Here is a 55,058-nt window from a genome sequence, read left to right as displayed (position 1 = left end):
GACCTCCCGTTCGCGGCCGAGGTCGCCCGCTTCAACGCCCTGCTGACCGTCGCCGTGGCCGAGCTGTCGACACCGGGCTCCCCGCTCGTCCTGGCCCCCGCCCCCGCCGACTGGGACCTGGCCCGCGACACGTACGACGGCACCCACCCCGCCGCCCCCGGCGAGCACCGGCTGGCCGCCGCCTTCGCCGCCGCCCTCCACGACGCCTGGGCCCTCGGCGCCCCCTACGCCGTCGCCCCGACCGACACCGCCGAGCCCGCAGCGATCCCCTGACGTAACCCCGCCGTGCGTATCGTTGTACCGCGCGGCCGACCGCGACCCCGCGTCGGCGGAGGGGTGCGCCATGGTGACCATCGCACTGCACGATGACAGGACCGACATGGCAGACAGCGACGAACTCAGCCTCGACGAGTGGTTCGAGCGGCTGGAGCGGATGCCCGTCCCCGAGGGATTCAAGGTCGAGATCGTCGAGGGGAACGTCTTCATGTCACCGCAGCGGCAGACGCACTGGGAGATCATCGCGGATGTCTATGAGCAGCTCCGTACCCGGTATCCCCGCAAGCGGCTCGCCTCCGACGTGCGGATCGACTTCCCCGGACATCTCAACGGCTTCGCCTCCGACATCGCCGCGTTCCGGGAGGGGGCCGAGCCGACGCCCCAGGGCCGCTGGCGCCACGAGGACGTCGAGTTCGTCGCCGAGGTGATCTCCAAGGGCACGGCCGTCAACGACTACGGCCCGAAGAAGGCGGCCTACGCCACCGCCAAGGTGGCCGTCTACCTCGTCGTCGACCCCTACGTCGGCCGGTGCCGGGTGTTCACGCTGCCCAAGGACGGCGACTACGCGAGCGAGCTGACGGTCGACTTCGGCACGGAGATCAACCTCAAGGACACCCCGGTCGGCCTGACCCTCACCACGGACGAGTTCCCCCGCGGCTGACGGCCGCGGGCCGCCGCCTTTGACCCGCCTCGTACGCGAGCGCAGGGCGACGGCCCCTCGACGCGGGCGCGCTACCTCACCAGGCGAAGGCTTCGGGAGACGGCCCGGGGCCGGGGAAGATCTCGTCGAGGGACGCCAGCAGCTCCTCGCCCAGCTCCAGCTCCAGGGCGCGCAGCGCCGAATCCAGCTGCTCGGGCGTGCGGGGGCCGACGATCGGGCCGGTCACGCCGGGGCGGGTGAGCAGCCAGGCGAGCGCCGCCTCGCCCGGCTCGAGGCCGTGCTTGTCGAGAAGGTTCTCGTACGCCTGGATCTGCTCGCGCGTCCTGGCGTCCCGGAGCGCGTCGGCCGCGCGGCCGCTCGCGCGGCGTCCCTGGGTGGCCTCCTTCTTGAGGACGCCGCCGAGCAGCCCTCCGTGCAGCGGGGACCACGGGATGACGCCGAGGCCGTAGTCCCGCGCGGCGGGGATGACCTCCATCTCGGCGCGGCGCTCGGCGAGGTTGTAGAGGCACTGTTCGCTCACCAGGCCGACGCGTCCGTGCCGGGCGGCGGCCTCGTTGGCCTGGGCGATCTTGTAGCCGGGGAAGTTGGAGGACCCCGCGTAGAGGATCTTCCCCTGCTGGACCAGGACGTCGATCGCCTGCCAGATCTCCTCGAACGGCGTCGACCGGTCGATGTGATGGAACTGGTAGACGTCGATGTAGTCGGTCTGCAGGCGCCTGAGGGAGGCGTCGACGGCTCGGCGGATGTTCACCGCGGAGAGCTTGTCGTGGTTGGGCCAGACCTCCCCGCCGCCCGCCATGTTCCCGAACACCTTGGTGGCCAGTACGGTCTTGTCGCGCCGGCCGCCACCTCCGGCGAACCAGCTGCCGATGATCTCCTCGGTGCGGCCCTTGTTCTCGCCCCACCCATACACGTTGGCCGTGTCCACGAAGTTCAGACCCGCGTCGAGGGCGGCGTCCATGATGCCGTGGCTGGTCGCTTCGTCTGTCTGCGGACCGAAGTTCATCGTGCCGAGCACGAGTCGACTGACCTTGAGTCCGGTACGTCCGAGCTGTGTGTACTTCATGAACCACAAGCCAACTGCTTCGAGTCCGCTCCAGGCAAGAGCACCACGTACCGCCTCCGTCCGCACGGGGGGCGTCGTCTCCCGGCCCGGCGTGATCCCGTCGTGGCCGGTGCACGGCGGGCGGCGGTCCCGCGCCGGTGTGCCCTCCGGCCAGGGCGGCGCCGCCCGGCGTCCCGGTGTCCGGGGCGCCGCGCGGAGGTCAGCCTCCGAGGGCGGCGGCCACCGCGACCACGGCGAACATCAGCAGGAGGCCCACCGTCACCACACGCGTTCTGATCTTGGCGTTCACGCTGTCCACGGTAGCGGCCCGGCTCAGCCGCCCAGCGGCCAGGAGGCCAGCTCCTCGTAGTGGGGTTGCTCACCCGGCACGCCGGAGCGCGGCGGGTGGCTGCGGACGAGGCTGACGCGCTCAGCGGGCCACGGGGGAGCGGTGAAGTCGGCGAGCGCCTCGACGAAGGGGCCCAGCGGCGTCGGCCGCCGGGGGCGTCCCCGGGCCAGGGTGAGGTGGGGGTGGAAGGGGCGCTCGGCCTCGGGTGCCCCCACGCGCCGGCCCGCCGCCGCCGCGGAGCCGGCCAGCCGGCGCAGATGCGTGCGGTGGTCGGGGTCCCCGTAGGCGAGGTCGGCCCACAGGGCGCGGTCGCCGAAGTGCCCGCCGCCGCGCAGCCGCAGCGCCAGGGGGGCGCGGCGGTGTGCGGCGCGCTCCAGGCGCAGGGCCAGCTCGGGTGCGACGTCCTCGGGGATCTCGCCGTAGAAGGCGAGGGTGAGGTGCCAGCCGGGCGGCCTCGTCCAGCGCAGGGCCTCGGCACCGGGCAGCTCGGTCAGTTCCGCGACCCGCCGCCTCAGTGCGGTGACGACGTCCGGGGGCGGCAGCAGCGCGGCGAAGAGCCTCATGACGCCGCTCCCGTGGCCGTGGCCCCGGCGGTCGCGGGCGCCGAAGCCACCGGGTCCCCGGCGGGGCCGGGTCCGGCGGGTCCGGGTCCGGCGGGGCCGGGCCGCGCCGCGGATTCGGGGGTCCGGGGGACGAAGGCGACCAGGCGGCTGCCCCGGCGCAGGTTCATGCTCAGCCGCAGGCCGGCCGTCCGGGCGAGGGCCAGCGCCACGAGGCCGGCGGCGAGGACGGACACGAGGCCGCCGGCCAGGAGCCCCACGCGCGGCCCGTAGGTGTCGGTGATCCAGCCCATGATGGGGCCTCCGATCGGTGTGCCGCCGACGAACACCATCATGAACAGGCTCATCACCCGCCCGCGCATCGCGGGGTCGGTGGCGAGCTGGATGCTGGAGTTCGCGGTGACGTTGAACGTCAGTCCCATGATGCCCACGGCCACCATCAGGCCGGCGAAGAGCCAGAACCACGGGGTGAGGGCGGCGACGCCGAGCAGGGCGCCGAAGGCGGCGGCGGAGCCGACGAGCAGGCGCATGCGGGAGGTGTTGCGGCGCGCGGCGAGCAGGGCACCGGCCAGGGAGCCGGCGGCGAGCAGCACGTTGAGCAGGCCGTAGACGCCCGCGCCCTGGTCGAAGACGTGCTCGGTGAAGGCGGTGAGCCAGATGGGGAAGTTGAGGCCGAAGGTGCCGATGGAGCCGACGAGGATGATCGGCCAGAGCAGCTCCGGTCGGCCGCGGACGTAGCGCAGTCCCTCGCGGAGCTGCCCCCGGGCCCGCGGGACGGGCTCGACGGGGCTCAGCTCGGCCTGGCGCATGAGCAGCAGGGCGGCGATGGGCGCGAGGAAGGAGAGGCCGTTGATCAGGAACGCCCAGCCGCTGCCGACGGCGGTGATCATGACGCCGGCGACGGCGGGCCCGACGAGCCGCGCGGACTGGAAGTTCGCGGAGTTCAGGGAGACGGCGTTGCGCAGCTGGCCGGGACCGACCATCTCGGCGACGAACGTCTGCCGGGCCGGGTTGTCGACGACGGTGACGAGGCCGAGGGCGAAGGCGAGCGCGTACACGTGCCAGACCTGCACCGAGCCGCTTAGCGTGAGCACGGCCAGCGCGAGCCCGGTGAGGGCCATCGTCGCCTGGGTGAGGAGCAGCAGCCGACGCTTGGCGCACCGGTCGGCGATGACACCGCCGTAGAGGCCGAAGAGCAGCATGGGCAGGAACTGCAGGGCGACGGTGAGACCGACGGCCGTGGCGGAGCCGGTGAGGCTGTGCACCAGCCAGTCCTGGGCGATGCGCTGCATCCAGGTGCCGGTGTTGGAGACGAGCTGGCCGGAGGCGAACAGGCGGTAGTTGCGTACCCGCAGGGAGCTGAACATCGAGGGCTTGGCGCCGGGCTCGGCGTCGGCGCCGGAGCGGGGCGCCGCACCGGCACGGGCCCCGGCCGCCGTGCGGTCGGCCTTCGCGGTGCGGTCGGCTCCCGCGGCGCGGCCGGCCTCGGCCGCGGTGTGGGCGTCCCGCGTCGGCCTCGTCGCCCCGGTCGGCCCGCTTCTCGGGGTGTGACCGGTGGTGGCGTCGGCGGCGGTGGCGGGAGCGGCGCCGGTGGTGGTGTGGTGGTGGAGTTCGTTCGGTGCGGGTGCGGAGTCTGCTCCGGGTCCCGTACTCAAGAGTGTTTCGCCTCCTCGCTGGGTGTGCGTCCTACAGGTGTGCGAGCTTCTCCAGCGCGGGCGCGGCCTCGCGCAGCTTCGCCCAGTCGTCTTCGTCGAGCCCGCCGGCCAGTTCGGCCAGCCAGCGGTTCCGCTGGGTGCGGGCGTCCTCCAGCATGGACTCCGCCCGCTCGGTCTGGGTGACGATCTTCTGTCGCCGGTCCTCCGGGTGCGGGTCCAGCCGGACGAGGCCCTTGGCCTCCAGCATGGCCACGATGCGGGTCATGGACGGTGGCTGGACGTGCTCGCGGCGGGCCAGCTCGCCCGGGCTGGCCGAGCCGCAGCGGGCCAGGGTGCCCAGGACGGCCATCTCGGTGGGGCTCAGCGACTCGTCGACCCGCTGGTGCTTCAGGCGGCGCGAGAGCCGCATGACCGAGGAACGGAGTGCGTTCACGGCTGCGGCGTCAGCACCGCTGGACAGATCCGGCATGGTGTTTAGGTTAACTCATTACCTGAACTAACAAGTAGTGGGTTTACCGTTCCCTTCATCACACGAACGGGTGAGATGCCGGGGAAAGCCGGACGATCACATCGGTCGAACCCCGACCGTGGTCGGCATGACGTCACGCGTCCTGACCCTCCGCATTGACGACGAGCTCCTGGGTCGCCTCACCCAGCACGCCGCCCGACGCCGCATGACCCTCCAGGACTACGTCCTGCGCACCCTCGCCCGCGACGACTTCGACCAGCGCTTCCGGGCCTGCGTCGAGAAGACGGAACGTTTCTACGGCACCTGAGCGAGCCGGGCTCAGCGCGTCACCCACTGCGCCCACAGCGGCAGCAGCAGGAGGGAGAGCATCGAACTCTTGACGACGACGGCGGCCGACAGGTGGACGTCGACGCCGTAGCGCTGGGCGAAGATGAACAGGTTCTGCGGGGCGGGCATGGCGGCGATCAGCACGAGGTAGCCCAGCCACTCCCCGTCGACACCGAAGCCGTAGCGGCACACGGTGTACGTGAGCAGCGGGAAGGCCACGCACTTGAAGGCGATGAGCCCCAGCTCCTCACGCGTGGTGCCCCTCAGCGCGATCCCGCTGCCGCCCAGGTGCAGCCCCAGCGCGAACAGCGCCACCGGCGAGGCGCTGTCACCGACGAAGGCGAAGGAGTCGAGCACGACCTCCGGCATCCGCACGGCGAGCAGATTGAGGAGTATGCCCGCGTTGCAGGCGATGACCACGGGCGTGAGCAGGGAGGCCCGGACCGAGGTCAGGAGTCGCGCGCCGGGGCCGCCGACCCGGCCCGGGCGGCCCATCTCCATGACGGATAGGACGACGAGCGACAGGACGCACACCTGGAAGAGCAACACCGGGAAGATCGGTGCGGCATCTCCGAACAGCATGATGAACACGGGCACGGCGAAGTACGCGGTGTTCACCTGGACGGCCGCCATGAGGCGCAGCGCCACGCCGCGCGGCGTGCGGACCCCGAACGACCGGGCGAGGAGCCCGGCCAGGACGAGGGCGGCGCAGGCCGCGGCCGCGTACCCGGTGATCGCCCGCCAGTCGAAGAGGCGGGCGAGGTCGGAGCTGTGGATGTTGCCGAACAGGTAGCAGGGGACGGCGAAGAGGAAGGCGTAGTCGGCGAACTGTTTGGAGCTCTCCGCCGGTATCACCTTCCGTCGCGCCAGCACGACGCCGCAGCCGAAGGCCAGCAGTACCGGGGCCAGCTTCTGGAAGGCTTCTAGGGTTCCCATGCGAACACCTTCGCCGGTGTCGCGCGCGGGGTGGTCAGCGCACCCGTCCGGAAGGCCGACCCGGCGTCAGCCCGCCGCCGTCCGGGGGGAGCCGGCCTGCCACTCGCGCCCCATCTGGCGTAGCAGTGCCTGGTAGACGCCGAGGTAGCGGAAGGGCTTGATCGCGGCCATGTAGAGACGGCCGAGCCGTCCGTTGGGCCTGACGAGGACGGCCATCTGGCCGCGGTGACCGCCCCGGCCGTCCGGGACCCAGCCGATGTGCATGACGGCGTGGCAGGTGCGGTTGGCCATCTCGGCCGCCCACTCGTCGTGGGTCTGGAAGACCGAGGTGAAGGGGGCGTTGGCGAGGTCGGGGCCCCGGGGGCCCTCGCGGAGGTCGGTGGGGAGCCGGTCCCGCAGGCTCGGGACGCGGTGGCCCGGGCCGGCCTCGCGGTCGTCCCAGCCGAGCAGGGCGCCCAGCCGCCAGCGGACCGCGAAGAGCAGGCGTGGCAGGAAGCCCTCGACGGGCGACGGGTACGTCGACTCGCGGCGGCCCGGGCGCCGCGGGACGCCGCCGGAGATCTGGCGGACCAGGCGGTCGAGGTCGTCCGGGCCGCCGGGGGTGGGCAGGGCCCACACGTCCTCGAGGTGGAAGTCGTCGGCGATCTGGTGGATGCGCCACGGGCGGGCGGTGTGCGCGGTGCGGGGGAGTCTCATGCACGGGCCCCTATCTATACGATGCCGTATACATCGAGGCTAGCACTGATCTATACGGCACCGTATGGACGGGGTCCGGACGTGGGAGGAGGCACCGTCATGGGCGCGATCCGCACGCCTCGGCGCAGGTGGATCGAGGAGGGGCTGCGCGCGCTGGCGGCGGGCGGGGTCGACGCCGTCCGGATCGAGCCGCTGGCCCAGGCGCTCGGCGTGAGCAAGGGCGGCTTCTACGGCTTCTTCCGCAACCGCGGCGCCCTGCTCGAGGACATGCTCGACACCTGGGAACGCGAGGTCACCGAGGAGGTGATCGACGCGGTCGAGAGCGGGGGCGGGGACGCCCGGGAGAAGCTGGACCGGCTCTTCTCCTACGTCGAGAACGCCGAGGCCGCCGACGCCCCGACGAAGGGCGCACCCGTCGAACTCGCGATCCGCGACTGGGCCCGGCGTGACGAGAGTGTCGCCGAACGGCTGCGCCGCGTCGACAACCGGCGCATGGACTACCTGCGCTCGCTGTTCGACGCGATCTGCGACGACGAGGTCGAGGCCGAGGTGCGCTCCCTCATCACGTTCTCCCTGCGGATCGGCACGTACTTCATCGCCGCCGAGCACCGGGGCCGCAGCCGCGACGAGGTCATGCGCCTCGCCCGCCGGCACCTGCTGCGCTGACCGCGCCCGCGGGCCGGGCTCAGCGGAGGCCGAGGAGCTGTTCGATCGGGTCGAGGAGGAAGTAGACGAGGAAGCAGGCGCCGACGGCGTTCAGCAGCCACGGGACCTCCCGTAGCCGCCCGGTTCCGGCGCGCAGCAGGATGAAGGCCAGGACGCCGATGCCGATGCCGTTGGTGATGCTGTAGGTGAACGGCATCGCGATCATGGTCAGGAAGGCCGGGACGGCGACCGTCAGGTCGTTCCAGTCGATCTCCCTGACGTTCGCCGCCATGATCAGGACGCCGACGACGACGAGGGCCGGGGTCGCCGCCTGCGAGGGCACCACCGTGGCCAGTGGTGTGAAGACCAGGGCCAGCAGGAACAGTCCGCCGGTGACCAGGTTGGCCATGCCCGTCCTGGCCCCCTCGCCGACGCCCGCCGTGGACTCCACGAAGCAGGTGTTGGCCGAGCAGGAGCCGAAACCGCCGCCGACGACCCCGATGCCGTCCGCCATGAGGATGCGGCCCATGCCCGGCAGCCGGCCGCCCTCGTCCGTCAGCTTCGCCTCCTCGCCGACGCCGATGATCGTGCCCATCGCGTCGAAGAACCCGGACAGCAGGACGGTGAAGACGAACAGGCAGCCGGTGAGGACGCCGACCTCGGCGAAGCCGCCGAAGAGGCTGACCTCGCCGATGAGCCCGAAGTCCGGCATGCTCACGACCTGGTCGGGCAGGCTCGGCACGGCCAGGCCCCACGCCTCGTCGGGGATCGTCGCCACCGAGTTGAGGGCCACGGCCAGGACCGTCGTCACGGCGATGCTCAGCAGGATCGCGCCGCGGGCCCTGCGCACCACGAGCACGGCCATCAGCGCCAGTCCGGCGACGAAGACGACGACGGGCCAGCCCTGGAGCTGCCCGCCCTGTCCGAGGGCGAGCGGCACGGTGGTGTGCGCGTCGTCGGGGTTGCGGGTGACGAAGCCGGAGTCCACCAGCCCGATGAGCGTGATGAACAGCCCGATGCCGATGGCGATGGCCCGCCGCAGGCCGCCGGGGATGGCGTCCATGACCCGTTCCCGCAGCCCCGAGGCCACCAGGACGAGCAGCGCCAGCCCGGCCAGGCACACCATGCCCATGGCGTCCGGCCAGCTCATCTGCGGGGCGAGCTGGAGCGAGACGACGGCGTTGATGCCGAGCCCCGCCGCGAGGGCGATCGGGACGTTGCCGATCACCCCCATGAGGATCGTCGTCAGTCCGGCCATGAGGGCCGTGGCGGTGACGAGTTGGGCGTTGTCGAGCTGCTGCTCGTACTTGTCCGTTCCGGCGCCGAGGATGATCGGGTTCAGCACGATGATGTAGGCCATCGCGAAGAACGTGGCCAGTCCGCCGCGTATCTCGCGACCGTAGGTCGAGCCGCGTCGGGTGACGCCGAAGAAGCGGTCGAGCGGGCCGGCGGGGGGCGGCGTGGGGGAACCGTCGGCCGTGGCGGCGGCAGCCGGAGCGGACATCAGGCACATACCTCTTGGAGGAAGCTACGACGTGCGTCGTCTCAACGGGGGTGGTTGCAGTATGAACAAATGATTCCGGTGAGCGCGAATCCCCCTCCCGTACTGCGGTGCGCCTCACATCACGCCGCCGTCCGGGCGACCGATAGGCTGGCCGCGTGATGCGTCTGAGGACCTGGCTGGACGACGACCGGGAGGCACCGGAGCCGCTGGAGGGCAACGTCGTGCTGACCGTCGCCGTCGGCACGGCTGCCTGGTTCGTGCTCTTCCTCGCGCAGCTCCCCTTCTACGGCTGGTTCGCCGACCACGGCCACACGTGGTGGCTGTGGAGCTGTCTCGCCGGGGGCGGTCTCGGCCTCGTCGGCCTGCTCTACGTCCGCGCCCGGGACGCCGCCATCCGCCGTGCCGCGCGGCCGTCCGGCCCGGAGGGCTCCGGGCCGTCCGGTTCTCCCGGGCCGTCCGGGGCGGACGGGCCGGAGCCGTCCGGGCCCGACGCGTAACGGCCGCCCCCTCCCGGGGCCGGCGAGCAAGCCCCCGACAGTGCGCCGCGCCGCAACGCGCCGTCGCCACACCGTCGCCCCGCGGCGCCCCGAGGGTGCACGCTGGGGTGCATGGGACTGGCAGCGCAGCTTCGGAAAGCCGTACGGGGGGACGTCGAGTTCGACGCCGCGAGCAGGGCGTTGACCACGATGGACGCGTCCAACTACCGCCGCGTGCCCGTGGGCGTCGTCGCGCCCGAGGACACCGAGGACGTCGCCGCGGCGCTCGCCGTCTGCCGTGAGCACGGCGTCCCCGTCGTCCCCCGGGGCGCGGGCACGAGCATCGCCGGGCAGGCCACCGGCACCGGTGTCGTCCTGGACTTCACGCGGCACATGAACGCCGTGCTCGACATCGATCCCGAGGCCCGCACCGCCGTCGTCCAGCCCGGCGTCATCTGCGACACCCTCCGCGCCCACGCCGCCCCGCACGGGCTGACCTTCGGGCCCGACCCCTCGACGCACAGCCGCTGCACCCTCGGCGGCATGATCGGCAACAACTCCTGCGGTTCCCACTCCGTCGCCTGGGGCACCACCGCCGACAACGTCCACGCCCTCGACGTGCTCACCTACCGCGGCGATCCCGTCCGCCTCGCCCCCGGCGGCCACGAGGTCCCCGAGCCGCTGCGCAGTTCGGTGCGCGCCCTCGTCCACGGCGAGCTGGCCCGCCTGCGCACCGGCTTCCCCGAACTGCCCCGGCGCATCTCCGGCTACGCGCTCGACGCCCTCCTGCCCGAGCACGGCGAGGACTGGGCCCGCGCCTTCACCGGCGGCGAGGGCACCCTCGGCGTGCTCACCCAGGCCACCGTCCGGCTCGTCCCCGCCCCCGGCGCCCGGGTGCTCGCCGTCCTCGGCTACCCCGACGAGAGCGCCGCCGCCGAGGCCGCCGTCGGCCTCCTGCCGCACGGGCCCCTCACCGTCGAGGGCATGGCCGCCGACCTCGTCACCCCCGCCGCCCGCGCCTCACTGCCCCGCGGCGCGGCCTGGCTCTTCGCCGAACTGGGCGGCGACACCCCGGCCGAGGCCGAGGCCGCCGCCCGGCGGCTGTGCCGGGCCGCGGCCCCGGGCACCACCGATCACCTCCTCCTCGTCGACCCCGCCGCCCAGCGCGCCCTGTGGCGGGTCCGCGAGGACGCCTCAGGCACCGCCACCCGCCTCCCCGACGGCAGCGAGGCCTGGCCCGGCTGGGAGGACTGCGCCGTCCCGCCCGCCCGCCTCGGCGCCTACCTCGCCGACTTCCGCGCCCTCCTGCGCACCCACGGCCTGCGCGGCCTGCCCTACGGCCACTTCGGCGACGGCTGTATCCACGTCCGCATCGACTTCGACCTCCTCACCCCGCCCGGCATCGCCCGCTTCCGCGCCTTCTCCGAGGACCTCGCCCACCTCGTCGTCCAGCACGGCGGCTCGCTCTCCGGCGAACACGGTGACGGCCAGGCCCGCGCGGAGCTCCTCCCCGCCATGTACGGGCCCGAGCTTGTCGCCCTCTTCGAGCGGTTCAAGGACGCCTGGGACCCGGACGGCGCCCTCAACCCGGGCGTGCTCGCCCGCCCACACCGGCTCGACGAGAACCTCCGCTTCGCCGTCCTGCCCCGCGAACCCGTGCCCACCGCCTTCGCCTACCCGCACGACGACGGCGACTTCGGCGCCGCCGTCCGCCGCTGCGTCGGCGTCGCCAAGTGCCGCGACACCACCGCCTCCGGCGCCACCGTCATGTGCCCCTCCTACCGCGCCACCGGCCAGGAACAGCACTCCACCCGGGGCCGGGCACGCCTCCTGCACGAGATGCTCGCCGGTGAACTCGTCACCGACGGCTGGCAGTCCGAGGAGGTGCACGAGGCGCTCGACCTGTGCCTGTCCTGCAAGGGCTGCAAGACCGACTGCCCCGTCGGCGTCGACATGGCCACCTACAAGGCCGAGTTCCTCCACCACCACTACGCCGGACGCCGCCGCCCCGCCGCCCACTACGCCATGGGCCGCCTCCCGCGGTGGCTGCACCTCGCCGCCCTCACCCGCACCGCGCCCCTGCTCAACGCGGCGGCCTCCGTCCGCCCGTTGGCGCGGGCCGCGGCACGGCTCGCCGGGATCGCCCCCGAGCGCGACATCCCGCCGCTGGCCCCCGAGCCCTTCACCCGCTGGTGGCGCCGCCAGGACCGCACGGCCCAGCCCTCCGGCCCCACCGCCATCCTGTGGCCCGACACCTTCACCAACCACCTCTCCCCGGCCGCCGGCACCGCCGCCGTCGCCGTCCTCCACGACGCCGGGCTACGGCTCGCCGTCCCGCCCAGGCCCGTGTGCTGCGGCCTCACCTACGTCTCCACCGGCCAACTCGACCAGGCCCGCGCCGTCCTGCGCCGCACCCTCGACGTCGTCGCCCCCGCCCTGGACGCCGGGCTGCCCGTCACCGTCCTCGAACCCCCCTGCGCCGCCGCCCTGCGCACCGACCTCCCCGAGCTCCTGCCCGGCGACCCGCGCGCCGCCCGGCTCGCCGGGCTCGTCCGCACCTTCGCCGAAACCCTGGAGGAGCTCGCCCCCACCTGGACCCCGCCCACGGTCGGCAAGCCCGTCGCCGGGCAGACCCACTGCCACCAGCACGCCGTCCTCGGCGACGCCGCCGACCGGCGCCTGCGCGCCAGGGCCGGGCTCACCGGCGAACTCTCCGGCGGCTGCTGCGGCCTCGCCGGCAACTTCGGCTTCGAGGCGGGCCACCACGATGTCTCCGTCGCCTGCGCCGAGGACCAGCTCCTCCCCGCCGTCCGCCGGGCCCCCGCCGACGCCGCGATCCTGGCCGACGGCTACAGCTGCCGCACCCAGCTCACCCAGCTCGCCGGCGTCCGCGGCCACCACCTGGCCGAGGTCCTGGCCGCGCACCTGCCGTCACCGGCCCGCACCGACGGCCCGGCCCGCCCCGTCACGCCGACGGGGTCCCGTCGGCGTGGGCGACCGTGAAGTGGCGGTCGGGGCCCGGCGCCTCCAGCGCGTCGACCGTGGCGACGGCCAGGTCCTCGGCGCTGATCCACGAGCGGCCGTCGGCGGCGGTCAGCAGGGTGTCGGTGCCGCGCCGGTAGCGGCCGGTCCGGTCGCCGGGCGTCAGCAGCGCGGGCGGGCTCAGATAGGCCCAGTCGGCGGCGGGGTGGGCCTCGCACGTCCGCAGCTGGGCGACCCCGGCGGCGGCCACGTCCCGCCACTCGGCGGGCACGTACGCGGGGTCGTCGGCGACCAGGAGCTCACCGTCCCCGGGGCTGCGCAGCGCTCCGGCCCCACCGACGACGAGGACCCGGGCCCCCGCCTCGTCGGCGACGTCCAGCACGGTACGGGTCGCGCCGACGAGGAACTCCCGGTCGGCGGGGAACGAACGCACCGCCAGGACGAAGGCGTCCGGCGCGGTGCCGGACAGGGCCCGGCGCAGGGCGTCGGCGTCCGTCGCGTCGACGCCGACCGGCGTCACGCCCGGCACGTCGCTCGCGGGCCTGCGCGCCAGGGCGAGCACCCGGTGTCCTCGTCCGGCCGCCTCGGTGACCACCCGGCTGCCCACCATCCCGGTGGCACCGAGCACGGCGATGGTCATCCGCGTGGTTGTCTGCGTCGTCAACTGAGTGTCCTCCCTGGACATCGGCATGTCGGTGGTCAGGCGGCGCGGCTGCGGGCGAGGCGGCCGAAGGGGCTCGGGGGGTCGAGCTGCGCGGCGAGCATGGCCGCCAGGGCCAGGGCGAAGCCGAGGGCCTGCGGCAGGCTCAGCGACTCGCCGAGCACGATCCCGACGACGGCCGCGACCAGCGGCGACAGCAGGACCAGCGGCGCCGACGCACCGACCGGCAGTCGGCCTATCCCGCGGAACCACAGCGCGTACGCGATCAGCCCGCCGACGCTGCCGAGCCACAGGTAGCCGCCGACCGCCCCGGCGTCGAGCCGTTGCGGCACGCCCTCCACGGCGAGCGTGAACGGCAGCAGGAGCAGCCCGCCCGCGGTCAGTTGCCAGCCGGCCAGGGTCAGTGGACCGACCCCGCAGGGGCGGCCCCAGCGCTTGGTGAGGACGAGTCCCGTCGCCATGGTGGCCGTACCGGCGAGCCCGGCGAGCACGCCGACGGCGTCCAGCCCGGCCCCCGGCCCGAGGACGACGAGCCCGACGCCGACCACGCCGAGCACGCCCCAGGCCCACCGCCAGGAGGTCGGCCGGTCGTGGAGGACCGCCATGGCCAGCCCCGCGACCAACAGGGGCTGGGCGGCGCCGAGCGTCGCCGCGACACCGCCCGGAAGCCGCTCGGCCGCGAGGAACAGCAGCGGGAAGAAGGCGGCGATGTTGAGCGTGCCGAGCACCGCGGCCTTCCACCACCAGTCCCCGCGCGGCAGCACGCGGGTGATGGCCAGGGCGAGCAGCCCGGCGGGCAGGGCCCGCATCAGCCCGGCGAACAACGGGTGCCCGGGCGGCAGCAGTTCGGTGGTCACGGCGTAGGTGGTGCCCCAGGCCGCGGGAGCGATCGCGGTCAGCGCGACGGTGGCCCCGTGCCGCGTGGTCAAGGTCTGCATGGGGTGAAGTCTGGGCGAGAGGCGGCCATGAATCCAACACATGTTTGCGATGCAAGCAATGAGCCAGGATCATGGATGGATGGACCTCCAACAGCTCCGCTACGTCGTCGCCGTCGCCGAGACGCGCAACTTCACGCGCGCGGCGGAGCGCTGCTTCGTCGTGCAGTCGTCGCTCAGCCACCGCATCGCCGCGCTCGAACGCGAACTGGGCGTCAAGCTGTTCGCCCGCTCCAGCCGCCGTGTCGAACTCACCGACGCGGGTGAGGCGTTCCTCACCGGCGCGCGGGAGTGCCTGGCCGCCGCGGACCGCGCGGTCGCCGACGCGGCCGCCGCGACCGGCGTCGTCCGCGGCCGGCTCGCCGTCGGCGTCATCGTCACCACGGCCGCCGTCGACGTCCCCGAGCTGCTCCAGCGCTACCGCGCCCGCTACCCGGACGTCCGCGTCCTCCTGCGCGCCGGGGGCAGCTACGAGCTCGTCGCGGCGATCCGCAAGGGCGAACTGGACATCGCCTTCCTCGGCCTGCCCGAGGGCGAGCTGCCGACCGGGGTGGAGACCCTCGCCCTCGACCACGACCAGCACGTCCTCGTCGTCCCCGCCGGCCACCGGCTCGCGGGCGCGCCCCGGGTCGCGCTGGAGGAGATCGCGGAGGAGACGTTCGTGGACTTCATGGACGGAACCCCCGCCCGCGCCCAGTCCGACCGGGCCTTCACCGCCGCCGGTCTGACCCGCGACGTCGCCTACGAGGCGGGCGTCGCCGAGCTCATCACCCGGCTGATCGCCCGCGGGCTCGGCGTCGGCCTCCTGCCCTCGGCGTTCATCCGCCCGCTCGCCGCCGACGACCCGGAGCTGGCGCTCGTCCCCGTCGTCGACGGTCCGCGCCGCGTCGAGTGCCTGGCCTGGAGCCGCTTCAACCCCACCCCCGCCACCCGCGCCCTCCTCGACGTCCTCGGCGTCCGCCCGCGCGAGTAGCCCCGCGCCCGCCCTCCGCGGCGGCAGGCGTGCCTGACGCCACCCCGCGCGCCGCCACTCCCAGCACCGGCCGGAAGCCGGTTCCCGACCCCGACCGGGTTCCGTGGCCGGGTCAGGACGACCGTCCGACGGCCGTGCGCCGGCCACGGTCCGTCCGCAGTGCGCGCAGGCCCAGGAAGAGCAGCACCCCGATGGGCGAGAGCAGGATGGTCAGGGTCAGCAGCGGGCCCATGAGGAGGGGGTGCACGGAGAGCCGCCGCCCCTCCAGGTACATCCACTGGCCGACGAGGAGGTCCCAGGCGATCACCTGGGCCCAGATGGCACCCGCGCCCGCGTCGAGGACCAGGAGCTCCTGGAACCCGGCGCGCGAGGGGCTGCTGACCGCCGCCCACAGCTCCGGAAGGATCGGCAGGGCGAGCGCCAGGTAGACGGCCAGGACCGGCACGACGGTGAGGGGTGACGCCGCCACGCGGCGGGTGCGGCGCCAGCCGGGAGCGAAGATCATCAGCAGCCAGACCGGAGCCGCCAGCCAGAACGACAGGCTGAAGAGGAGATCGGTCATCGGGGCTCCTCCTTCGTGGATGCTCCCGGCTTCAGCCGGGGGAGGAAGCGAAGCCCCTGCGGAGCAGGGGAGGCGAAGCCGGTTCGCTTCCTGGGCGGAGGGGCGTTGTCGGTGGTGGCCGTGAGGTTGTTCACGTGCATTTGCGGTACTCCTTCCGGATCGAGCCCACGCCGGGTCAGCGCGTCGCGTTGGCCCGTACGTTCGGCTGCGCCCGGGTGGTCTACAACGATGCGCTGGCCGCACGGAAGGCAGCCTGGAAGGCGAAGGGGTCGAAGAATCGGGCCAGGGCCCGGATCATGGTCGCCCGCGCCCATGTGAAGGTGGCTGACGCGCGCAGGGACTGGTGCCATCAGACCGCTTCGAGGCTGTCCCGCGACAACCAAGCGGTCTACCTCGAGGACCTGGCGGTCTCCGGCCTGGCACGCACCCGCCCGGCCAAGTCCGTCCACGATGCCGCGTGGGGCATGTTCCGGCACGTTCTGGAGGAGAAGGCGGCCCGGTACGGCCGCCATGTCGGCGTCGTCTCGCGCTGGCTGCCGTCGTCCCAGACGTGCCACGTGTGCTGGGCCGTGGATGGGAAGAAGCCGCTGCACGTGCGCACCTGGCGGTGCGAGAGCTGCGGTACCGAGCATGATCGTGACCTCAATGCGTCGCGTGTGATCCTCGCCGCCGGGCAGGCGGAGAGGCTGAACGCCCCTGGAGGGCCGGTGAGTCCTGGAGTGGAAATCCCACGCCAGGCACGGCCCGTTGAACGGGGAACCCACCCGAAGGCCCAGCCGGTGACCACCGGCAGCCAGGCGGGAGCCCCCCTCCTGTAGGAGGGGGAGGATGTCAAGCCACGGGCTCCTTCGTCCGGGCCGACGGCGTCGCCCCGGTGGGGAACGCCGGGGCGGCGGGAGGCACCCGGACGGCCAGCCAGGTCGCGGCGGCGCCGAGGACGGCGATACCCGCCGCGGCGCCGAGCGTGAGACCGTCGGGGCTCGTCAGCGGCTGCCCGCGCAGGGCCTGCCATGTGGTCAGGGCGAGTGCCGCCGTGTGGACGCCCGCTCCGACGACGACGAGCCGCAGGCGGACGCACTCGTTCCGCAGCCGCGGCAGCCTGGGCGCCAGGGCGAGGAGCACCACGAGCAGCAGTGGGAGCGCCTGTAGGGCGTGCATGCCGACGAAGTGCGGGATGCGCAGGTCCCCGCCCGTCGTGGACCAGCCGGTGACCGGCATGGTGGGGCCGCCGTCCGGCACACCGACGCTGTGGGCGCCGATCACCTCGGCGACACCCTGTCGGTCGGCGGCCCGCTGCTCCGGTGTCGGACGGAGCATGAGACCGCCGACGGCGAGCCCGAGGAGGGAGACGGCCGCCCCCAGCCGTACCGCCCAGACGGCGGCCCGGTCGAGCGTGCGGGTGCGGAAGAGCAGCAGGGCGATCACCAGGGTGCCGGTCCAGAGCAGCACGACCGTGAGGCCCATGAGCATGAACAACCGCTCATCGAAGGTGGTCGCGACGTTGAAGTGACTTCCCTTTCCGCGTACGGCCTGGGTCGTGATGATGACCATCTCGACCGCGCCCGCCGCCGCCACGACCGTTCCGGCCCACCAGCCGGCGCGCCGACGGCGGGGCAGGAGCGAGAGCATCCACGCCAGCGTGAGGGCGTAGACGGCGAACGAGACGGAGAACTTGAGTGGTTTGAGCCAGATCGGCGCGCCCGCCAGCATGCGGTCGTCGATCACCAGGCCGGTCACCGAGACCGGGACGAGCGCGGCCATGGCCACGGCGAAGACCATGAGCGGTCGGTGCCAGGTCATGGCGGAACGCCACGTGAGCATGAGGTACCCCCGAATGGATAGTGGAAAGTGGCACTATCGATTGCCGATAGTGAGACTATCTATGAACGGACGTGAGTTGGCAAGGCCCCCGCAGGGCCGCGATGGGAGAACGCGCTGTGCGCATTGGTGAGCTGAGCCGCAGGACCGGGGTTCCGGTGCCGACCGTCAAGTTCTACGTACGCGAAGGGCTGCTGCCGCCGGGCAGGCTGTCCAGCCCCAACCAGGCGCACTACGGAGAGGAGCACGAGCGGCGGCTGCGGCTGATCCGCGCGCTGATCGGCGTCGGCAGGCTCTCCGTCGCCGCCGCCGCCGACGTGATCGCGGCCATCGACGACCCCTCCCTCCCCCTCCACAAGGCGCTCGGCTCCGCGTCCGACAGCATCGCGGCACCTGCCACGGAGAGGCCGGAGGGCCCGGCGGCCGAGGACGACGACGAGACGGCGTGGGCGCGGGCCGCCGTGGAGGCCCTCATCGCCCGGCGCGGCTGGCAGGTCTCACCCCGCAGCCGCCATGTGGAGTCCCTGGTCGCCGCCGCCGCGGCGCTGGCCCGCGTCGGCCACGGCGACTTCGTCGGACACGCGCTGGAGCCCTACGCCGACGCCGCGGAACGCGTCGCCGAGGTGGACCTGGCCTTCGTGGCGGGCCAGGCGCGGCGCGACGACCTCGTCGAGCGTGCCGTCATCGGTACGCTCCTGGGCGACGCGGTGCTCACCGCGCTGCGCCGCATCGCGCAGGTGGACGCTTCCGCCCGGCAGTTCGGCGACCGCTCCGCCCCGCCCGGTGATGAGCCCCCCACGCCCGGCCCGGCGTCCGCACCCTAGGCCGGAACCCCGGCGGGTCGCCCGGCGGCTCCGTGCGCGGCGAACCCTGACCGCCTCTCGTCACGTCCGCGCTCCGGCCGGCACCGTGGGCACGTCGCGCGGCAGGGCGTCGACGGTCGGCGGCCCAGGGCCTCACTCCGTCGGGGTGGGGGCGCCGGGATGGCGCCCCCACCCGGGGCGTCAGCGCCAGGTCATGTTGATCTCGTGCTCGAAGCTGACGTACCCGGCGCGCTGGAAGGCCCGCGCCATGGGTACGTTGCCCAGGTCGGTGGACGCCCTGACGCGGGGGACGTCCTGCCCGGCGAGGACGCGGGTGCCCTCGGCGAGGACGTCGTCGATGTAGCCGTTGCCGCGGTGCTCGGGCAGCACGGCGAGGTAGGCGATGATCGGGTTGTAGCCGTTGTGGGCCGGGAGGACGAAGCCGACGGGGGTGCCGTCGGGCAGGGTGGCCACGCGCCACCAGTCCCGCGGGCTCTTGTAGCGCGCGAGCTCGTCCTCGTAGTGGCTGACGGCGGCCTCGCGGAGGGACATCCGGCTCAGGTCGTCGAGGCTGTGGGCGTCCAGCGTGCCCTCCAGTGCCGAGGTCATCAGCGTCAGCAGCTCCTCGGTGTCCTGGGGCGGCCGGAACGTGAGGCGTCCACGCGGTTCGCCGAGCGGGGTGCCCGGGCGCCACTCCAGGCGGATGCGCTCGACGAACAGTCGGGCGCCCGTCTCCTCCACGGCCGCCATGCGGTCCCGGACGGTCTGCCGGGTGTCGGCCTCGTCCTGCCAACCGGGCGGCACGAAGCGCGTGTACGGGGGCGGTGTGGCCCCTTCGGGAAGCGTTGCGGCCATCGCGGTGCGCAGCAACCTCGTGGCGAGGGCGACGCGTTCGGGGCCGGGCAGGGTGTCGTCGACGTCGAGGACGTCCATCAGGAACGGCTTGGCGTCCCCGGGGCGGCTCCACCAGGCGAGCCTGGCGAGCAGTCGGCCGCCGCGCTGGGCGACCCACATCCACTCCGGCCGTCGGCGCCCCTGGGTGAGGTCGTCCGCCAGTTCGCCGTTGAGGGCGTAGGGCAGCCGGTTGAAGACGTCGAGCTCTTCGCGCCCGGTGATCGGGCGCAGGATCGGTTCGTTCTGTTCCACGGTGAGGCATGCTCCGGTGAGGAGGCGCCCGTCCGCTCGGGGTGTCAGCTGTGGCGTACGCCCCGGAAAGAGACAGGCGCGATGGTCATGACGGTCATCGGTTCGCCCCTCCTCTCGCTGTCGTGGTCCCGCGGCCCTGCTGGCCTGGCGGAGATCCGGACGCACGTTCTATCCGGTCGGCGGGCCGGGTGGCAACCGGATTATCCGGCGGGGCGAGTTGGAGAGGGGCTCGGGGTGGCGCCAGGACGTCCAACCGGGCCTTGTCCCCGGCCAAAAAATCCAGCAAGCACGCTTGCTTGTTTCTCTGCGGACTGCCACGCTGGCGATGCCTTCAGGGAGGGAGAGCCGCGTGGTGCGGATCGGCAATGCTTCGGGCTTCTACGGGGACCGGTTCGACGCGGTCGAGGAGATGCTCACCGGGGGCCCGCTCGACGTCCTCACCGGTGACTACCTGGCCGAGCTGACGATGCTGATCCTCGGCCGGGACCGGCTGGGGGACCCGGAGCGGGGCTACGCCCGGACGTTCCTGCGGCAGTTGGAGAACGGGCTCGGGCTCGCCCGGGAGCGCGGGGTCAGGCTGGTGGTCAACGCGGGCGGCCTCAACCCGGCCGGACTGGCCGGTGCCGTCCGGGAGTTGGCGGAACGGGTCGGGGTGCCCGCGCGGGTCGCCCACGTCGAGGGGGACGACGTCCTGGGCCGGGGGTGGGGCGAGGGCGTGCTCACCGCCAACGCCTACCTGGGCGGCTCCGGGATCACCGCGTGCCTGAACGGCGGGGCGGACGTCGTCGTCACCGGGAGGGTGACGGACGCGGCCCTGGTCAGCGGGTCGGCGGCCTGGTACCACGGCTGGGGCCCGGAGGAGCTGGACGCGCTGGCCGGAGCCGTCGTCGCCGGACATGTGCTGGAGTGCGGCACCCAGGCCACCGGGGGCAACTACGCGTTCTGGCGCGAGTTGCCGGGCGGCCCGCCCTACGGCTTCCCGTTGGCCGAGGTGGCGGCGGACGGCAGCAGCGTCATCACCAAGCACCCCGGCACCGGGGGCGGCGTCACCGTGGGCACCGTCACCGCGCAGCTGCTCTACGAGACGGCGGGCCCGCGCTACCTCGGCCCGGACGTCACGGCGCGGCTCGACACGGTACGGCTCACGTCCGAGGGCCCCGACCGGGTACGCATCGACGGGGTGCGGGGCGAGGCGCCGCCCGACACCGTCAAGGTGGGCCTGACGCGGTTGGGTGGGCACCGCAACGAGGTCGTCTTCGTGCTCACCGGGCTCGACGTGGAGGCCAAGGCCGCCGCCGTCCGCGAGCAGTTGGAGGCCGCACTCGACCGGGCCGGGCCCGACGGTGCCAAGGTCCGCCCCGAGCACGTGAGCTGGACCCTGGCCCGCACGGACCGTGCCGACGCCGACGTCCAGGAGGAGGCGAGCGCGCTGCTGCGCCTGGTGGTCCGGGACCGCGGCGCGGAGGCGGTCGGGCGGGCCGTGAGCGGGGCGGCCGTGGAACTGGCCCTCGCCAGCGTCCCCGGGTTCCATCTGACGGCCCCACCCGGCAGGGGCGCGCCCTACGGAGTCTTCGAGGCCGCTTTCCTGCCCGCCGCCGAGGTGCCGCACACCGCCGTCCTGCCGGACGGCTCCCGCGTCGCGATCCCCCCGCCACCGGAGCGCGAGGACCGGGCCGCCGTCGCGGAGCAGCCCGCGCTCCCCGAGCCGCTGCCGCCCGGGCTTCCCACCCGCCGGGCCCCGCTCGGGCACGTGGCCGGAGCCCGCAGCGGCGACAAGGGCGGCAGCGCCAACGTCGGCGTGTGGGCCCGGGACGAGGACGCCTGGCGCTGGCTCGCCCACACCCTGACCGTCGAACGCCTCCGGGCCCTGCTGCCCGAGACGGCCGGCCTGCCCGTCACCCGGCATGTCCTGCCCAACCTCCGGGCGCTCAACTTCGTCGTCGACGGTCTGCTGGGGGAGGGCGTGGCCGCGCAGGCCCGCTTCGACCCGCAGGCGAAGGCCGTGGGGGAGTGGCTGCGCGCCCGCCATCTGGAGATACCCGAGGTGCTGCTGTGACCGTCCTGCCCACCGCGCTCGACACCGCCGCGCCCGAGTACGCCGCCCGCCGCGCGGCGATGCTGGAGAAGCTGGCGGAGCTGGACGCCGAACACGCGAAGGCCGTCGCGGGCGGTGGCGAGAAGTACGTCGCCCGGCACCGCGAGCGCGGCAAGCTGACGGCCCGCGAGCGCATCGAGCTGCTCATCGACCCCGACACCCCGTTCCTCGAACTCTCTCCGCTGGCCGCCTGGGGCAGCGACCACACCGTGGGCGCCTCCCTCGTCACCGGCATCGGCGTCATCGAGGGCGTCGAGTGCCTGATCACCGCCAACGACCCGACGGTACGCGGCGGGGCCAGTAACCCGTGGACGCTGAAGAAGGCGCTGCGGGCCAACGAGATCGCCCGCGCCAACCGGCTGCCATGCGTGAGCCTCGTCGAGTCCGGCGGCGCGGACCTGCCCAGCCAGAAGGAGATCTTCATCCCCGGCGGCGCCCTGTTCCGGGACCTCACCCGGCTGTCCGCCGCCGGAATCCCCACCGTCGCCGTCGTGTTCGGCAACTCGACGGCGGGCGGGGCCTACATCCCCGGCATGTCGGACCACGTCATCATGGTCAAGGAGAGGGCGAAGGTCTTCCTCGGCGGGCCGCCGCTGGTCAAGATGGCCACCGGCGAGGTCGCGGACGACGAGGAGCTGGGCGGCGCCGACATGCACGCCCGCGTCTCCGGCCTCGCCGACCACTTCGCCGAGGACGAGCCGGACGCCCTGCGCCAGGCCCGGCGCGTCGTCGCCCGCCTCAACCATCGCAAGGCACACGCCGACCCACCGCCCGCCGAGCCGCCGAAGTACGCCGAGGAGGAGCTGCTCGGCCTCGTCCCGGCCGACCTCAAGGCGCCGTTCGACCCGCACGAGGTCATCGCCCGCGTCGTCGACGGCTCCGACTTCGACGCGTTCAAGCCCCGCTACGGGCCGAGCCTCGTCACCGGCTGGGCGCGGGTGCACGGCTACCCCGTCGGCATCCTCGCCAACGCGCGCGGCGTGCTGTTCAGCGAGGAGTCCCAGAAGGCCGCCCAGTTCATCCAGCTGGCCAACCAGCGCGACGTCCCGCTGCTGTTCCTCCACAACACCACCGGCTACATGGTCGGCAGTGCGTACGAACAGGGCGGGATCATCAAGCACGGCGCCATGATGATCAACGCGGTGTCCAACTCGCGGGTCCCACACCTCTCCGTGCTCCTCGGGGCGAGCTACGGCGCCGGGCACTACGGCATGTGCGGCCGCGCCTACGATCCCCGGTTCCTGTTCGCCTGGCCCAGCGCCAAGTCCGCCGTCATGGGGCCACAGCAGCTCGCCGGGGTGCTGTCGATCGTCATGCGCGAGTCGGCGGCGGCCAAGGGCAAGCCGTACGACGAGGAGGGCGACGCGGCCCTGCGCGCCATGGTCGAGCAGCAGATCGAGTCCGAGTCGCTGCCGATGTTCCTGTCCGGACGCCTCTACGACGACGGCGTCATCGACCCCCGGGACACCCGCACCGTCCTCGGGCTGTGCCTGTCCGCCATCCACACCGCTCCCGTCGAGGGCGCGCGCGGCGGCTTCGGCGTCTTCCGGATGTGAGGGGTGTGAGGGCTGTGGAGAAGACGATGACCATCACGTCACTGCTGGCCGCCAACCGCGGCGAGATCGCCTGCCGGATCTTCCGCACCTGCCGCGAGCTGGGCGTCGCCACCGTCGCCGTGCACTCCGACGCCGACGCCGGGGCCCTGCACGTCAGCGAGGCCGACGCCGCCGTCCGGCTGCCCGGCAACACCCCGGCGGAGACGTATCTGCGGGGCGACCTGGTGGTGAAGGCCGCCCTCGCCGCCGGGGCCGACGCCGTCCACCCCGGCTACGGATTCCTCTCCGAGAACGCCGACTTCGCCCGCGCCGTCACCGACGCCGGGCTCGTGTGGGTCGGGCCGCCACCGGAGGCCGTCGAGGCCATGGCCTCCAAGACCCGTGCCAAGGAGTTGATGCGGGCCGCCGCAGTGCCGCTGCTGGAGCCCCTCGACCCGGAAGCCGTCACCGCCGCGGACCTCCCCGTCCTCGTCAAGGCCGCGGCGGGCGGCGGCGGCCGCGGCATGCGCGTCGTCCGCGAACTCGGCGCCCTGCCCGACGAGATCGCCGCCGCCCGCGCCGAGGCCGCGGCCGCCTTCGGGGACGGCGAGGTCTTCGTCGAGCCGTACGTCGAACGCGGCCGGCACGTGGAGGTCCAGATCCTCGCCGACACCCACGGCACCGTCTGGGCGCTGGGCACCCGCGACTGCTCGCTCCAGCGCCGCCACCAGAAGGTCATCGAGGAGGCCCCGGCACCCGGCCTCACCGAGGAGCTGCGCGACGTCCTCCACACCGCCGCCGTCGAAGCCGCCCGTGCCGTCGCCTACGTGGGCGCGGGCACCGTCGAGTTCCTGCTCTCGCCCGACGGGCGGCCCTGCTTCCTGGAGATGAACACCCGCCTCCAGGTCGAGCACCCCGTCACCGAGGCCGTCCACGGCGTCGACCTCGTCGCCCTCCAGCTCCGCGTCGCCGAAGGGCACGCGCTGGAGCCGGAGCCCCCGGCGCCGCGCGGCCACGCCGTCGAGGCCCGCCTCTACGCCGAGGACCCCGCCCGCGGCTGGCAGCCCCAGACCGGCACCCTGCACCGCCTCGCCGTCCCCGTCGGCGTCTCCCGCGAGGCGGGGGTACGCCTCGACACCGGGGTGCGCGACGGCGACACCGTCAGTCCGCACTACGACCCCATGCTCGCCAAGGTCATCGCCTGGGCGCCCACCCGCGCCGAGGCCGTCCGCGCCCTCGCGCACGCCCTCGGCCGCGCCCGCGTCCACGGCCCGGTCACCAACAGGGAGCTGCTCGTCCGCTCCCTGCGCCACCCCGAGTTCACCGCCGGGCACCTCGACACCGGCTTCTACGAGCGCAACCTCGCCGAGCTCACGGCCCCCGAGGACGAGGGCACCAACCAGGCCCTCGCCGCGCTCGCCGCCGCCCTGGCCGACAGCACCGGGCGCCGGTCCGGCACCGGCGGCCGCTTCGGCATCGGCGGCTGGCGCAACGTCCCCTCGCAGCCGCAGCGCAAAACCTACCGCGCCCGGGTGGACGGCACCGAGCACGAGGTCGCCTACCTGCCCACCCGGGAGGGGCCGCGCGCCGAGGGCTTCCCCGGCGTCCGGCTGCTGCACGCCGAACCCGGGCGGGTCGTGCTCGACGTCGACGGCGTCCGGCGCCCCTTCGACGTCGCCGTCTACCCCGGCACCGACGGGGACACCGTCCACGTCGACTCCCCGCTCGGGGCCCATGCCTTCACCGCCCTGCCCCGCTTCCCCGAGCCCGCGGCCCACACCGAGCCCGGCTCGCTCCTCGCCCCCATGCCCGGCACCGTCGTCCGTGTCGCCGAGGGCCTGGCCGTCGGGGACGCCGTCGCCGAGGGGCAGCCGCTGTTGTGGCTGGAGGCCATGAAGATGGAGCACCTCGTCACCGCCCCCGCCCCCGGCACGCTCACCGCCCTGCACGCCGAGCCCGGCCGCCAGGTCGACGTCGGCGCGCTGCTCGCCGTCGTCGCACAGGACCCCCAGGAACAGCGCCACGCACCGGAGCCCGCGTCACCCAACGAGCCCGAGGAGAAGCCCTGATGGACACCGCACTGGTCGAGTCGCAGGAGCTGGCCGATCTCCGAGCCGCCGTAGCCGCCCTGGGACGGAACTACGGCCGGACGTACTTCGAGACCGTCACGCGCGAGGGCAGGCACACCGACGAACTGTGGTCCGAGGCCGCCAAGCTGGGATTCCTCGGTGTCAACCTCCCCGAGGAGTACGGCGGCGGGGGCCGCGGCATGCGCGAGCTGTGGGCGGTCCTGGAGGAACTGGGGGCGGCGGGCTGCCCGCTGCTCATGATGGTCGTCTCGCCCGCCATCTGCGGCACCGTCATCGCCCGCTTCGGCACCGAGGAGCAGAAACGCCGCTGGCTGCCCGGACTCGCCGACGGCAGCGCCAAGATGGCCTTCGGCATCACCGAGCCCGACGCCGGCTCCAACAGCCACCGCATCACCACCACCGCCCGCCGCGACGAGGCCACCGGCGACTGGCTGCTCACCGGCCGCAAGGTCTTCGTCTCCGGTGTGGACATCGCCGAGTCCACCCTCATCGTCGGCCGCACCGAGGACGCCCGCACCGGCAAGCTCAAGCCCTGCCTCTTCGTCGTCCCCCGCGACACCCCCGGCTTCCAGCGCAACCTCATCCCCATGGACCTCCAGGCGCCTGAGGAACAGTTCGAACTCGTCCTCGACGACGTCCGGCTGCCCGCCCACGCGCTCGTCGGCGACGAGGACGCCGGGCTCCTCCAGCTCTTCGCCGGGCTCAACCCCGAGCGCATCATGACCGCCGCCTTCGCCCTCGGCATGGGCCGCTTCGCCCTCGACCAGGCCGTCGAGTACGCCCGGAGCCGCAGCGTCTGGAAGCAGCCCATCGGCGCCCACCAGGCCATCGCCCACCCCCTCGCCCAGGCCCACATCGAGCTCGAACTCGCCCGCCTCATGACGACCAAGGCCGCCGCCCTCTACGACGCGGGCGACGACGTCGGGGCCGGCGAGGCCGCCAACATGGCCAAGTACGCCGCCGCCGAGGCCAACATCAAGGCCGTCGACCAGGCCGTCCACACCCTCGGCGGCAACGGGCTCAGCACCGAGTTCGGCCTCGCCGCGCTCCTCAACGCCGCCCGCGTCGCCCGCATCGCGCCCGTCAGCCGGGAGATGATCCTCAACTACGTCTCCCACCAGTCCCTCGGCCTGCCCAAGTCCTACTGAGGAGCCTCCTTTCCATGAACGCCCGGGCCGACGAGAAGGACCTCGTGCTCAGCACCGACGAGCGCGGGGTCCGCACCCTCACCCTCGACTCACCCCACAACCGCAACGCGCTCTCGCTCCCCCTGATGACCGAGCTGCGCCAGGCCCTTGAGCGGGCCGCCGCCGACGCCACCGTCCGCGCCGTCCTCCTCACCCACACCGGCAACACCTTCTGCTCCGGCGCCGACCTCAGCGGCCGGGGCGGCACCCCCGAGGACCTCGTCGCACTGCTCCGCGCCCTGGTCGAGCTGCCCAAGCCCGTCCTCGGCCGCGTCACCGGACACGTACGCGGCGGCGGGCTCGGCCTCCTCGGCGCCTGTGACATCTCCTGCGCCGCGGCCCCGTCGTCCTCCTTCGCCTTCAGCGAGGTGCGTATCGGCGTCGCCCCCGCCGTCATCTCCCTCCCGCTCCTGCCCCGCCTCGAACCCCGCGCCGCCACCCGCTACTACCTCACCGGGGAACGCTTCGACGCCGCCGAGGCCGCCCGGATGGGCCTGATCACCCAGGCGGCCGACGACGTCGACGCCGCCCTCACCCCCGTCCTCGACTCCCTGCGCCGCTGCTCCCCGCAGGGCCTCGCCGCCGCCAAGCAGCTGGTCACCGCCGAGGTGCTGCGTGCCTTCGACCGGGATGCCGGTAGCCTCACAGCACTGTCCGCGCGGCTGTTCGGCTCGGCCGAGGCCCGCGAGGGCATGACGGCATTCCTCGAACGACGGGACCCGGAATGGGCGCAGTGACGACACCCAAGCAGGACCGCAGCCGGGCCACCCGGCAGCGCCTGCTGGAGTCGGCCGTGACCTGCCTGGCCGAGCACGGCTGGTCGGGCAGCACGGTCACCGTCGTCGCCGAGCACGCCGGCGTCTCCCGGGGCGCCGCCCAGCACCACTTCCCCACCCGCGAGGACCTCTTCACCGCCGCCGTCGAGTACGTCGCCGAACAGCGCTCCGCCGAGCTGCGGGCCCTGACGGGCGAGGGCGGCGGCCGGGGCGGCGAGCGCGGCGGTACCCACGCCGCCGTCGACGCCCTCGTCGGCCTCTACACCGGCCCCCTCTTCCGCGCCGCCCTCCATCTGTGGGTCGCCGCGTCCAACGAACCCCAGCTCCGCCCCCGGGTCACCGACCTGGAGGCCCGCATCGGCCGCGAGACGCACCGCATGGCCCTGCACGTCCTCGGCGCCGACGAGTCCGTACCCGGCGTCCGCGAGACCGTCCAAGGGTTCCTCGACATGGCCCGCGGCCTCGGCCTCGCCAACCTCCTGACCGACGACAGCCCCCGCCGCGCCCGCGTCGTCGCCCAGTGGGCCACCCTCCTCGACGAGGCCCTGGCCGCCGAACCGGCCGCGCGCTGACGGGAGCCGCGCCCCTGGGCCCCGGCTCCCGTCCCGCGCCGACGTGGCGGCCCGGGCGGCTACTCGCAGCCCACGCCGTCGCCGTCCCGGTCCAGGTGACGCCGTACCCGGGCTGTCCCGTGTACACCGGTGCCGCGCCCGCGGCTCGGGCGGCCGAGTAGCTCTCGTGATACACGCCGCCCCCCCCGCCAGAGCCGGACGAGCGCCCGGAGTCCGAGCCGCCGGAGCCGTCTGGCCCTTCTACCGGCCGGTACGCCGTATGTCCGTCCTCGGCGTCATGAGCCCCTGGGGCACGACTCAGCGGTCTCGGGTGAGCAGGGGTTTGACGTCCAGGATCGGCGTCGCGTCGATCGCTTCGAGGTTGCGGACGTGGACGCGTGGGCCCGCGAGGGACAGGATGTGGACGCGGTGCAGGCCGATCGGGTTGGGGCGGTCGGGGGAGCGGGTGGCGAAGACTCCGGTGAGCGGGCGGGTGGCGTCGCCACGGGGCCGGACCGTGAGCGTGCGGCGGTCGGCGCCGTGCAGCCACGTGAGCAACAGGACGTCCGTTCCGGGGACGAGGCCGTCCAGCGCGGGGAGGTAGGGGTCGTCGAAGACCAGCCAGGCGTCGGGGGCGCCCTCATCGGGCTGACGCGGCGCCGACGCCCGGTCTGTGAGCGTCGACTCGACATGTCCGATCGGACGCAGGGTGTATGCGGTCATGTGTGCCTTCCTGCCCGTGCCGCGCGTCGCTCACCCTGTGTCAGGCCACGGCTGGGTGCCGGGGCGTCCCGTCCCAGCGCCAGGTGGTCAGCCGGGGGTGTCCGGGCAGCTCGGCCCGTCCGGTGGCCCACAGCAGGGTGGGCCAGGGTTCCGTGCCCTCCGGCGCCTGGGGAAACAGGCGGGTGAGCACACGGGCGCACAGCTCGGCCGGTGGGCTCCAGGGCAACCCGAGCCCCTGCGCCAGGTCGTGCGTGTGGACCAGGGTCTCCACGACGCCCATGGCGGCGAAGCCCTCGGGGTCGGACACCCCGAAGACGTGGTACGCCCGGGTGCGCGGCGGCGCGGTGCGCACCATGGCGACCAGCAGCGCGCCGCTCGCCTCCAACGCCTGCAACAGGCCCGCGGGCCCCGCCGTCCGGTCGACGCGGATCGTCGTCTCCGGGCCGCCGGGCCGCCGGCTCTCCCACACGATGGGCACCTCGCCGTCCAGCGGCGGTGTCCTGGGGCCGAGTTGGACGGCGTAGGCGAAGAGGTCGTCGCTGAGGTGCTCGATGGTCTCCCAGCAGTCCCACTCCAGCGGACCGGCTTTGGCGTCCCAGGCGGTTCGGGGCGCCTCGCCGAGCACGGCCACGGCCAGACGCACGGCGAGATCGACGTCGTCCGCGGTGACGGGGACGGAGGGTGAGCCGGTGTCGGCTGATGGTGCCATGGCGGGACCGTACCGGCCCGGGAAGCGGCCGCACCAGCGCTTTTGATCGCCGGGCCGTGCGCGGCCGCCGGAGCTCCACGCCGTCGGCCGGCCCGAGGGGCCTACCCGGAGGTCCGCCTCGGCCGCGAGGCCCCGTACGGACGGTTTCGCGGCGAACGCGGGTGAGTCGGCCGCCTCAGAAGAGATCGTCGCCGGGCAGGTCGGCGGCCTGGCGGATCCAGCTCGCCAGGAGGTCCTCGTCCACCTCGCTGTCCTCGTGGATATCCAGGTAACGCACGTGCTCATGCTTGGATTTGCCCGCGGGCAGCGGCTCCAGCGACGAGCCGTTGAGCCAGGTGACCTTCACATAGCGGGTGAAGCAGTGGTAGCTGAGGAACCATCCGTTGCCGTCGATGCCGTAGAACGGCGAGTTCCATCGGACCGCCTTGCGCACGTCCGGAACGGTGCGCACGATGAGCTCGTCCAGACGGCGGCCGACCCCGCGCTTCCAGCCCGGCATCGCCTCGATATAGCTCTGCACGGGCTCGTCCCCGTCGCCCTTCGGGATCTGCGGGTTACCGCCTGACAGGAGTCGGGGCTCTTCCGGCGGGTTGTCTGCCATGTGCCCCATGTTAGCGATCTGGGCGATTCGGGCGCTGATGTGGGCGGGTCCACGGCGAGTTCGGCCGTACCTCCGCCGGGGCGTGTCGCGGAGTCAGTTCTCCTTCCGCCCGGTCAACGTCATCGCCGGCCGCCCGGCCGCTCCGACAGGGGGCGCGGCGGGCCCGGAGAATCACGTCGACCGTGCCGCTCTCGTCCGGTACGCTCGCCCGGTCGTTCTCCCTGGTCGGGGGCCCGTGGCGTTCGCGCGTGGCCTGCCCGGCGGTTTCCCGGACTGGAAGTGGGTTTCGTTCATGGCGTGTCGCATCAGTGAGCTCGTACTCGGTTGCCGCGAGCCCGAGGTGCTGGCGCGGTTCTGGTGCGAGGTCCTGGACTTCGTCGTGCTCGACCGCGAGGACGACGGGACGTTGGAGATCGGGCCGCGTGAGGGCTTCGGCGGGCCGCAGCCGACGATCATCCTCAGCCGCAGGGAGGAGCCGGAGCCCGGGAAGTCCCGGCTGCACATCGACGTCAACGCCACCGACCGCGATCAGGACGCCGAGCTCGAGCGCCTGCTGAAGCTCGGTGCGCGCCCGGCCGACATCGGCCAGACGGGGGAGGAGCAGTGGCACGTCCTGACCGACCCCGAGGGCAACGAGTTCTGTCTCCTCAAGGCCCGCCTCAACCCCCTCTGACCCTCATCGGACACGGAGTCTCCGGCACAGGGCTCGACGACGTCGCGGAGTACCGCTTTACGGGGAGCGTTGCCGCAGTCCGGCCTCGCCGGTGAGTGAAGCCGATGGGGTCGGGACCGGTCTGGACGGACGCCTCCACCGGCTCGGCGTGATCACGCCCCGGCAGCTCCACAACCCCTGACCGGCAACGGAGCTCAGGCGCCGAACAGCGTGCTGGCCAGGGCGACGTGGACGACCGTGCCGCCCAGGATGCTCAGCATGGCGTTGCGCCACCGCACGTGCAGCGCGACCGTCGCGGCCAGCGCCACCAGTGGTGCGAGGGCGCGGGCCTGGGTCACCTCGACGTCGTGCAGGCAGTAGACGACGAGGATCACCATGACGCCGGCGGGCATCCGGGTGCTGAGGTACCGCACGGTGCCGCTCGCCCGCAGCGGGGCGAGGGCCGCGAACGGCAGGGCCCGCAGCGCCCAGGTGACGGCGGCGGCGACGAGCACCGCCGCGACGGCGTAGCCCGTGTCAGGCACGGCCGACCTCCTCCCGGCGCGTCGCGCCCCGTCGGACCAGCAGCCCACCGGTGAACAACCCGAAGGCCACGAGCAGCAGTTGGTCCGGCGCGACGAGCCACGCGAGCAGCGCGCTGAAGAGCGCGAGCAGCGGCGTCGGCAGATCGTGGCGCCGCTCGCGCAGGGCGTCCAGGGCCAGCACGGTGAACAGCGCCGTCAGCGCGAACTCCAGCCCGACGACGCCGTCCGGGATGAGCGCCCCGAGCAGCGCGCCCGCCGTGGCGCCCCCGACCCAGTACAGGTGAAGGAACACCTGCACGCACAGCACCCGCTTCCCCGTCCACGCCCGGGCGCCCGCCGTGCCGGTGAGCGCGTACGCCTCGTCGGTGAGCGCGAACGTGCTGTACGCCTTGCCCAGGCGGCCGCGCACCCGGTGCAGCGGGAACGAGAGCGCGTAGAAGACGTGCCGGACGTTCACCAGGAACGCGGTGACGGCGACCGTCGCCAGCGGCGCGGCGGCACCGACCAGGCCGATGAGCAGGAACTCGAACGAGCCTCCGTAGATCAGCGCGGCCGACAGGCCGGCCCACCACCAGTCGAGCCCGGACTGCGTCACGAGCGCCCCGAAAGCCAGCCCGAGCGGGATGAACCCGAGGCCGACGGCGGCGGACTCCTCGAACGCGCCCCGTGCCTCCGACCGTCCCCGGGACTCGGGCGGCGCGGGGCTGAGCCCGGCCTGCGGATCGACAACAGCAGTGCTTACTCCCATGCCGACACGTTAGAAGGAATCGCGCCTTATGTGGTTACCGAAAATGCTCGTAGGATGCGCCTGTGAGCAATGAAATCAGCATCGATGCCATTGATCGAGAAATTATCTTCCAGCTCCGCCAGGACGGCCGTCTGACCAACGTCGAGCTGGCCAAGCGCGTCGGTCTGACGCCCCCGCCCTGTCTGCGCCGCGTCAAGCGCCTGGAGGAGAGCGGCGTGATCACCGGCTACCGCGCCGTCATCGACCCCGCCGCCATGGGGCGCGGGCTCGAGGTCCTCATCGACGTCGAGATCTACGCCAACGACCGCAAGACGGTCGAGGAGTTCGAGGAGACGGTCGCCGCGTACGAGGAGGTCATCGAGTTCCGCCGCATGTACGGCCGCCCGGACTACTTCATCCGCGTCACCGTCGCCGACCACGCCGCCTACGAGGCCTTCCTCACCGGCAAGCTGAGCGGCCTCCCCGCCGTCCTCCGCCTCGAGTCCCACCTGCCCATGAAGACGATCAAGACCTACTGACGCCCTCCGCCGCTCATCACCCGTCCGTCTCCCCGGCCCGGGGCTTCCGGTGCCTCCCGCGCCCCGGCCGCAGCGGCCCCGACTCCGGCCCCGGCTGCCCGGAGGGCGGCTCCTCCGGCTGCGGATACAGGACGGCCTTCGCCTCGGCCAGGCTCGCCGCGAACAGGTGCGGCTCCCACGCGTAGCCGTTCCACCGCTCGATGACGCGCGGCGCCTCCGGGTCCACGTGTGTCCCGCGAGGGCCCTCTCCGGTGACGGCGTGCACGGCGCGCAGGCGGCCGATGCGCCGGTCCCTGCGTTCCGCCCAGTCCTTCAACGGCTCCTCGTCCACCACGCCGCTCCTTCCGTCACCGGATCGCCCCACACCGGTCAACGGCCCGCCCCGGTCGCCCGTCACGCGTGGCGGGGAACGGGCCGGCCGGGGCGGCGCAGCCAGGCGGTGTGCCGGCCGTCGGTGGTCACCGTCATGCCGAAGTCGCCGGGCCCGGGCCCGCCCACGTCCGTCCACCAGCCGAACGCGGCCTCCACCTCCCGCCACAGACGTCGCGGGCCGTGCTCCCAGACGGTGAACGCGCCGTCCTCCGCGCCGACGTCGTCGATCGCGGCCCAGGACGCGGCGTCCGTCGTCGCGACCCACAGGCGGGAGCGCACCCCGGCCACGTCCGGGCCGAGGTGCCACGCGCACCACACGTCCGGAAGCTGGAGCCCGACGGCGAACCGCGCCGCCCAGTCCTCCCCGGCCACGTCCCAGGGCGACAGGGCGGTCGTGGACTCCTCGGGGACGTGCGCGTCGCGGACGACGTCCCGGAAGATCCGCAGGTCCGTCCGCTGGCCGCGCATCAGCATGAACGCCGCGTGCGGGTGGAAGCGGCCGTCGGCCGAACCGTCCCGCCGCACGGTGAGCCGCAGCAGCCCGAAGCACAGCCACGGCGACTCCCAGGGCACCAGAACAACCCCGCCCGGCGCCACGCTCGCCACCCAGCGCCCCGGCACCCGCCGCACCGCACACGTGGCCACCAGCCGGTCCACGCCGTCCGCCACGACAGCGGCGGCGCCGTCCCCGGCGACAATCCGCGGCTCCACCCCGACGGACGCCAGGTTGGCCCGCGCTCGCACCGCCAGCCCCGCGTCCACCTCCACCGACGTGACCAGCGCCGAGCCCAGCCGGTGCGCCAGCAGCCCCGCGTTCCAGCCCGTCCCGGTGCCGACCTCCACCACCCGCTCGCCACCCGACAGCTCCAGCATGTCGAGCATGCGGAAGACGACGCCGGGCTCGGACGCGGAGGACGAGGGCCACCGCTCGCCGTCCGGCCCCGGCTCCTCGCCGTCGTTGACCTGCGTGACCACCGGCGCGTCCGCGTAGGCCGCCCGCAGCCACGCCTCCGGCTCCCGCGCCCGGTCGCACGGCGTCAGCTCGTCCCCGAGCCAGACCGTGTCCGGCAGGAACGCGTGCCGGGGCACGCCGTGGGACGCCGCCTCCCACTCGGGGGCAAGCGGCCGCGTCGCGTTGAGCCTGCCGAGCAGGCCGCGCGCGGCGGCCCGCTCAGCGGCCCCGGTCTCCCTCGTCACCTACCCGTCGCCCCGCTTCCCCTTGTGCTTGGGCTCGCCCTTGGGGGCCTTGGTGTCGGACGACGGCTTCGCCGTCCCCGGGTCCCTGCCTCCCGCGTGCCTCCCCTCGCCGCCACTGCCACCCTTACCCGTTCCCCAGGCCATCGCCGGGCTCCTCTCGTCGTGTCGTGTCGCTCTCGTACGCGGTGACCGGTACCGGCCGGAGGGTCAACTCCCAGGCACAGTCCCGGCCGACGTGGTGGTGGAACAGCGGCTCGCCGCGCTCCAGCCGGCGCCGCGTCTCCCGCCGCGCCGCCTCACCGCTCCAGGTCCGGAACACCTCGGCGTCGTCATCCGTACCGAGGATCTCCGCGACGCACAGGGCACGCTCGCGCGCCCAGCCCTGCACCTCGTCGGGGCACAGCCCGAACGCGTCCCCGAGGTGGTACATCCGCGCCTCCGGCCCGCTCTGGTACGCCACCAGCTCCGCCCGGTACGCCCGCACCGCCCTCACGCCTCGCCCCACTCCACCGGGCACCGGAACCACACCGCCTTGCCGCCCTCCACCCGCATGTGCCCGAACCCCGTGACCATCTCCCGCAACAGCCACAGTCCCCGGCCCCGTTCGGTGTCCCAGTCCGGCTCGAAGATGACGGGCGGCGCGGCGGAACGGTCGACGACCCGCACGCACACGTCACCGTCGACTCGCTCGACCTCCATCCGGCACCGCGTGTCCGGCACGTGCCGCACCACGTTGCTCAGCAGCTCCGACACCCCCAGCCGGGCCACCGCCACGGCCTCCACGTCACCGCCCAACGCCCGCACGGCCCGCGCCACCTCACCCCGCCACCGCGCGATACCCCGTGCCGCCGCCGTGAACTCCCAGGCGTAAGCGCTTCCGTGGACGCCGCCCCGGGAGGGCGCCGCGCCCGCCCCGACCCCCCTCACCGGTCACCCCTCCACCCCTCGGCGCCCCGCGCCCCGGGGCACCCGGCGGCGCGGTGACGCCGCAGCAGCACCCGGCAGTCCGCCGCCCGCGAGTGATCACCCCGCCGCCGCGCCTCCTCCTCATCCCTCCGCCACCGCACACACTCCACACACCCGCTCATGGCAACTCCTGGTTTTTGAACGGCGTTGGAGACGACCTATTGCCGCGCACGCGCACCTGGTCCGGCGCCGACTCGACCGTGGTTCGCCCCCGAAGGCGCGATCTGCCTTCGCTTCATACTGGACCGGTGGACCGGTCCAGTCAACCCATAAAGTCATCAGTTGCTGACTGATGGTGATCCCGGGTTGGCTGAGGATCTATGGGTTATGTCGGGCTGATAACTGGAAAGTCGGCCGCCAGGGGCGACGTTCGGCACTACATGGCGTAGGTGTCTACCCGCTCGTACACTGTGCTGGGAGTGACGCCTTCCTCACACACCAGGGGGCGTCCTTCCTGGTCGAACGCGGTGTGGAGAACGACGACGACCGGCGTGTTCGCTGGTAGGCCCAGGCGGTCTGATTCAGCGGCCGTTGCCGTGCGCACGGTCGTGACGTCAACCCCTTCCGCTGGGAAGCGGCCAGTCTGCCGACGGACGTAACGGGTTGTTCCCTCAACGATCGGAGCTGTCTGGGCCAGCCGAGGCGACGTTTCTGCTACGTCGGGCGGGAACCAGGCGACTACGTAGCTGTGCGGGCTGCCGTCAGGAAGTTGTAGAAGCCGCGCCCGTCGCAGGGCCGTGGTCTCGGCGTCCATTCTCAGCGTCTCGGCAACATGCTTTGGTGGGGTTGTCCACTCGGGTGTTCCCACGCGTAGGAAGGGCATGCCGCCGGTGACGCGTGTCGTCCCTGCTTGGCGTCCACCCGCAGGTCTGGCGACGGGAGTCTCCGTAACCACGAAGCCTGTGCCCTGACGGGCCTCCACCACGCCGTCGGCGCGAAGAACATCCATGGCCTTGATCGCAGTGGCGCGCGAAACCGACCATCGTTCGGCAAGGTCCCGGCCGGAAGGGAGGAGTTCTCCGGGCCCGAACTCGCCCGCTGCGATCCTTGAGCGCAGATGTTCGGCAATCTCCTCGTACTTGAGTAGAGCCATGGCTCCCCGCTCTCGATCACTGTTGCTGGACTGGTCCACCGGCACGCAGGATACTTTTCGTCATGTTGAAGCCACCGTTCGCGCCCGAGGTCGAGCACTTCTACGCCAACGTCATCGACGAGAACGCCCGGCTCAGCTCCTCGGCGGACGGACGCCTTGAGCTGCTGCGCACGCAGGAGCTCCTGCGGCGCCACCTTCCGGCGCCGCCCGCGCGTGTCCTGGACGTGGGCGGCGGTACCGGCGTGCACGCGCGGTGGCTGGTAGCGGACGGCTACGACGTGGAGCTGATCGACCCGGTGGCCCGGCACGTGGAGCAGGCGGCAGAGGTGTGCGCGGCCTCGCTCGGGGACGCTCGGCAACTCGCTGCGCCGGACTCCACGTATGACGTGGTGCAGGTCCTCGGCCCCCTTTATCACCTGCCCGACGCCAAAGATCGGCAGGAGGCGCTGTCCGAGGCGCGGCGGGTGGTGAAGCCCGGTGGGCTGGTGGCCGCAGCGGCGATCAACCGGTACGCATCGCTCTTCGAGCACGTCACCTACGCGCATCTGCACACCGACCGACTCCGAGACTCGATCGCGTCGATTCTGCGCACCGCTGTGTACGACGGCAAGCGCGGCTTCACGTTGGCGTACTTCCACCGGGCGGAGGAGCTGGCGATGGAGCTTCGGGGAGCCGGTCTCGTGGACGTTCATGTCTACGGCATCGAGGGGCCCGCATGGTCCGCCCTCAAGGCAGTGGAGCAGCAGTCGGGGGCGGAGCCTTCCGACGACCTGTTCAACTCGGTGCTGACCGCCGCGCGACTGGCGGAGCCGTACCCCGAGCTCCTGGCGGCGAGCTCGCATCTCCTGGCCGTAGGCCGGGCACCTGAAATGTGAGGGGGCATGGCCTGAAGCGCGTGTGCCCCGCCGACGAGCCGCGAGCAGGATGGAGACGCAGGTGTCCGCATTCCCGGTGAACGACGACACCACCGGCGATCCGCGCCCGGCGGCCGTGCGCGTGGCTGCCGCACTGCGCGACGACATCCTGTCCGGGGTGCCGGCCCCGGGGGCGGTACTTCCCCCGTTGCCGGAGATGTGCGAACGCTACGGGGCCCCGAAGGGGATCGTGCTGGAGGCGCTTGAGCTGGTGGCGGCCGATGGGCTCGTGTGGGTCGGGTCCGACGGGGCACGCGCGACGGTGCGGGCACACCGGCAGGAGACCGTGCGTCCCGCGGACAGTGGGGCGCCGGTCGGGCCGGGTGAGTCGTACCGGTGGCTGACGGTCGCGGAGCGGCAGGGCAAGCGGGGCCGGATCACCCTGCTGGACGTGGTCGAGGTGCGCCCGCCGGTCGAGGTGGCGGAGGCGCTGGAGCTGGGCAGCACGGGAACCGCTGTGCTCCGGCGCCAGCTTCTCCAGCATGACGGTGAGCCCGTCGAGTTGGCCGAGTGCTACTACCCGATGGAACTTGCGGCCGGGACCGCGCTCGTCGAGGCTCGTCGCATTCGAGGCGGCACGCCGACGCTGCTGGCGGAACTGGGCTATCCGCCGCACCAGACGGTGGATCGGGTCTCCGCGCGGGTGCCCACGCAAGCTCAGTTCGAGGCGCTGCGGCTTCCCGGCAGTCTGCCGATCCTGCGTACCTTCCGCGTCGTCTACAGCGAGTCAGGTGGTCGTCGTCGCCCCATCGAGGCGACGGTCATGGCCAAGGCCGGGCATCTGTACGAGCTGCAATACGAGTTCTGACAGTGACGGGTTCGAGTTGCCGGAGCGGCCCATGTCGTGCGGGAGCCGCGTCGAAGCCGCTCTGCCGAGCAGACCGTGCCGCACAAGGCCCCGGGCGGGCAGGTCCATGGGCGGCCCCGCGCCCTCACGTGTGTCCAGCTCACGCGCAGTCGAAAACCTGATGCGTGGACTTCTGCTCAACTCGTATGCTCGTGCGATGTTCACGACGGATCGGACGATGGAACAGTGAAGCTCGCCGAGGCGCTGGCGGAGCGGGTTGACGCGTCGCGTCGCGTGGAGCAACTGCGGGCGCGGATTGTCAGCAGCGCGCGCTACCAGGAGGGCGAGACGCCCGCCGAGGACGCGGGTCAGTTGCTGGCAGAGGTTGGTGAGGTGCTGGGCACCCTCGAGCCGCTGATTCAGCGGATCAACCGGACCAACTCGGCCACGGACATGGGTCAGGACGGAACACTCACCGACGCGCTCGCGCGCCGAGACGTGCTGCGCCAACGACACTCGGTGATCAGTGCGGCGGCAGACGCGGCAGCGGGGAAGGGCGAGCGGGGGTACGGTCGGCAGCTTCGCTCCGAGCTTCTGATGCTGCCCGCACTTCCGGTCGCGGAACTGCGGGAGCAGGCTGACGCGCTCGCGCGGGAGATCCGAGAGATCGACATGCGCATTCAGCGAACGAACTGGGAGACCGATCTCCTGGACTGAGCGCCCGGCAGGTGCCGAGATGTGGAGCAGGTAGTCGTCGTGGAGGCGTGCACACACCGAGGGTCGGCGGTTTCCGGCTCACTCCTGGCGCGTGAGGAGCAGCGCGGGGGTTCGACTCCCCTCAAACAGTGCAGCTCAGTAATGCGTACAGGTAACCGTGCACAGCGCACAGCACATCACCACGTGCAGATCCACGACGACGAGGGCGGGTTCGGGGAATCCACATCATGCTGAAGAGGCCACGACTGTGAGCCGCTTGGTCGTCGCCAACCGTGCGTCAGCTCCCTGCGGTGCTGTCGCTGGGGGACGGAGACCTCGTCGCGCAGCACCGGCGTTGAACCGGACCCGGAGTCTCGGAGGGCCGGTCCGTTGGACGGTCCGATACCGGGCGGAGCGGTTCCGCGGGCAGGATGCGTGCTGGCAGGCTTCCCGCATGGACCACACCGAAGTGTTGCTCGTCGGGGGGCGGGCCGGCGTCGGCAAGACGACGGTGGTGTGGGAGGTTTCGGCGTTGCTGCGGGCTACCGGGGTCTCCCACGCGGTGATGGACGGTGACGCCATGGGCCAGGTGCATCCCGCTCCTGAGGGAGACCCTCGACGGTCGGAGGTCACGGAGAGCAACCTGACGGCTGTGTGGGCCAACTACGCCCGGCTTGGTTACCGCCGGTTGATCTACACGAGCCCGCTGAGTGTGCTGCCTTAGGCGACCGGGATGTTCGAGCGCGTCATGGGGCGGTGGCTGCGCATCGGCCGGTGTCTGCTGACGGCCTCGGATGCCACCGCGGGCGAGCGGCTGGCACGCCGGGAGCTCGGCTCGGAGCTGGAGCAGGAGCTGTCGAGCAGTGTTCGCAAAGCCCGGCTCCTTGACGCGTGTGTCTCTGAGGACACCGTACGCGTGACAACGGATGCCCGGACGGTCGTGGACATCGCTCAAGAGGTGCTGGCTGCCACCGGCTGGGCCGGGCGGTAGCCGCAGAGGTGCACGGACGGGGGTCGTGGCGGCCGCGGGGCCTTGCGCCGAGGGGCGGGTCTTCGACCCGGCGCGGCTGGTGGAGGACCCGTGGATCGGGGACCACGTGTTCGCGGTCGGGGAGGCTGAACGGACACCGGCGGTGAGCCGACGGTGCCGATGATGCTGTACTCGGTTCTCGCGCTCCCCGCCGGGCTTGGGTTCTGCGTCCCGCTGAGGCGGCGGCTTCGGGCCCGGACCTGACGCCCCCGGAATCGCGTCGTCGGACCGGGCCTCACCCGGGACGTGAGCGGGGCGGGCCACCACGGCACCGGCGACGTGCCGTAGCTGAGGGCGGCGGGCCATCGTGGACGGCCGCCGGTGCGGTGCGCTGGTCGTGTCCGGTCCCGGGCCTTCGGGGGACCGGGGCGGTTCACCCGGCGGACGTGTGTACGATCACCGGATTCCCCTACCGCGAGGTGTTCTGCCCGGTGACCGTCGTACCGCCGCCCCGCCCCACGAGCGGAGTGTCGCCGCTTCAGTTGCTGACCCGTGCGGAGGACGGTGAGCGGCTGCACGCGCTGCTGTGGCGTGCCGGGCCGGGTTGGCGGATGATCAGCAGCGCCGTCCTGGGCGGCGGTGTCGGCGAGCGGGCCTGGGTGCTGAACGCCCAGGTCTCCCACGGCTACCGCCGCACCGACCCGGACCGACACCTGGCGGACCTCGCTCGTGACGCCGGTGCGCGCGGGCCGGGGGTCGGCCTCATGACCGCCGCCGACGTCCGGGCCCATGGCCGCGCGTATGACAGTGGTGTGGATGCGGTCGCCACGGCAGGGCTCGGCGTACGCGGCTGGGCCGCCTCCGCCGCGCCGGGTACGGACCAGGCGGCGGCGCCGGGCACGATCAACGTCGTCGTCGCTCTCCCGGTGGCGCTGACCGACGCGGCCCTGGTCAACGCGGTCGCCACCGCCACCGAGGCCAAGGTGCAGGCCCTGCTCGACGTCGGGCTCGACTGCTCGGGCACGCCCACCGACGCCGTCTGCGTCGCCGCGTCCACCCCGCGCCGGGGTGAGGCGCCTCACGCGTTCGCCGGACCCCGCTCGCTGTGGGGGGCTCGTCTGGCCCGGGCCGTTCATGTGGCCGTGTCCACAGCCGCCACACCTGAACGGTGTGCGTAGCGGGTGGCCTGCCGGGCTGACCGGATTATTCGCTTGTGCTCGGGGCCGCAGGGCCAGCAGTGTGCGCGGGATGAACGACGTACCCGAGCGGTGGACCCAGGCGAGCACCTATCCCGACATGTGGGCGGATCCGGACGAGGACCCGCGTGAGAGCGACGGAGCCACCCCGGACGGTGAGTTGGCTACGCTCCAGGACTTCCTGACGAACTATCGGCTCACCCTGCGCATGAAGTGTGAGGGGCTGGATCCGGAGCAACTGGCGCGCCGGTCGGTTCCGCCGTCGACCATGTCGCTGCTGGGGCTGGTCCGGCATCTGGCCGAGGTCGAACGGGACTGGCGCAACTGGGTGGTACCGGAGCCCCCGGCACCGAAGCTGTACGGACCGCGGGACACCGACTTCGAGGGAGCCGTGGCCGATCAGGCGGTGGCAGCGGGCGCGTTCGCCGATCTCGAGCGGGAGCAGGCGGCGACGGACGCGGTGCTGGCGGAGTACGCGGACCTGGGTGTGCGGGTGGGGAAGGACGGTACGTCGATCCGGGAGCTGTGGGTGCACATGATCGAGGAGTACGCGCGGCACTGCGGGCACGCCGATCTGCTGCGCGAGTGCGTCGACGGCCGGGTCGGGCAGTAGGAGCAGCCCGGAAGCGGCGGGGCGTGGGGAGGGGCGGGACTCCTCCCCACGCAGCTCCGGGCCGCCGCGGCCTCGGGTGCCCGGCTGCTTGCCGCGCACGGACGGCGTATCGGCACTCCGCGCGGCAGTCGGGTGCTCGGCCCGTTCCGCCAGGCCGTGCTGGTCCTGCGCTGGTTCCGCGAGCGTGGCTGCGTGCACTGCCTGGCCCGCGACGCGGGCATCTCGCAGGCCACCGGCCACCGCTACCTCCACGAGGGCATCGACATCCTCGCCGAGAAGGCCCCGGACCTGCACGAAGTCCTTCGCCGCTGTCGACGCGAAGGCATGACGCACGTGATCCTGGACGGGACGCTCATCGCATGCGACCGCGTGGCCGGTGTCCGCGCGAACGGCAACGACCTGTGGTTCAGCCAGAAACATAGGAGATTCGGCGGCAACATCCAGTTCCTGTCCGCCCCGGACGGGAGCCCGCTGTGGGTCTCTGACGCCGGAACCCGGCTCCACCCCCGACATCACCGCTGCCCGCACCCACGTGCTGCCCGCCCTGTACAAGGTGGCGGCCGACGGCCTGCCGACGTTCGCGGACAAGGGCTACATCGGCGCGGGCATCGGCATCCGCATCCCTGTCCGGCGCCCAAAAGGCAAGTCAGAACAGGCGTTTCACACTGACACCCGCACGTTCAACGCCCTCGTGCGGCACGTACGGGCACTGGGCGAGCGCACCGCCGCCGAGCTCAAGCAGCGATGGCGGGCTCTGCAACACGTCACGCTCAGCCCGAGCCGGATCGGGGACATCGCCCGAGCCGCCCTCGTCCTCAACAAAATCTGGAAGTGATCACCGCTGAGAAAACCTCATTCGCCCAAGTCACGACGGAAGTGAGTGTGCTGGATCATGAGTGGGCCTCAGACAGGGACGACGACCCCCGGTGGGGTACTCGAGCGGCGCGATCAGGCATCTTTGGCATGGCCCTGCGTCGCCACCGGAAGTGAGACAGAGTCGAACGTTTACAGTCCCCGCCTATGAGCTGTAGCGCACCAAGTCCCTGGCTTCCCCGAGGACTTCACAGCTTGTTGCCCGTGAAGTAATCTTCACTCGTCCGTCGCGACCAGTGGACAGTGGGGGTTTCAGTCATGGGGGTGGGGGGAAGGAGTGCGTCCATTTCTTCCTGCGCAGGCCTCCTTTTCTCTCCTTTCCCGTCGTGCGGGCAAGAGAAGGCCCCGTGGCGTCCGACCGCCACGGGGCGGGAACTCACTCCCTTGGGAAGGGGCAATAGTGAGCAAGGGTACGATCGCACGACCCCGCGCCAGAGGCAAGGCAGCTCTCGTTGCTGCCGCACTCGCCGCCAGCCTGATGTCCTCGGTGACGCCGGCTGCAGCGGCGGAGGAGTCGAAACCGCCGACGGTGCAGCAGTACCTCGCCTGGCTTGACGCTCAGGACGACCCCGGAGCGGATCAAGTGGCGAGCCAGTTCAAGGACCTGTCCGAAGCGGACAAGGAGAAGTTCCTCGGGTACCTGGTGGACGCCGATGTACTCAAGGCGTTCGTCGAGACCATGGCCGCACCTGTCCCGCAGACCAGGGTCCTCGAGGGCGGGGACGTTGTCATCGAGGTGAACAACGGTGCGGCACCGACCGGGATCGGCACCCGGGGGACCGCCGGTGACTGGAGCTGCTGGTCTCAGTTCACGCAGACGCTTCTCGGCATCGACATGACCAGGCTCAAGCTGGAGCAGTGGTACCACTCCACAACGACGAAGGTCGACAAGGTCTACAACGCGGCCGCGAGCAAGCGGAACTTCAACATCGGCGTCGCCATCAGCTCCCTGCCGGAGGAACAGTGGATCTCTGCTGCTGGCAACGCTCTCGCCTATGTGACCTGGGAGGGGAAGATGACAGTCTCCGGGTACACGGCACAGCTCGACAAGCGGCACCATATCCGGTGTGACGAGACCGGATTCAGGTACCACTACCTGAAGAACATCTGACCGGCACCAAAAAGGGGAGTTCACATGTCCGGACGGGTCATCATCGGGGCGGTTATTGTCGCCATTGTCGCCGCCCTCATCTTTGGAGCGATCGCCTGGACGGCCATGGGGTCCTAGCCGCGAGCTTTCACGAAGCTGGCTGACCGGCTGGTGACTGCGTCAGTGAAAGTGCCTCCGACACGCGAGAATGTGGATTACTGAGATCCTTGTCCTCGCGACTGTCAGGCACTTTCCAGATGTTAAAGCGTATCGGGTGAATCTGCGGGTCCATTGTGGATGCCATCCGCAGAACCAGGTGTCCGTCGCCTGACGTAACGTCGCGTGCACGGAGGAGCCCCGCGGGCCGACGCGCTACACGCAGATTCTCGCCAGCGACGAGCGTATGACGTTTTCTCAGCGTTGATCATCTCCAGATCTTGTTGAGGACGAGGGCGGCGCGGGCGATGTCGCCAATTCGGCTGGGGCTGATGGTGACGTGTTGCAGGCTGCGCCAGCGTTGCTTGAGTTCGGCTGCGGCGCGTTCGCCGAGGGCTCGGACGCCTGTGATCAGGCTGTTCGTGGTGCGCGTGTCGGCGCCCAGGGCCTGTTCGGACCGGCCCTTCGGGCACCGGACCCGGAACGAGGACGCCGATTCCGGAGCCGAGGTAGCCCTTGTCGGCGAGCGTGGGCAGGCCGTCGGCTGCCGCCCTGTACAGCGCGGGCAGAGCGTGGATGCGGGCGGCGGTGATGTCGGGGGTGGACCCTGGCTCGGCGTCGGAGACCCACAGCGGGGTGCCGTCGGGTGCTGCGAGGAACTGGACGTTCCCGCCGAACGCCTTGTTCTTGTCGTGCCGGAACCCTGACGATCTCTTCGCTGTTCGGGACGGGGCCGCTGGCCGGGGTGAGCGTCTGGCAGGCGTTACGGAGTTCGATGTCGGCCTTCCAGCCCTGGATTACCAGCTCTCGCGACTCCGTGTCGGCCCAGACCGTGGGGCAGTGGTCGAGATCCGTATCCGGGTCGATTCCTGCAAACCGAAGCGCCATGACGGCCCCTCACCGCAGGGTGTTTGCCTGGACTTGCGCAGTCATCTTCCCGCTGGCTCGCCAGGAGTCAAGACCACCTGCTGATTCATTGGCATGCAAATCCATGCAAGTTGGTCGAGGGAACTCTCCGGCGTGAGTTGACTGGACGTCAGAACAGCAAGGTCGCGGCGGCCGTGCGGTGCCGAGCGGCCTGTAGGCAACCCGTCCGGGCTCGGACGGGGCAGGCTTCGCGAGGAGAGAGGGAGATGCACGTGATCGAGATGGCGGTCGAGACGTATGCGTCACGCAGGCCGGACAGCGACGGATGGCGAGGTGTGCCGTTCGCGTTCCCGGTGACGACGGCGGATGGTGGGAGGCACGACGGGGGGCCGATGCCGCCCGAGGCTCCTCGTCCGCCTGAGCCCAAGCCTTCCGACGACGCGTAGGCGGGACGCACCGGACGGTGCCGGGCGCCGCCGGGAGCTGAGGCCGGAGTCGTCCGGCGGCGGGTGGGGAGGAGCGGGGCTCCTCCCCACCGGGAGCGGTCAGAAGCCGGGGATCTCCTCGACGCCGCGGCGGCCGGGGCCGGTGTAGCGGGCCGAGGGGCGCACGAGGCGGCCGGTGCGCTTCTGCTCCAGGATGTGCGCGGACCAGCCGGCGGTGCGGGCGCAGGTGAACATCGAGGTGAACATGTGCGCCGGGACCTCGGCGAAGTCCAGGACGATGGCGGCCCAGAACTCGACGTTGGTCGCGAGGACGCGGTCGGGGCGGCGGGCCTTGAGCTCGGCCAGGGCGGCGTTCTCCAGGGCCTCGGCGACCTCGAAGCGGGGGGCGCCGAGCTCCTTGGCCGTGCGGCGCAGGACGCGGGCGCGGGGGTCCTCGGCGCGGTAGACGCGGTGGCCGAAGCCCATGAGGCGCTCGCCCTTGTCGAGCTGCTGCTTGACGTACGCGGTGGCGTCTCCGGTGCGCTCGATCTCCTCGATCATGCCGAGGACGCGGGAGGGGGCGCCGCCGTGGAGGGGGCCGGACATGGCGCCGACGGCTCCGGAGAGGGCGGCGGCGACGTCGGCGCCGGTGGAGGCGATGACGCGGGCGGTGAAGGTGGAGGCGTTCATGCCGTGCTCGGCGGCGGACGTCCAGTAGGCGTCGACGGCGGCGACGTGCTTGGGGTCGGGCTCGCCGCGCCAGCGGCGCATGAACCGCTCGACGACGGTGTCGGCCTTGTCGATCTCGCGCTGCGGCACCATGGGCAGGCCCTGGCCGCGGGCGGACTGGGCGACGTAGGACAGCGCCATGACGGCGGCGCGGGCGAGGTCCTCGCGGGCCTGCTCGGCGTCGATGTCCAGCAGCGGTTTCAGACCCCACACGGGGGCGAGCATGGCCAGGGCGGACTGGACGTCGACCCGGATGTCGCCGGAGTGCACGGGGATGGGGAAGGGCTCGGCCGGAGGCAGGCCGGGGGCGAAGCTGCCGTCCACCAGCAGGCCCCAGACCTTGCCGAAGGACACGTTCCCCACCAGGTCTTCGATGTCGACCCCGCGGTAGCGGAGAGCGCCGCCCTCCTTGTCGGGTTCGGCGATCTCCGTTTCGAACGCGACGACTCCTTCGAGCCCAGGAACGAAATCGGACATCAGGCGGCTCCTCGTGATGGGTCGGGACGGCTGGGTCGCCCACTGTCCCGTGGGGCGGCGGTCCGTCGCCGAGATCAGGATGGTGCGCGGGCGGGCGGTCCCCCCGCCTCGGGCGCGATCGATCACCTTAGCCGCGCTGTACGCGCGCGACACCTTCACAGTCGGTGATTTCCGCCGGTTCGTCACCTCCGGGACACGCGTGAGAAGTGGCACATGGCGCGATCGGGTTCCCGCAGGTGTACGAAGGCCGATGAGGGGGAACACTCGTCCACCACCGGCGGGGCGCTGCTGCAAGATGGAGGCGTGACTGACGCCCAGGATCACCCGCACAGCGCCGACCCGTCCATCGAGGCCGCCTTCGCCGCGCAGGCCGCCGCGAGCGCGGCCGAGGCCGCGGCGAACGCCGCCGAGGCCGCCGCCTCCCGGGCTCGCCGCGCGCTGGACCCGGCGGTCATGCGTGCCCACTACCGGCAGGCGGGGCTGGCCGAGAAGGACCTGGCACAGGGCCCGGTGGAGCAGTTCGACCGCTGGTTCCACGCGGCCGAGGAGGCCGGGCTGCACGAGCCCAACGCGATGGTCCTCTCCACGGTGGACGCCGAGGGCCGGCCGAGCTCGCGCACGGTGCTGCTCAAGGGGTACGACGCGGAGGGCTTTGTCTTCTACACGAACTACGGCTCGCGCAAGGGCCGGGAGATCGCGGGGAACCCGCGGGTGTCGCTGCTCTTTCCGTGGCACGGTGTCGCCCGCCAGGTGATCGTCGAGGGGCGGGCGGAGCGGATGGGACGGGCGGAGACGGCGGCGTACTTCCGGACCCGCCCGCACGGCTCCCAGCTGGGGGCCTGGGCCAGCGAGCAGTCCTCGACGCTCGCCACCCGGGAGGAGCTGGACGCGCTCTACGCGGAGCTGGCCGCGCGCTACCCGGAGGGCGAGGACGTTCCGGTGCCGCCGCAGTGGGGCGGCTTCCGGGTCGTCCCGGAGACGGTGGAGTTCTGGCAGGGCCGGGAGAACCGGCTGCACGACCGGCTTCGCTACCGGCGGACGGCGGAGGGCTGGGCGGTGGACCGCCTCTGCCCGTGAGCGCCACCGTGCCGCCCCCGGGGCCGTGAGGGCCGAAAACCGCACCCGGGGCCGTGGTGGCCGAGGGGCCGGGCAGCGGAACGGCCCGCGGGTCTTCCCCTCCGCGGCGGCGGAGAGGCAGCCGGTCGGACGAACCGGCGACCCGCGGGCCGGGTGACTGCGTGGATATGAGCCGGTCAGACCGGCCTTCGCTGAGCGACGACTGGCCTGGTCAGGCCGCAGTCACCTCACGCGTCCGGTGGTCGTACATGCTCCGGATCACCTCCTCTCTCGTGTGCTCGCACGCTAACTCCGCCCCCGGGGGCGGGGCAACGAAATTTCGGGGCCGCAACGATTTCGCCAAAGCTCCTGTGCGTTGCGTCACGCTGGAGTTGAATAGGCGTGCATGCACCGTGCACGTAAATGTACGGATCGCGTGCGTACGCGCACACACCGCTTCGACGCAGCAGAGAGCGGCACGGTCACGAGCCCGGCCGCCCGGGGGTGCAGATGTCCGCTCAACCCGATACCCACTCCGAAGCCACGGCCGACGGCGGTGAGGGCGAAGCCCAGGCCGCATCCCGTCCCGGCGGCGAGTCGCTGCTGGCGGCGCTGCTGGACGGCATGGACGCCGCGCTCTTCGCCCTGGACGCGGACGGCGTCGTCACCCACTGGAACCGCGAGGCGGAGCGCATGCTCGGCTGGAGCCCGCGGGAGGCCGTCGGGCGCCGGGGGCTGGCGGGCTGGGCGGTGCGCGCGGCGGACGCCGAGGACGTGCAGGGCCGGCTGCTGGGGGCGATGACCGGGCCGGGGCGTCAGGTGCACGAGTTCGCGCTCGTGACGAAGGACGGCGGCCGGGTGCTGGTGCGCACGCAGTCCTCGGTGGTGCGGGACGCGGCCGGGGAGCCGGCCGGCGTGTACTGCGCGTTCAGCGAGGTGCACGCCCAGATCGACCTGGAGCGTTCGATCGCGCTCAGCGAGGCGCTGTTCGAGGACGCCTCGTGGGGTGTCGTGCTGATCGACGCGGACCTGCGCCCCGCCGTCGTCAACCGGCACGCGGCACGGGCGCTCGGGGTGCGGCGGTCGACGCTGCTGGGGCGCCCGCTGGGCGATGTGATCAGCAACGGCCTGGAGGAGCTGGAGAGCGCGCTGCAGCACGTGCTGGCCGAGGGCACGCCGCCCGCCCCGGCCGACCTGTGGGTGACGCTGCGGCCCAGCGGGGACGGCCCGGTGGACCCGCCGCTGCGGCGGTGCTGGCGCAGCGGGTTCCTGCGCCTGTCCTCGCCGATGGCCGAGGAGCCGGTGCCGCTGGGAGTGGCCTGGGTCTTCCACGACGTCACGGACGCGAAGCTGACCGAGCAGCAGGCGGCCCGGCTGCGGTTCCGGGACAGCCAGCTGCACCGGGCGGCGCGGGCGGCGGCCGAGTGCGACGACCCGATGGAGGCCGCCGCCGCCCATCTGGACTTCGCGCTCGCCGGGTTCGCGGACCACGCGTTGCTGGACCTGGCCGCGGGCGCCCGGCTGGTGCGGGCCGGGCACGCGCCGGGGGGTTCGGCCTGGCACCCGGCGCCGGAGAGCGGGCTGCCGGTGCCGTACATGGCGAACCATCCGGCGTTGCAGGCGTTCGAGCACGGCGGACCGGTGCGCGCGGGGGCGGGCGGGAGCACGTCCCCGGAGTGGGCGGCGGCGCGCTCCTGGCCGGAGGGGACGGCGTACGGGTTGTGCGCCGCGCTGCGCAGCCGGGGCCGCACGCTGGGCGTCGTGACGTTCCTGCGAGGCCCGGTGCGGCGAAACTTCGACCGGGCGGACACCGTGTACGCCCAGGACGTCGCGGTGCGGATCGCCGCCGCCGTGGACCTGGCGCAGACGGTGCGCGGGGAGCGCCGTCGCGGGGTGCCGCCCGCGACGGGCCGGTAGGCCCGCCGCGGGAGCGCGCTCCGGGTGGGGCGGCTCCGAGAGCCCGTGTGGGCGGCCCTCAGCGGCGGTAGAAGATCCGGTCCGCGTACTCGGTCATGACGCGCTCGTTCCAGGCGTGCCCGCCGTCGACGTTGCCGGAGCGCAGGAGCGGCGGGGTGAGCCCGCGGTCGGCCAGGACGCCCGCGGCGGTCGCGACGGCGGCCTGGATGAGGGCGCAGGAGACGACGGTCGAGGCGGGGGCGAAGGGCGCCGGGACGTCGGGGTGGGTGAGGGTCGTGTCGCCCACGGGGACGCGGTTGTCGAGGACGACGTCGCAGTGGTCCTTGAGGAAGGTGCCGGAGGCGTTCCGGGGGGTCGTCTCGCGGGCGTAGGCCGTCGAGGTCAGCCCGATGACGCCGAGCCCGAGGGCGCGGGCGTGCCGGGCCATCTCGACGGGCAGCGGGTTGCGCCCGGAGAGCGAGACGACGACGAGGACGTCCCCCGCGCGGGCGGGTGAGGCGTCCAGGGCGGCGGTGGCCAGCCCGTCCACGCGCTCCAGGGCGCTGCCGAGCGGCGCGGGGTGGACGTCGACGCCGACGAGCCCGGGCACGGCCAGCAGGTTGACCACCGCGAGTCCGCCGGCCCGGTAGACCACGTCCTGGGCGACGAGAGCGGAGTGGCCGGCGCCGAACGCGAAGAGCCGGCGGCCCCCGGCCACGGCGTCGGCCAGCAGCGTGCCCGCCGCCGTGATCGACTCGGCCTCCCCCTCCCTGACCTGCTCCAGCAGGCCGATCGCGCCGTCGAGGAACCGCTGTGCAAGATCGCTCGCGCTCATGGCGCTCACGCTAGAGGAAGAGGAGTGGTCTGGACCAGAGGGCGTTCGCGGTGGCCCTGGGTAAAGCCCGGGTCAACCCGGCGTGCGACGGTTGTCCTCGGGATGGGTCAGAATTGGGTGCAGGGCCACCGCACAGCTGACGAGGGGCACGTACACCAGATGTCAGGACTCATCGACACCACCGAGATGTATCTCCGCACCATTCTGGAGCTGGAGGAAGAGGGCGTCGTGCCCATGCGTGCCCGCATCGCCGAGCGCCTGGACCAGAGCGGGCCGACGGTCAGCCAGACCGTGGCCCGGATGGAGCGCGACGGGCTGCTGACCGTCGCGGGGGACCGCCACCTGGAGCTGACGGCCGACGGGCGCAGGCTCGCGACCCGGGTCATGCGCAAGCACCGGCTGGCCGAGTGCCTGCTGGTGGACGTCATCGGCCTGGAGTGGGAGCAGGTGCACGCCGAGGCCTGCCGCTGGGAGCACGTGATGAGCGAGGCCGTGGAGCGGCGGGTGCTGGAGCTGCTGCGCCACCCCACCGAGTCTCCGTACGGGAACCCGATCCCGGGCCTGGACGAGCTGGGGGACGCGGGCGACGGCGAGCCGTTCCTGGCCGACGCGATGGTGAGCCTGGCCGACCTCGCGCCGGGCCCGGACGGCAAGACGGTCGTCGTCCGCCGCATCGGCGAACCCATCCAGAAGGATGCCCAGTTGATGTACACGCTGCGCCGCGCCGGGGTGCAGCCCGGCTCCGTGGTGACGGTGACGCCGGGTTCGGGCGGCGGCATCCACGTGGGCAGCGGCGGTGAGGCGGCCGAGCTGCAGCAGGATATCGCGGCGCACGTCTTCGTCGCCAAGCGCTGAGGGCTGGCGCCCGGTTGCGCCGAACGTGCGGCTCGGGACCGCCGGGGCCGCCGGGGTCCGTCGCAGCCGCCGAGGCCCCGTCGCAGCCGCCGAGGCCGCCGAGGCCGTGGCCGGACGCTCACCGTCGTGGTCGCGTGCCGTCGCGGCCGAGCGGGTCCGGTCACGGCGAGCCTCCCGGTGACGGTTCGCCGCACGGTTGTCGACGCGGCGTCGACAAGGTTTTCTCGCCCCCGAGTTGACCGGAATGCATCCGACCGGGTGCGGGGCGTGACACTCTGGGCTGACGCTGTCGCGTCGAAGGGGGTGCCGCCGTGCGGGATCGGCTCATCGCGAGGGCCCCGGTGGCATGTGCGACCGGGGCCCTGCATTCCCGTGCCCCCCTGGGTGGTGCGGCCCGGATCCCCGAGCGTTCCGGGCCGCGCTCCGCGGGCGCCCGATACCTCCCGTTTCTGTGCGGCGCCCGCCTCCCGGTACGACTCTCCCCAGCAGGCAGAACGTCAACCATGATCGGCCGTCACTCGATTGAGGGAAGTTGGACTGGAACTCCGCTTGTCCGAATGGTCGTTCGATACCGTGGAGGTGGATCGGCCATCGGTCCTCGGCGGCGGAGATCAGCCGGTCACGGTCGGGCGGGGCCAGGGCGGCACCGCCTCGGCCGCCAGGCCGCCGAGGGCGGGCAGGGGCCGCGGCCCGCGGGGCGGCCCGCGGGGCGGCCGGCGGTCCAATCGGCGGCGCGGCGCGGTGCCACGGCAGGCGACACACGACACAGAGCGGATTTCCAGCCAGTTTCCGGATGTGGGGGTCGGGTCACATGGTGCGACGCATCGACGTCACCGGTACGGGCGGGCTCAGACTCGCGGCCTGGGAGTTCGCCGACGGGCCCAAGCCCCCGCCCGGCGGCCCGGACGCGCACCCGGCCCCGGCGCCCGGAGCCGCGTCGGACGGAGCCGTTCCGCCCGGAGTCGCACCGCCGCCAGGGGTGTTGCTGCTCCACGGGCTGATGGGCCGCGCCTCGCACTGGGCGACCACCGCCCGCTGGCTCTCCGGCCGCTACCGCGCCGTCGGGCTCGACCAGCGTGGCCACGGCCGCAGCGAGAAGCCCGCCGACGGCCCGTACGACCGGGACGCGTACGTGGCCGACGCGGCCGCCGCCATCGAGCAGTTGGGCCTCGGACCCGTCGCCGTCGTCGGGCACGCGATGGGGGCCCTCACCGGGTGGCAGCTGGCCGCCCGCCGCCCCGACCTCGTCCGCGCGCTCGTCATCTGCGACATGCGGGCGTCCGCCCTCGGCGAGCAGTCGCAGCGCGAGTGGGAGTCCTGGTACCGCTCGTGGCCGCTGCCCTTCGCCACCCTCGCGGACGTCCGCGCGTGGTTCAGCGAGGGCGACCCGACGCAGGAGCGGCCGAGCCGCTCCCGTGGCGAGTTCTACGCCGAGGTCATGGCCGAGCGGGCCGACGGCTGGCGGCCCGTCTTCTCCCGCCGCCAGATGCTCCTGGCCCGTGAGGCGTGGGTGCACGACGCGCACTGGGAGGAGCTGGCACAGGTGCGCTGCCCGGCCCTCGTCGTGCGCGGCATCGACGGCGAACTGGGGCGCGCGGAGGCGCAGGAGATGGTGCGGGTGCTCCCCAACGGCCAGTACGCCGAGGTCACCGACGCCGGCCACCTCGTCCACTACGACCAGCCCGAGGCCTGGCGCGCCGCCGTCGAGCCCTTCCTCGCCTCGGCCCTCCCCTGAGGCCGCCGCCGGAGGGCGGGGGCGCGCCCCCGCACCGGGGACTCCGGACGTGCCGTCAGGCGGGCGCCGCAGACGGCGCGGGCCCTCTCAGCGCTGGCGGGCCGCGGCGGCCTCCTGGCCGCAGCAGTACGCCAACTGCGGGAGCAGCTCGTCGGCGTCGGGCAGCCATCGGTTGACGGGCGTCGGACGCCGCACCCACTGGACCGAGCCGCGCACCCCGATCCGGGTGGGCGGGGCGGCCACCCAGGAGCCGACGGAGTGCGTCGTCAGGTCGAGCGCGCCGGGCGACCAGCCGAGCCGCCGGATGAGGTCCGGGGCCTTCGCCGCCGCGCCCGGGAGCACGAAGAAGACCATCCGACCCTGCGGGGTGCACGTCACCGGGCCGAGCGGGACGTCCATCCGCTCCATGCGGGCCAGCGCCAGGCAGCCGGCGACCTCCGGCACGTCGATCGCGTCGAACGTCCGCCCCGTGGGCAGCAGTACCGAGGCGAACGGCGAGCGCTCCCACAGCCGTCGGGCCGCGGTGCCGCTCCCGGTGGCGTGCGCCGCCCAGCCCGGCTCCCGGGGGTGCGCGCCGGGGGAGGGGCAGCCCGGGGTGCCGCACGTGCAGCGCGGCACCCCGTCGACGATCTCCAGCCAGGTGCCCGGCAGGACGTCCCAGTGCCGCTCCCCGGCATAGCGAACCGCGTGGTCGAGTAGCGTGCCGCCGCTCGACGGCGCCGACTGTCGGGGGACCTGCCGGGACGGCTGCGGGGTCTTCTCACCCGCCGAGGGCACTGCGATCGTCTCTTCCACGCAGTTCACAACTTCACCGTCCGGCAACGGTTACGGTTCGTCGTCCGCTTGCGGCCGGCGCATCGTTACAGCGGCCCGCCCGGTCGGAGCACGCGGCGGTACCGCGGGCGCACCGAAGCACGGACGGGGGCGCAACGCCGGGTCCGGCCCGGGTTCTGGGTAGCCACCAGCGGTGCCCGCCGTCGGACCGAGGGGACCGCCATGGCAGCCGCCGCACCGCACTCCCCACGCAACCTGACCCCGCGCCGCCCCAACGACCGGCTCGCCGTGCTCATCGAGGAAGCCGGCTGCTCCAACGCCGGGCTCGCCCGCCGGGTCAACGACATCGGTGCCGAACACGGCCTCGACCTGCGCTACGACAAGACCTCGGTGGCCCGCTGGCTCCGCGGCCAGCAACCCCGGGGCCGTGCCCCCGCCCTCATCGCGGAGGCGCTGGCCCGGAAGCTGGGACACCCCGTCAGTCTGGACGACGTCGGGATGTCCGCCGCCCGCAGCCCCTCCGCCGACCTCGGCCTGCGCTACGAACCGCACGTCGCCGACGCCGTGGAGCAGACCGGTGAGCTGTGGCGCTGCGACGCGGCGGGGCGCGAGGCCTTCGCCGGGCGCCCGGTCACCGCGGCGGCGCTCGTCGAACCCAGCCGCGACTGGCTGATCAGCCCGCCCGACGAGGTGATCGCGCGCACCGCCGGGCCGCGGGTCGGCATGGCGGACGTGGAGGCGGTGCGGGCCACCACCCGGGCCCTGACCGAGCTCGACCACCGGTTCGGCAGCGGTCACGTCCGGCCCGTCCTCGTGCACTATCTCACCGGCGTCGTGTCCGGGCTGCTCGGCGGCTCCTACCGGGACGAGGTCGGGCGCGCGCTGTTCGCCGCCGCCGCCCGCCTGGCCGAACTGGCCGGGTACACCGCCGTCGACACCGGGCAGCGGGCACTGGCCCAGCGGCACTACGTGCAGGCCCTGCGGCTGGCGCAGGCCGCGGGCGACCGCGCCTACGGGGGCTACGTGCTGGCCGCCGGCATGAGCCACCTGGCCGCCTCCCTGGGCAGCCCCCGCGAGGTCGCCCAGCTCGCCCGGGCGGCGCAGGAGGGCGCCCGGGGGCGGGCCACCCCGCGCGCCGAGTCCCTGTTCCACGCCGCCGAGGCCCGCGGCCACGCGCTCCAGGGCGACCGGGTGGCCTGCCGGCTCTCGGCCGGCCGGGCGCTCAGCGCGTTCGAACGGGCCGAGTCGGGGGCCGGGAGCGGCGACGACCCGCCCTGGGTCGCGCACTTCGACGCCGCCTACCTCGCCGACGAACTGGCCCACTGCCAGCGGGACCTGGGGCAGGCGGACGCCGCCCGGCGGCACGCCGAGGAGGCCCTCGCCCTGCACCCGGAGGGCCGGACCCGGCGACGGGCGATCGACCTCCTGCTCCTCGCCGACGCTCTGGCCGGGCAGCGGGACGCCGAGGCGGCCTGCCACACCGCCACCCGGGCCGTCGAACTGCTCGACACGATCCGCTCCCGGCGGGGCCAGGAGTACCTGTCCGCCTTCCGGGAGCGGATCGAGCCCTTCGCCACCGAACCGTGTGTGCGGACGTTCACCGAGCGGCTGGACCGCCCGGACCGCCCCGACCGTCCGGACGAGGGCTGATCAGGGCCGCGGGTGGTAACGGGGGACGTCGTGGCCGGGCGAGCGGGGCACCGGGTAGCGTGAGCCCGCTGCCGTCCCGCGCGCGGATGACGGTCAACAGGCCATCCGCCTCGGCCGGGTGGCGCTTTCGGTGCACGGTCCATGAGGTGTGAGGAGTCCGTCGGTGACAGCGCACAGCGGGCAGGGCGACGAGCCCCGCGAGGGTGTTGTACTGCCGTCGAACGGAGAGCCGTGGGAGCAGCGGCCCGAGGAGGCGCAGCAGTCCGCGCCGCCGGCCGGTGGCCAGCCCTGGGGCCAGCCCTGGGGGCCGGCCGCCGCCTCCCAGCCGCCGACGGCCGCCCCGCAGCAGCCTCCGGCCGCGCAGCCTCCGGCCGCGCAGTTCCCGGGTGCCCAGCCTCCGGCAGCCCAGCCTCCGGCCTTCGGGGCCTCGGCCCCACAGCCTCCGGCTGTCGCACCGCCGCCGCCTCCCGCCGTCGCACCGCCGCAGGCCCCGCCCGCGCCCGCCGCTCCGCCGCCTCAGGCTCAGCCGACCTACCCCCCGCCGGCGCCACCCGCGCAGGCGGCGCAGGGGCTGCCGTCCGGGCCCGGCGTAGCCCCCGCGGACGAGACGCAGCTCCTCCCGCCGCA

At 73.1% G+C, this 55,058-nt stretch carries 53 protein-coding genes and 6 pseudogenes (1 of these 59 running past the window's edge); 31 read left to right on the top strand and 28 right to left on the bottom strand.

The annotated features are described in order from the left end of the window. Nucleotides 1-273 carry the 3' end of a GDSL-type esterase/lipase family protein gene (locus tag HPT28_RS08355; protein ID WP_374226936.1) on the top strand. It extends 423 nt beyond the left edge of the window, so the window shows 273 of its 696 coding nt (coding positions 424-696); its start codon lies off the left edge, out of view; it ends in the stop codon at nt 271-273. 70 nt (nt 274-343) lie between these two features. Continuing rightward, nucleotides 344-937, top strand: coding sequence for a Uma2 family endonuclease (locus HPT28_RS08350; RefSeq protein WP_257578258.1), 594 nt, complete (start codon nt 344-346; stop codon nt 935-937). Between the two features lie 76 nt (nt 938-1,013). Here the strand turns inward: HPT28_RS08350 and HPT28_RS08345 are convergent, their stop codons facing one another. The 4 genes from HPT28_RS08345 to HPT28_RS08330 all read right to left on the bottom strand — a co-directional run bounded on the left by HPT28_RS08345 (nt 1,014) and on the right by HPT28_RS08330 (nt 5,015). After that, complete coding sequence (locus HPT28_RS08345) at nt 1,014-2,003, bottom strand: aldo/keto reductase (protein WP_219090318.1); 990 nt, start codon at nt 2,001-2,003, stop codon at nt 1,014-1,016. Nucleotides 2,004-2,315: 312 nt separating this feature from the next. Then, nucleotides 2,316-2,894 (bottom strand): RNA 2',3'-cyclic phosphodiesterase, encoded by a 579-nt coding sequence (gene thpR, locus HPT28_RS08340; protein WP_219090317.1) that lies wholly within the window; start codon nt 2,892-2,894, stop codon nt 2,316-2,318. Continuing rightward, nucleotides 2,891-4,546: an MFS transporter gene (locus HPT28_RS08335; protein WP_257578249.1), complete on the bottom strand. Its 1,656-nt coding sequence runs from the start codon at nt 4,544-4,546 to the stop codon at nt 2,891-2,893. The genes thpR and HPT28_RS08335 overlap by 4 nt, the downstream gene beginning before the upstream one ends. Before the next feature lie 31 nt (nt 4,547-4,577). Continuing rightward, a complete protein-coding gene (locus HPT28_RS08330; protein WP_219090316.1) occupies nt 4,578-5,015 on the bottom strand; it encodes a MarR family winged helix-turn-helix transcriptional regulator in 438 nt (145 codons plus the stop codon). Nucleotides 5,016-5,142: 127 nt separating this feature from the next. On the opposite strand from HPT28_RS08330, the gene HPT28_RS08325 reads away from it, so the two are divergent. Beyond that, on the top strand, nt 5,143-5,322 hold the full coding sequence (locus tag HPT28_RS08325) for a ribbon-helix-helix protein, CopG family (protein WP_219090315.1): 180 nt from the start codon (nt 5,143-5,145) through the stop codon (nt 5,320-5,322). Between the two features lie 11 nt (nt 5,323-5,333). Here the strand turns inward: HPT28_RS08325 and HPT28_RS08320 are convergent, their stop codons facing one another. Further along, nucleotides 5,334-6,278, bottom strand: a complete 945-nt coding sequence (locus HPT28_RS08320) for an AEC family transporter (protein ID WP_219090314.1) — start codon at nt 6,276-6,278, stop codon at nt 5,334-5,336. Nucleotides 6,279-6,344: 66 nt separating this feature from the next. Then, entirely contained in the window at nt 6,345-6,974 is a 630-nt protein-coding gene (locus HPT28_RS08315) for a DUF2867 domain-containing protein (protein ID WP_219090313.1), read from the bottom strand. A 99-nt stretch (nt 6,975-7,073) separates the two neighbouring features. On the opposite strand from HPT28_RS08315, the gene HPT28_RS08310 reads away from it, so the two are divergent. Further along, nucleotides 7,074-7,640: a TetR/AcrR family transcriptional regulator gene (locus HPT28_RS08310; protein WP_219090312.1), complete on the top strand. Its 567-nt coding sequence runs from the start codon at nt 7,074-7,076 to the stop codon at nt 7,638-7,640. Between the two features lie 19 nt (nt 7,641-7,659). Here HPT28_RS08310 and HPT28_RS08305 read toward each other — a convergent pair whose 3' ends face one another. Continuing rightward, a complete protein-coding gene (locus tag HPT28_RS08305; RefSeq protein ID WP_219090311.1) occupies nt 7,660-9,123 on the bottom strand; it encodes an NCS2 family permease in 1,464 nt (487 codons plus the stop codon). 158 nt (nt 9,124-9,281) lie between these two features. Between HPT28_RS08305 and HPT28_RS08300 the strand changes: the two genes are divergently transcribed. Together HPT28_RS08300 and HPT28_RS08295 are read left to right on the top strand one after the other, a co-directional pair. Continuing rightward, the gene (locus tag HPT28_RS08300; protein ID WP_219090354.1) at nt 9,282-9,620 is read left to right on the top strand and encodes a DUF2530 domain-containing protein; all 339 of its coding nucleotides are present in this window, start codon (nt 9,282-9,284) and stop codon (nt 9,618-9,620) included. Between the two features lie 111 nt (nt 9,621-9,731). Beyond that, on the top strand, nt 9,732-12,602 hold the full coding sequence (locus tag HPT28_RS08295; protein WP_219090310.1) for an FAD-binding and (Fe-S)-binding domain-containing protein: 2,871 nt from the start codon (nt 9,732-9,734) through the stop codon (nt 12,600-12,602). Here the strand turns inward: HPT28_RS08295 and HPT28_RS08290 are convergent. Then, on the bottom strand, nt 12,565-13,221 hold the full coding sequence (locus HPT28_RS08290; protein ID WP_219090353.1) for an NAD(P)-dependent oxidoreductase: 657 nt from the start codon (nt 13,219-13,221) through the stop codon (nt 12,565-12,567). The two genes, HPT28_RS08295 and HPT28_RS08290, sit on opposite strands and share 38 nt — an antisense overlap. Before the next feature lie 59 nt (nt 13,222-13,280). Continuing rightward, nucleotides 13,281-14,180, bottom strand: a complete 900-nt coding sequence (locus HPT28_RS08285; protein WP_219090309.1) for an EamA family transporter — start codon at nt 14,178-14,180, stop codon at nt 13,281-13,283. A gap of 79 nt (nt 14,181-14,259) precedes the next feature. Between HPT28_RS08285 and HPT28_RS08280 the strand changes: the two genes are divergently transcribed. After that, complete coding sequence (locus HPT28_RS08280) at nt 14,260-15,150, top strand: LysR family transcriptional regulator (protein ID WP_219090308.1); 891 nt, start codon at nt 14,260-14,262, stop codon at nt 15,148-15,150. A 112-nt stretch (nt 15,151-15,262) separates the two neighbouring features. Here the strand turns inward: HPT28_RS08280 and HPT28_RS08275 are convergent, their stop codons facing one another. Beyond that, complete coding sequence (locus HPT28_RS08275) at nt 15,263-15,712, bottom strand: ABA4-like family protein (protein ID WP_219090307.1); 450 nt, start codon at nt 15,710-15,712, stop codon at nt 15,263-15,265. 134 nt (nt 15,713-15,846) lie between these two features. On the opposite strand from HPT28_RS08275, the gene HPT28_RS08270 reads away from it, so the two are divergent. Next, nucleotides 15,847-16,530, top strand: coding sequence for an RNA-guided endonuclease TnpB family protein (locus HPT28_RS08270; RefSeq protein WP_219090306.1), 684 nt, complete (start codon nt 15,847-15,849; stop codon nt 16,528-16,530). A gap of 13 nt (nt 16,531-16,543) precedes the next feature. Here HPT28_RS08270 and HPT28_RS08265 read toward each other — a convergent pair whose 3' ends face one another. Further along, nucleotides 16,544-17,512 carry a hypothetical protein gene (locus HPT28_RS08265; protein ID WP_257578247.1) on the bottom strand — a complete coding sequence of 323 codons (969 nt, stop codon included), beginning with the start codon at nt 17,510-17,512 and terminating at the stop codon, nt 16,544-16,546. A gap of 176 nt (nt 17,513-17,688) precedes the next feature. On the opposite strand from HPT28_RS08265, the gene HPT28_RS08260 reads away from it, so the two are divergent. Beyond that, nucleotides 17,689-18,354, top strand: coding sequence for a MerR family transcriptional regulator (locus HPT28_RS08260; RefSeq protein ID WP_374226935.1), 666 nt, complete (start codon nt 17,689-17,691; stop codon nt 18,352-18,354). 180 nt (nt 18,355-18,534) lie between these two features. Here HPT28_RS08260 and HPT28_RS08255 read toward each other — a convergent pair whose 3' ends face one another. Beyond that, nucleotides 18,535-19,479, bottom strand: coding sequence for a GNAT family N-acetyltransferase (locus HPT28_RS08255; RefSeq protein ID WP_219090303.1), 945 nt, complete (start codon nt 19,477-19,479; stop codon nt 18,535-18,537). Nucleotides 19,480-19,804: 325 nt separating this feature from the next. On the opposite strand from HPT28_RS08255, the gene HPT28_RS08250 reads away from it, so the two are divergent. The 6 genes from HPT28_RS08250 to HPT28_RS08225 are packed head-to-tail and all read left to right on the top strand — an operon-like array spanning nt 19,805 to nt 27,734. Continuing rightward, nucleotides 19,805-21,535: an acyclic terpene utilization AtuA family protein gene (locus HPT28_RS08250; RefSeq protein ID WP_219090302.1), complete on the top strand. Its 1,731-nt coding sequence runs from the start codon at nt 19,805-19,807 to the stop codon at nt 21,533-21,535. After that, nucleotides 21,532-23,130 carry an acyl-CoA carboxylase subunit beta gene (locus tag HPT28_RS08245; RefSeq protein WP_219090301.1) on the top strand — a complete coding sequence of 533 codons (1,599 nt, stop codon included), beginning with the start codon at nt 21,532-21,534 and terminating at the stop codon, nt 23,128-23,130. Before HPT28_RS08250 ends, HPT28_RS08245 begins: the two co-directional genes overlap by 4 nt. A 26-nt stretch (nt 23,131-23,156) precedes the next feature. Continuing rightward, on the top strand, nt 23,157-25,178 hold the full coding sequence (locus HPT28_RS08240; RefSeq protein WP_219090300.1) for a biotin carboxylase N-terminal domain-containing protein: 2,022 nt from the start codon (nt 23,157-23,159) through the stop codon (nt 25,176-25,178). Beyond that, nucleotides 25,178-26,347, top strand: a complete 1,170-nt coding sequence (locus HPT28_RS08235) for an acyl-CoA dehydrogenase family protein (protein ID WP_219090299.1) — start codon at nt 25,178-25,180, stop codon at nt 26,345-26,347. The genes HPT28_RS08240 and HPT28_RS08235 overlap by 1 nt, the downstream gene beginning before the upstream one ends. Before the next feature lie 14 nt (nt 26,348-26,361). Then, nucleotides 26,362-27,123, top strand: coding sequence for an enoyl-CoA hydratase family protein (locus HPT28_RS08230; protein ID WP_219090298.1), 762 nt, complete (start codon nt 26,362-26,364; stop codon nt 27,121-27,123). Continuing rightward, nucleotides 27,111-27,734 carry a TetR/AcrR family transcriptional regulator gene (locus HPT28_RS08225; protein ID WP_219090297.1) on the top strand — a complete coding sequence of 208 codons (624 nt, stop codon included), beginning with the start codon at nt 27,111-27,113 and terminating at the stop codon, nt 27,732-27,734. Before HPT28_RS08230 ends, HPT28_RS08225 begins: the two co-directional genes overlap by 13 nt. A 59-nt stretch (nt 27,735-27,793) precedes the next feature. Here the strand turns inward: HPT28_RS08225 and HPT28_RS27715 are convergent. The 4 genes and pseudogenes from HPT28_RS27715 to HPT28_RS08205 all read right to left on the bottom strand — a co-directional run. Beyond that, nucleotides 27,794-27,838: pseudogene (locus HPT28_RS27715) on the bottom strand (excalibur calcium-binding domain-containing protein); the annotation flags it as partial. A 193-nt stretch (nt 27,839-28,031) separates the two neighbouring features. Further along, nucleotides 28,032-28,436 carry a tRNA (N6-threonylcarbamoyladenosine(37)-N6)-methyltransferase TrmO gene (gene tsaA, locus HPT28_RS08215; protein WP_219090296.1) on the bottom strand — a complete coding sequence of 135 codons (405 nt, stop codon included), beginning with the start codon at nt 28,434-28,436 and terminating at the stop codon, nt 28,032-28,034. Nucleotides 28,437-28,476: 40 nt separating this feature from the next. Continuing rightward, a complete protein-coding gene (locus tag HPT28_RS08210; RefSeq protein ID WP_219090295.1) occupies nt 28,477-29,145 on the bottom strand; it encodes a maleylpyruvate isomerase N-terminal domain-containing protein in 669 nt (222 codons plus the stop codon). Nucleotides 29,146-29,320: 175 nt separating this feature from the next. Then, the gene (locus HPT28_RS08205; protein WP_257578245.1) at nt 29,321-29,746 is read right to left on the bottom strand and encodes a DUF1801 domain-containing protein; all 426 of its coding nucleotides are present in this window, start codon (nt 29,744-29,746) and stop codon (nt 29,321-29,323) included. Nucleotides 29,747-30,038: 292 nt separating this feature from the next. Here HPT28_RS08205 and HPT28_RS08200 point away from each other — a divergent pair, with 292 nt between their 5' ends. After that, on the top strand, nt 30,039-30,419 hold the full coding sequence (locus HPT28_RS08200) for a VOC family protein (protein ID WP_219090293.1): 381 nt from the start codon (nt 30,039-30,041) through the stop codon (nt 30,417-30,419). A gap of 194 nt (nt 30,420-30,613) precedes the next feature. On the opposite strand, the gene HPT28_RS08195 is transcribed toward HPT28_RS08200, so the two are convergent. Continuing rightward, on the bottom strand, nt 30,614-30,943 hold the full coding sequence (locus tag HPT28_RS08195) for a branched-chain amino acid transporter permease (protein WP_219090292.1): 330 nt from the start codon (nt 30,941-30,943) through the stop codon (nt 30,614-30,616). Continuing rightward, nucleotides 30,936-31,691: an AzlC family ABC transporter permease gene (locus tag HPT28_RS08190; RefSeq protein ID WP_219090291.1), complete on the bottom strand. Its 756-nt coding sequence runs from the start codon at nt 31,689-31,691 to the stop codon at nt 30,936-30,938. The genes HPT28_RS08195 and HPT28_RS08190 overlap by 8 nt, the downstream gene beginning before the upstream one ends. A gap of 62 nt (nt 31,692-31,753) precedes the next feature. On the opposite strand from HPT28_RS08190, the gene HPT28_RS08185 reads away from it, so the two are divergent. Continuing rightward, nucleotides 31,754-32,209, top strand: a complete 456-nt coding sequence (locus HPT28_RS08185) for an Lrp/AsnC family transcriptional regulator (protein WP_308119130.1) — start codon at nt 31,754-31,756, stop codon at nt 32,207-32,209. A gap of 16 nt (nt 32,210-32,225) precedes the next feature. On the opposite strand, the gene HPT28_RS08180 is transcribed toward HPT28_RS08185, so the two are convergent. The 5 genes from HPT28_RS08180 to HPT28_RS08160 form a co-directional block, all read right to left on the bottom strand. Beyond that, nucleotides 32,226-32,540 carry a DUF6087 family protein gene (locus HPT28_RS08180; RefSeq protein ID WP_219090290.1) on the bottom strand — a complete coding sequence of 105 codons (315 nt, stop codon included), beginning with the start codon at nt 32,538-32,540 and terminating at the stop codon, nt 32,226-32,228. A gap of 62 nt (nt 32,541-32,602) precedes the next feature. Continuing rightward, nucleotides 32,603-33,778, bottom strand: a complete 1,176-nt coding sequence (locus tag HPT28_RS08175) for a methyltransferase (protein ID WP_219090289.1) — start codon at nt 33,776-33,778, stop codon at nt 32,603-32,605. A 124-nt stretch (nt 33,779-33,902) separates the two neighbouring features. Then, nucleotides 33,903-34,271, bottom strand: coding sequence for a hypothetical protein (locus HPT28_RS08170; RefSeq protein WP_219090288.1), 369 nt, complete (start codon nt 34,269-34,271; stop codon nt 33,903-33,905). Beyond that, on the bottom strand, nt 34,268-34,705 hold the full coding sequence (locus tag HPT28_RS27380) for an ATP-binding protein (RefSeq protein ID WP_219090287.1): 438 nt from the start codon (nt 34,703-34,705) through the stop codon (nt 34,268-34,270). The genes HPT28_RS08170 and HPT28_RS27380 overlap by 4 nt, the downstream gene beginning before the upstream one ends. Before the next feature lie 415 nt (nt 34,706-35,120). Then, nucleotides 35,121-35,837, bottom strand: coding sequence for a GntR family transcriptional regulator (locus HPT28_RS08160; protein ID WP_219090286.1), 717 nt, complete (start codon nt 35,835-35,837; stop codon nt 35,121-35,123). A gap of 62 nt (nt 35,838-35,899) precedes the next feature. On the opposite strand from HPT28_RS08160, the gene HPT28_RS08155 reads away from it, so the two are divergent. The 8 genes and pseudogenes from HPT28_RS08155 to HPT28_RS08120 all read left to right on the top strand — a co-directional run bounded on the left by HPT28_RS08155 (nt 35,900) and on the right by HPT28_RS08120 (nt 42,997). Continuing rightward, the gene (locus HPT28_RS08155) at nt 35,900-36,712 is read left to right on the top strand and encodes a bifunctional 2-polyprenyl-6-hydroxyphenol methylase/3-demethylubiquinol 3-O-methyltransferase UbiG (protein ID WP_219090285.1); all 813 of its coding nucleotides are present in this window, start codon (nt 35,900-35,902) and stop codon (nt 36,710-36,712) included. A 61-nt stretch (nt 36,713-36,773) separates the two neighbouring features. Continuing rightward, on the top strand, nt 36,774-37,559 hold the full coding sequence (locus HPT28_RS08150; RefSeq protein WP_308119129.1) for a GntR family transcriptional regulator: 786 nt from the start codon (nt 36,774-36,776) through the stop codon (nt 37,557-37,559). A 225-nt stretch (nt 37,560-37,784) separates the two neighbouring features. Beyond that, the gene (locus tag HPT28_RS08145) at nt 37,785-38,255 is read left to right on the top strand and encodes a DIP1984 family protein (protein WP_219090283.1); all 471 of its coding nucleotides are present in this window, start codon (nt 37,785-37,787) and stop codon (nt 38,253-38,255) included. A 433-nt stretch (nt 38,256-38,688) separates the two neighbouring features. Next, a pseudogene (locus HPT28_RS08140) lies at nt 38,689-39,225 on the top strand (hypothetical protein). 470 nt (nt 39,226-39,695) lie between these two features. Continuing rightward, the gene (locus HPT28_RS08135) at nt 39,696-40,382 is read left to right on the top strand and encodes an adenosylcobinamide amidohydrolase (protein WP_219090350.1); all 687 of its coding nucleotides are present in this window, start codon (nt 39,696-39,698) and stop codon (nt 40,380-40,382) included. A 70-nt stretch (nt 40,383-40,452) separates the two neighbouring features. Further along, the gene (locus HPT28_RS08130) at nt 40,453-41,013 is read left to right on the top strand and encodes a DinB family protein (RefSeq protein ID WP_219090282.1); all 561 of its coding nucleotides are present in this window, start codon (nt 40,453-40,455) and stop codon (nt 41,011-41,013) included. 84 nt (nt 41,014-41,097) lie between these two features. Further along, nucleotides 41,098-41,848: pseudogene (locus tag HPT28_RS08125) on the top strand (transposase family protein). A 438-nt stretch (nt 41,849-42,286) separates the two neighbouring features. Then, nucleotides 42,287-42,997, top strand: a complete 711-nt coding sequence (locus tag HPT28_RS08120) for a hypothetical protein (RefSeq protein WP_219090281.1) — start codon at nt 42,287-42,289, stop codon at nt 42,995-42,997. 403 nt (nt 42,998-43,400) lie between these two features. Here HPT28_RS08120 and HPT28_RS27710 read toward each other — a convergent pair. The 3 genes and pseudogenes from HPT28_RS27710 to HPT28_RS08105 all read right to left on the bottom strand — a co-directional run. Beyond that, a pseudogene (locus tag HPT28_RS27710) lies at nt 43,401-43,592 on the bottom strand (transposase family protein); the annotation flags it as partial. A gap of 85 nt (nt 43,593-43,677) precedes the next feature. Then, a pseudogene (locus tag HPT28_RS27705) lies at nt 43,678-43,806 on the bottom strand (IS5/IS1182 family transposase); the annotation flags it as partial. A 738-nt stretch (nt 43,807-44,544) separates the two neighbouring features. Next, nucleotides 44,545-45,630 (bottom strand): citrate synthase 2, encoded by a 1,086-nt coding sequence (locus HPT28_RS08105; protein WP_219090280.1) that lies wholly within the window; start codon nt 45,628-45,630, stop codon nt 44,545-44,547. 453 nt (nt 45,631-46,083) lie between these two features. Here HPT28_RS08105 and pdxH point away from each other — a divergent pair, with 453 nt between their 5' ends. Then, nucleotides 46,084-46,707: a pyridoxamine 5'-phosphate oxidase gene (pdxH, locus tag HPT28_RS08100; protein WP_219090348.1), complete on the top strand. Its 624-nt coding sequence runs from the start codon at nt 46,084-46,086 to the stop codon at nt 46,705-46,707. Nucleotides 46,708-47,196: 489 nt separating this feature from the next. After that, the gene (locus HPT28_RS08095; protein WP_219090279.1) at nt 47,197-48,603 is read left to right on the top strand and encodes a PAS domain-containing protein; all 1,407 of its coding nucleotides are present in this window, start codon (nt 47,197-47,199) and stop codon (nt 48,601-48,603) included. Between the two features lie 58 nt (nt 48,604-48,661). Here HPT28_RS08095 and HPT28_RS08090 read toward each other — a convergent pair whose 3' ends face one another. Beyond that, entirely contained in the window at nt 48,662-49,417 is a 756-nt protein-coding gene (locus HPT28_RS08090; RefSeq protein WP_219090278.1) for an SIS domain-containing protein, read from the bottom strand. 159 nt (nt 49,418-49,576) lie between these two features. On the opposite strand from HPT28_RS08090, the gene HPT28_RS08085 reads away from it, so the two are divergent. Both HPT28_RS08085 and HPT28_RS08080 read left to right on the top strand, forming a co-directional pair. After that, entirely contained in the window at nt 49,577-50,272 is a 696-nt protein-coding gene (locus HPT28_RS08085; RefSeq protein ID WP_219090277.1) for a metal-dependent transcriptional regulator, read from the top strand. Between the two features lie 811 nt (nt 50,273-51,083). Then, nucleotides 51,084-52,007, top strand: a complete 924-nt coding sequence (locus HPT28_RS08080) for an alpha/beta fold hydrolase (protein WP_219090276.1) — start codon at nt 51,084-51,086, stop codon at nt 52,005-52,007. Nucleotides 52,008-52,094: 87 nt separating this feature from the next. On the opposite strand, the gene HPT28_RS08075 is transcribed toward HPT28_RS08080, so the two are convergent. Continuing rightward, nucleotides 52,095-52,802: a bifunctional DNA primase/polymerase gene (locus tag HPT28_RS08075; RefSeq protein ID WP_308119133.1), complete on the bottom strand. Its 708-nt coding sequence runs from the start codon at nt 52,800-52,802 to the stop codon at nt 52,095-52,097. 201 nt (nt 52,803-53,003) lie between these two features. On the opposite strand from HPT28_RS08075, the gene HPT28_RS08070 reads away from it, so the two are divergent. Together HPT28_RS08070 and HPT28_RS08065 are read left to right on the top strand one after the other, a co-directional pair. Then, nucleotides 53,004-54,431, top strand: coding sequence for a transcriptional regulator (locus tag HPT28_RS08070; RefSeq protein ID WP_219090275.1), 1,428 nt, complete (start codon nt 53,004-53,006; stop codon nt 54,429-54,431). A 163-nt stretch (nt 54,432-54,594) separates the two neighbouring features. Further along, nucleotides 54,595-55,058 (top strand): annotated as a pseudogene (locus HPT28_RS08065) (hypothetical protein); the annotation flags it as partial.

This window comes from Streptomyces sp. JJ38, assembly GCF_019303475.1.
Classification (GTDB): Bacteria; Actinomycetota; Actinomycetes; order Streptomycetales; family Streptomycetaceae; genus Streptomyces.
Note: the sequence above shows the minus strand (reverse complement) of the source record. Positions and strands in the feature narration are given on the sequence as shown.

Excerpts from the sequence above, each read along its gene's own strand:
- HPT28_RS08350 (WP_257578258.1), top strand. The coding sequence starts at position 344 with ATGGTGACCATCGCACTGCACGATGACAGGACCGACATGGCAGACAGC.
- HPT28_RS08345 (WP_219090318.1), bottom strand. The coding sequence starts at position 2,003 with ATGAAGTACACACAGCTCGGACGTACCGGACTCAAGGTCAGTCGACTC.
- thpR (WP_219090317.1), bottom strand. The coding sequence starts at position 2,894 with ATGAGGCTCTTCGCCGCGCTGCTGCCGCCCCCGGACGTCGTCACCGCA.
- HPT28_RS08330 (WP_219090316.1), bottom strand. The coding sequence starts at position 5,015 with ATGCCGGATCTGTCCAGCGGTGCTGACGCCGCAGCCGTGAACGCACTC.
- HPT28_RS08325 (WP_219090315.1), top strand. The coding sequence starts at position 5,143 with ATGACGTCACGCGTCCTGACCCTCCGCATTGACGACGAGCTCCTGGGT.
- HPT28_RS08320 (WP_219090314.1), bottom strand. The coding sequence starts at position 6,278 with ATGGGAACCCTAGAAGCCTTCCAGAAGCTGGCCCCGGTACTGCTGGCC.
- HPT28_RS08315 (WP_219090313.1), bottom strand. The coding sequence starts at position 6,974 with ATGAGACTCCCCCGCACCGCGCACACCGCCCGCCCGTGGCGCATCCAC.
- HPT28_RS08310 (WP_219090312.1), top strand. The coding sequence starts at position 7,074 with ATGGGCGCGATCCGCACGCCTCGGCGCAGGTGGATCGAGGAGGGGCTG.
- HPT28_RS08305 (WP_219090311.1), bottom strand. The coding sequence starts at position 9,123 with ATGTCCGCTCCGGCTGCCGCCGCCACGGCCGACGGTTCCCCCACGCCG.
- HPT28_RS08300 (WP_219090354.1), top strand. The coding sequence starts at position 9,282 with ATGCGTCTGAGGACCTGGCTGGACGACGACCGGGAGGCACCGGAGCCG.
- HPT28_RS08295 (WP_219090310.1), top strand. The coding sequence starts at position 9,732 with ATGGGACTGGCAGCGCAGCTTCGGAAAGCCGTACGGGGGGACGTCGAG.
- HPT28_RS08290 (WP_219090353.1), bottom strand. The coding sequence starts at position 13,221 with ATGACCATCGCCGTGCTCGGTGCCACCGGGATGGTGGGCAGCCGGGTG.
- HPT28_RS08285 (WP_219090309.1), bottom strand. The coding sequence starts at position 14,180 with ATGCAGACCTTGACCACGCGGCACGGGGCCACCGTCGCGCTGACCGCG.
- HPT28_RS08280 (WP_219090308.1), top strand. The coding sequence starts at position 14,260 with ATGGACCTCCAACAGCTCCGCTACGTCGTCGCCGTCGCCGAGACGCGC.
- HPT28_RS08275 (WP_219090307.1), bottom strand. The coding sequence starts at position 15,712 with ATGACCGATCTCCTCTTCAGCCTGTCGTTCTGGCTGGCGGCTCCGGTC.
- HPT28_RS08265 (WP_257578247.1), bottom strand. The coding sequence starts at position 17,512 with ATGACCTGGCACCGACCGCTCATGGTCTTCGCCGTGGCCATGGCCGCG.
- HPT28_RS08250 (WP_219090302.1), top strand. The coding sequence starts at position 19,805 with ATGCCTTCAGGGAGGGAGAGCCGCGTGGTGCGGATCGGCAATGCTTCG.
- HPT28_RS08240 (WP_219090300.1), top strand. The coding sequence starts at position 23,157 with ATGACCATCACGTCACTGCTGGCCGCCAACCGCGGCGAGATCGCCTGC.
- HPT28_RS08235 (WP_219090299.1), top strand. The coding sequence starts at position 25,178 with ATGGACACCGCACTGGTCGAGTCGCAGGAGCTGGCCGATCTCCGAGCC.
- HPT28_RS08230 (WP_219090298.1), top strand. The coding sequence starts at position 26,362 with ATGAACGCCCGGGCCGACGAGAAGGACCTCGTGCTCAGCACCGACGAG.
- HPT28_RS08225 (WP_219090297.1), top strand. The coding sequence starts at position 27,111 with ATGGGCGCAGTGACGACACCCAAGCAGGACCGCAGCCGGGCCACCCGG.
- tsaA (WP_219090296.1), bottom strand. The coding sequence starts at position 28,436 with ATGACCGCATACACCCTGCGTCCGATCGGACATGTCGAGTCGACGCTC.
- HPT28_RS08210 (WP_219090295.1), bottom strand. The coding sequence starts at position 29,145 with ATGGCACCATCAGCCGACACCGGCTCACCCTCCGTCCCCGTCACCGCG.
- HPT28_RS08205 (WP_257578245.1), bottom strand. The coding sequence starts at position 29,746 with ATGGCAGACAACCCGCCGGAAGAGCCCCGACTCCTGTCAGGCGGTAAC.
- HPT28_RS08200 (WP_219090293.1), top strand. The coding sequence starts at position 30,039 with ATGGCGTGTCGCATCAGTGAGCTCGTACTCGGTTGCCGCGAGCCCGAG.
- HPT28_RS08190 (WP_219090291.1), bottom strand. The coding sequence starts at position 31,691 with ATGGGAGTAAGCACTGCTGTTGTCGATCCGCAGGCCGGGCTCAGCCCC.
- HPT28_RS08160 (WP_219090286.1), bottom strand. The coding sequence starts at position 35,837 with ATGGCTCTACTCAAGTACGAGGAGATTGCCGAACATCTGCGCTCAAGG.
- HPT28_RS08155 (WP_219090285.1), top strand. The coding sequence starts at position 35,900 with ATGTTGAAGCCACCGTTCGCGCCCGAGGTCGAGCACTTCTACGCCAAC.
- HPT28_RS08130 (WP_219090282.1), top strand. The coding sequence starts at position 40,453 with ATGAACGACGTACCCGAGCGGTGGACCCAGGCGAGCACCTATCCCGAC.
- HPT28_RS08105 (WP_219090280.1), bottom strand. The coding sequence starts at position 45,630 with ATGTCCGATTTCGTTCCTGGGCTCGAAGGAGTCGTCGCGTTCGAAACG.
- pdxH (WP_219090348.1), top strand. The coding sequence starts at position 46,084 with ATGCGTGCCCACTACCGGCAGGCGGGGCTGGCCGAGAAGGACCTGGCA.
- HPT28_RS08095 (WP_219090279.1), top strand. The coding sequence starts at position 47,197 with ATGTCCGCTCAACCCGATACCCACTCCGAAGCCACGGCCGACGGCGGT.
- HPT28_RS08090 (WP_219090278.1), bottom strand. The coding sequence starts at position 49,417 with ATGAGCGCGAGCGATCTTGCACAGCGGTTCCTCGACGGCGCGATCGGC.
- HPT28_RS08085 (WP_219090277.1), top strand. The coding sequence starts at position 49,577 with ATGTCAGGACTCATCGACACCACCGAGATGTATCTCCGCACCATTCTG.
- HPT28_RS08080 (WP_219090276.1), top strand. The coding sequence starts at position 51,084 with ATGGTGCGACGCATCGACGTCACCGGTACGGGCGGGCTCAGACTCGCG.
- HPT28_RS08070 (WP_219090275.1), top strand. The coding sequence starts at position 53,004 with ATGGCAGCCGCCGCACCGCACTCCCCACGCAACCTGACCCCGCGCCGC.